The following is a 57,198-nucleotide window of genomic DNA, read 5'->3' on the forward strand; positions in this document are numbered from 1 at the left end:
CTGATCAGCGTGGGCAAGACTTGCGGGGCCCGAGTGACGTGGGCGGTCTCGGGCAGGAGGGGCGGAAAGGAGAGCTGCGCCGGCACGGTGTTGCTGTCGGCGGTCGGAAGGTCAGCCAGCTCGGCGGCCAGGACCTCACGGTCGGCGGGGGCCAGGACGCTGAGGAACCGGCCTGTGGAGACGCCGGCGCCGCGAGACACGCTCATGACCTCCAGCCGGAACTGCCCACGCTGCAGCTCGCCAACGCTGGCTGCATGGATGCGCACCCCTATCTCCAGGTGCGGCGGCACCCTGGGTTCGTCGGGCCCTACGTCCAGGGCGTCGATCACGTCGTCGGTGAGGACCACCTCGTCGCGGCCATCGAGCGCGGCGGCCTGCGCCAGCCGGACGAGGGCGTCATCCCGAGCGGAGACGCGAGGTCGACGGGCGCCGGGCGGGGTACCCGGGTAGCCGTCGGGATAGCCGGTGCCACTGTCCGCGACGACCTCCTGGAGCGGGACCATCGTGCCGATGCCGTACCGCTCGTAGAACCGCTGGTGATACGCGCCCCATGCCGCGGTGCCGTACGGGCGGGCGCTGACTCGGGTCAGGAGCAGGGCGGCGCGCTCGATCTCGCGGGCGACCGCGTCCGGCAGTACGAGCTGCGCGTCCAGGCGCAGGTCAAGCGCGACAGGGTGGCGGCGCAGGCCCGGCACGAGCGCCCTCATCCGCGCTGCGACGCTGTCCCGCCTGCCACGCGAAGTGCACTCGTTCAGACCGGTCCGGATCGCCCGTAGCTCGCGCACCGTCTCCGCGACCGGAGGGAGGGTATCGGCGTCGATCGCGTCGAGCTGATCGAGTAGATACCCGAGGGCATCGGCCTCGGTACTCGGCGCATGCAGACTCGTGATCAGCACACGCCGCTGGACTAATTCCACCAGCAGCCGGCGCACCTTCTCAGGCCCGGCCTTGGGGAATTCCGCCTCGAGCTTGTCCGCGAGCGCACCTACCCGGATCGGCGCCCGTGTCGCGGCGAGGACTGCGCGCACGGGTTCGGTGAAGGCCAGGGATGCCTCAACCGCGCGAGTTCGATCGTCCTGGGCGTCGAATTGAAATGGCACGATGAGCCGGTCGCCGCGGCTTGTCACTGTGTTGTTGACGACCACGGGCAGTCGTTGGAGGAGGTCGGGGCAGGACTCCAGCCGCTCGACGACAGCTGCCAACCACTCTGCGCCCGCGTGGCCGACAGTCACGTGTTCCGCACCCCAGCTCGCGCGTGCCTGCGGGCCGAACTCGGCGGTGGTCACACCGGCGAAGAGTCCGAATGGCGTCGCTCGGTGCTGGGAGCGCAGCAGGTAACGGGCCACGGACAGTGCCGTGCGCCGGACGTCTCGCGTTGACGGCTCATCGGCCGTGCACACGGTCCGTACCTGCGCGGCAAGGACTGGGCTGGCGTGTTCCAGGGCTTCGGCGAGGTCGCCGTTCGCCCAGACGGCGCGCAGCCAGGCGGCACCGATGGCGGACCCGTTGGGAGAGCGATCGTCGAGGTCCGGAAGCGCAGGACACGGCAGTGTCGGCCGGGCAACGGCTCGTACGAGGGCGGTCGTGCCGGTTCGGAACGCTGGGCGCGGAGCAGCCACCAATACCTCCGGAGGCAAGGGACGGGCGGCTGGTGCCACCACGCCACGAGGCGCGACGGCACCAGCCCGTAGAGACGTGGAGCCTCGGGTCAGGCGACGTTTGTGGTGCAGGCGCCGCAGGTGGTTCCGCAGTTGTCGTCGGTCAGGTTGACGAGTCCCGCCGGATCGGCGACCTCGACGAGAGAGACGTCCAGGTCGAAGCCGTCCGACGTCCCCGGGGCCTGCTGGGTCGCGTAGGTGCTGCTCGGTACTACGGTGCTGCGTGTCATGCCAACTCCTCTGAGTCGTCGGGATGTTGTGGTTCGGTGGTGCCCGCCTCCGGCCGTACGGCAGAGCACTGCACGGTCGGGGGCGGGAGTCTGGTCAGACGGCAGCCGGCCGCCGTTCCATGAAGTAGGCGAGCGCCCGAGCCTTGAGGCGGTCGAGGCACGGCCTGCAGGAGTAGACCGGGGCGTGTTGTCCGTCCCACTGAAGCGGGCCGAGCCAGATCACGGGCACTCCAGTGCGCCCGCACCCGAGCCAGCAGTCACCGGTGACCCAATGCTCGTCCACACGGGGAGTCACGCCTCGGCTCCGGTTCGCGTACCGGCGGTGGGCGACCGACAGGTCGGTCCACAGATCCAGAGCCGGAACAGCAGGCCCCGATAACGCACATCGCCCAGCATCTCGCCACTCGCCCCCAGGTACCGGGCGCAGCGTGCGCACTCCATGGCCATCTGCTGGCGGGGCCGGAGGCGGGCGACATCCGGGAGGGGCTGGGTCACGGTGGCCGGGGTGCTCACGCGCCGCCCCTTACAAGGAGTTCCGCCCAGACCTCTTTGCCCCATGGACGCCCCTCCGGACCGTGCAGGTCATAGCCCCAGCGGTGGGCGATGCCGTCGATCAGGAGCAGACCACGGCCTGACTCGTCGTTCTCACCAGCCTGACCGAGGACTGGGAGGCGCGAAGGTGCCTGGTCCACCACGCCGACACGTACCCGTGTCGCGCTCGGCCGCCCGACAAGCAGGCGGATCGAGTGGCACGGCGTGTGCCTGACGGCGTTCGCGATCAGCTCCGACATGATCAGCGCGGCTACATCGGCAAGGTTGTCGAGGTGCCATACGCCAAGGGCGTCACGGACGAGCTTGCGGCCGACCTCGGCCGTGGACGGCTCGCACGGGAAGGTCTGGCTGTAGGCGGGGTGGCCGGTGGGTGCGACCTGAACTGGCGTACTGAGACTCGTCATTGGGGTAGAGCCTTCGCGTTGTCTCGGCGCCCGGATCGCCCCGGAGAAGGCGCCAGGGGCGGGCCGGGCCGTCAACAGCCGCCCGCACCGGAGGGAGTGGCGAGCGACCAGTAACCAGACAACTCCCTTTTGAAGCAAGGTGATTAGGGCGATCAGCCATCCACCCGGAAGAAAGACCTAGGGTGATTTGGCCTTCCCTTTACCTGGTGGGTGAGGGGGCGTGAGAGCTACCGTGCGTGCATGGACACCCCGCGCAACAGGGTTCTTGAGGCGTGGATGGCCGAACACGGCTACAGCTCCAACAGCCTTGCTGACGCTGTGAACAGCGCCTTAGAGCGGCTGACCGGGCGGCCTGGCGGTCTCGACGGCTCGTCGGTCCGTGCCTGGAAGGCAGGGCGGGTCACGTGGCCCAAATCGGCTACCCGCACGGCACTTGAGGACGTCAGCGGCCTGCCCGCCGTCGCTCTAGGGTTCGTGCCACGGGGCCGGACACCGTCCACCCCGGCCCCACCGCAGCAGGAGGACCCCGACATGAAGCGCCGTACCCTCGTCGGTGGCATCGCGGCGGCAGCAGCCGCAGCAGCAGCCGCGCCGGGCACCGCAGCGCCCCGCCGTATCGGCATGACCGACGTCGATCGCCTGAACACGCGCTTTGCCAAGATCATCGCCAGCGATCACCGCCACGGCGGACAACTCGGCATCGAGCAGTGGGCCGCCACGCTCGCCGACGAGGCGCTGAACCTCCAGAACGCCGGCAGCGCCACCCAGCGCGTACGCAGCAGCCTCTACGCCTCCGCAGCGGCGTTCCGCTCCTCGGCGATGTGGGCCGCAATCGACGGTCGGCGATACGGCGACGCGAAGGCGCACATGCGTGAGGCCCAGGCCCTCGCCGAGATGTCCGGCGACCAGGCGATCAAGTTCCGTATCTGGAGCCACGCGGGGGCCATGTACCGGCACATGGGCCGTCCCGCCGATGCGCACGCGGCGAACGATGTCGCCCGCAACCTGCACATCACACGCCGTGACCCGCTGTTCGCGTCCCTCGGTCTGGCACGGCAGGCGGCGATTCACGGTACGGCGCAAGATCGTGCCGGCACTCGCCGCGCCATCGATCAGGCACAGGACGCCATGCTGCGTGCCGACCCGGACGAATACCGCCCGGTGTGGATGCTCGCGTTCTACGACCAGGCGGAGTTGGACTCCTTGGCGCTGTCCGCCTACTTGGCGCTGGGCGACTACCCCACCGCCGAGTTCCACGCCCACCGATGCCTGTCCGCCCTGCGGCCCCACATGGTCCGGTCTCGGGCCATTACCACGACCCGTCTTGCACACGCCCAACTCGCGCAGGGTGCCGCGGACGCCGCCACTTCCACCGCGATGAAGGTCCCCGTCGACGCCGCTACCCAGCACGCCCGGGTGTCGCGCATGCTGCAGGAGTTCGGGGCTGCACTGCGCGCAACCGCACCGGGTAGCTCTACCGTGCAAACTTGGACTGAGCACACCGCCGCCTGGAGGACCGCCGCATGACCACGGCACCCGCCATCGAGCTGCGCACGTTCACCACTCTCGGCGCCGCCCGAGGCGATCTCCTGGACGTGTACGCCGATGTACGCGCCCCGCTCCTCCACCTGCCGAACTACGCTGTCACCGCATTCGGCGAGCGCCTGGACCGACACAGCGGTGAACCAGGGTTCACGGCCGTCCTCGCGTATGCAGACGGACATCCGGTCGGCTACGCCTACGGCAACACCATCGAGCACGGTGACCGCTACTGGCAGCGCACCAGTCCCGAGCCGGCGGACAAGTACACCGAGCGACCAGCCGTGGCCCTCAAGGAGATCGGCGTCCGGCCGGCATGGAGGAAGACCGGCACTGCCCGGCGCATCCACGACGCCCTCCTCGCCACACGCGACGAGCCGTACGTCACACTCATGGTCAACCCAGCCGCTGGAGACGGAAAGGTCCACGCGCTGTACAGGTCGTGGGGGTACGAGGACATCGGGCAGAGCCAGCCGTCACCGGCCTCGCCGGTGCTTACCGTGATGATCCGCAACACCCGCTGACCCAAGAGGCGGGCAGCGCAGGAATTGACCCTCGGGGCCAGTCTCGGAGCACGTCCGGCGGGGCCTCGTTGCACATGTTGGGCGCAGAGGCGGGGCGACCGAGCGGGGCTGGTACTCGTCGTAGCATCTACCAGCCCGTAATGACAGGAAACCTTTACCCTGGACATCGGCTGGCTGGTGCGTCTGGAACGTGAGGGCTACGAGTGAGACTGAGGCAAGAAGCCCGTGTCCTCAAGGAGAAGGCCGTTTCTTCGATGGTTGCGGCGGCCGAGGCATTCAACTCACCGCACGACCGAGGGCGAGAAACGAAGGTACTTTTGCACCTTCAGCACTCCTTCGAGATGCTGCTGAAAGCCGCGCTCGTGCAGAAGGGCATTAGCGTCTTCGACCCGGCCATGGGACGGTCACTTGGATTTGAGACCTGCGTGCGCAAGGCTGCAGAACACCCGGACATCAAGCTCAGCGAGCCTGACGCAGGAACGCTCAGAGCCATCGACGCCATGCGTGATGACGAGCAGCACTGGTTCAACCAGGTTTCCGAGCAGCTGCTTTACGTGCATGCCCGAGCTGCCGTGACACTCTTCGACGACCTGCTCAGAGGCGTATTCAAGGAGCCGCTCGCTGACCACCTGCCCAACCGCGTACTGCCGGTGTCGGTTGACCCGCCGCGTGACCTTGCGCTCCTCCTGGACGAGGAATACACGCAGATCGCAGCCCTACTCAAGCCGGGCCGACGCGCGACGCACGAGGCGCGAGCCAGGATTCGAACCTTGTTGGCGATGGAGGCCCACACCGGGCCGGAGACCCGCGTCTCGAGCAAGGACGTCGATCGCGTTCAGGCCGGCATACGCGGGGGAGCGGCGCGCTCGGAAGTCTTCCCTCGCTTGGAGGAGCTGGCTACTGCTACGGACGGTGAGGGGCTGCTGATCAAAGTGCGCTTCGTCAAGAACCAGGCGGCTCCGCCCGTGCGCTATGCAGCTGATGAAACCGTGCCCGCCGCCGCCATCCGGGAGGTGGACCTCCAGGCCAAATACCACCGCTCGGCGGCCGAGCTCGCTGGGGCCCTTGCCTTGACCCAACCCAAGTGCGTCGCGTTGCGGCGGCACCTGGGCATCGACGCTGATCCCGCGTGTTGCCACGAGTTCGTATTCAGCTCCCAACGTCTGAAACGCTTTTCCGACAATGCATTGACCCGCATGCGCACCGCGCGCGACACGTTGGATCTGGATGCCGTCTGGCGAGCTCACAACCCGTCCGCCCGCCAACTGGAGCCCTGCGAAGTGCCCGGCTGTCGAGCTGGGTGACCGTCGAGACGCAAGGCGATCTTTGACGACTCTGCCGAGACCATCGTGCTCTGGACGTCGGAGTATCGCTACCCACGATTTTCGGGCGCCCTGCTCGTGTCAGTGGGCTGCGCTAGCCTGCATCCGCTCTACCGCTGTCGCCGCTGAAGGCGCAGCCTGATCAACCAGACACTGAGGGGAAGCAATGCGTCAAGAAGAAATCCTCGAAGACTGCCCTGGGACAGGACAGGACGGGTACATGGACGAAAGTGCACCAGGCGACGAGTGGTACGTGATCTGCCCAGTCTGCAGGATGAAGTGGGCAGGAGGCAGCACCCTCATCGAGCCCCACAAAGACTGGCGGAAGCGCTGAGGGCGGAGGCTGGCAGTAGGCCGAGCGGGTTTTTGACCCAAGGCCCGCCAGCTGGGCGCGACATGCGTGCTGCCGTATCTATGAATCCACCTGCTGATCGATCGCTGCTTCGTAGAAGGCATCCGCAAGGGCGACGATGATCGAGTTGATGGCCGGCCCGTCGGTGAAGAAGTAGTCAGCCATCGTGTTGTGGGCGTCCTGGTTGTCTGCGACCGCCTCCGTAACGGCGGCTTGGAAATCCGGTGACTCCAGGAACTGCTTCTTGGAGTTCGCCTTGGTCTGCCTGATCAGGTTCGGGTCGGCGAGCAACCGCTGGACGAGTCCCTGCACGAACTCCCTGACCTGGTACTCGGCGAACGATTCGGCACCGAAGAGGTCGTTCATCTTGTCTATGACGACCTGGAGCGCGACGTACTTCGGATCCTTCTTCATTCCCGTGCCGGCGGCGCTGATGCCCTTCAGCTGCCCGTCGCCCACAAGTGAGATGTCGACCTGGATTGCCTTGTTGTGCTTGACCCCGACCAGCACCACGTCGGAAAGGTCCACCTCGGCCGCCCAGGCGGACTCGGCGATGACCTTCTCCAGCAAGCGCAGGAAGATCGAGAGCATCTCCATGTAGGGATCGCCGTAGTCGACGATCTGGGACATGAAGTCATAGAGACGTACGTAGGTGGAGACATCCTTGCGGAACAGGTCGAGCTCCTGGAGCGTGACCTTGTTCTCCTCCTCGATCGCCCGCGCGTAGCGGCGCCGGAAACCGTGCTGCGCCGGGCTGATCGCCGCCGAGAGCGCGTTGTTGCCCTTCCGAGTCACCCACAGCTCGGCGACCTTGCGAACGTCGTCCTCGGTGTAGATTCCGGCCTGGGCAAGCTTGTTAGCCAGGTGGACGACGACGTACGGATCGGTCTCGGTCTCCAGGGTCGCGTTCTTGAAGTACGGCTCGAAGGCTGCCTTGATGTCCTCGGGCTTGTTGGCGAAGTCGATGACGAATGTCTTGCGCTTCTGCTCCCCACCAGCCGTGCGGTGGGTGCGGTTGAGCCGCGAGAGCGTCTGCACCGCGGTGACCCCTGACAGCTTCTTGTCTATGTACATCGCCGAGAGTAAGGGCTGGTCGAAGCCGGTCTGGAACTTGTTGGCGACCAGCATGATCTTGTACGTATCGCCCTTGAATGCGGCTGCCAGATCAGCCCCGGCACCGGGGTTCATGTTGGCTTCGGTGAACTCGTCATCCTTGGACGGCTGCGGGCCCCAATCGCTGTGCCAGGTCTCGTCCTCGCCCATCGTCACCCCGGCAGAGAAGGCGACCAGGGTGCGGTAATTGTACGAGGCGTCCTCGGCGCGGCGCCTGGCGATATAGGCGTCGATGGCCAGTTTGTACTTCACCGCGGATTTGCGCGAGTCGGTCACCACCATCGCCTTCGCCTTGCCTTCAAGGAGGTAGGCGACGTTGGCGTGGAAGTGCTCGACGATGATCTGCACCTTCTGGCTGATGTTGGTCGGGTGGAGTTGTACCCACCGCATGAGACCCTTGCGGGCAGCAGCCTCCTCGACCTCTCCCCCATCACCGCTCTCGGCCCTGCCGGCGATCTTCAACGCCGTGTCGTAGGACTGATAGCCCTTGAGCACGTCGAGGATGTAGCCCTCCTCAATCGCCTGCTTCATCGAGTACAGGTGGAACTCGCGCGGCTTCCCGTCGGCACCCTTGCGGCCGAACAATTCGAGGGTCTTGTTCTTCGGCGTCGCGGTGAAGGCGAAGTAGGAGATGTTCTCCGACTCGGCCCGCTCGGTCATCTCCGAGGCCAGCACCGACTCCACATCGACCTCGCCGCCCTCCTCGATCTCCTTGACCTCCTCGGCCGTCAGTACCTGCTTCAGCTTCGAGGAGATCTGACCCGACTGGGAGGAGTGCGCCTCATCGGCGATGACGGCGAACCGCTTGCCCTTGAGGCTAGCGTCGGTCCGGATCTCGTCCAGCGCATGCGGGAAAGTCTGCACCGTAACCGCGATGATCAGCTCGCCGTTCTTCAACGCTTGCGCCAGCAGACCCGACTTCGATTTCGCGCCGGCCTTGCGGACGTCCTCGGGGCTGATAGTCACGACGATCTTGCCGGTGCCGTCGATCTGCCGGATCGCATCCTGCAGCTGGGAGTCGAGCACAGTGCGGTCCACGACCACGATGACTGAGTCGAAGACCTTCCGATCATCGACGTGCAGCCGCGCCAGCCGGTGGGCCGTCCAGGCGATGGTGTTCGTCTTCCCCGACCCGGCCGAGTGCTCAATCAGGTACCGCTGCCCGACACCCTCCTCCTTCACCGCCTCAACGATGCTCGTGACGGCCTCCCACTGGTGGAACCGTGGGAAGAGCATGCTCGTACGCCTCACCGACGTGCCGGTGGTGACGTCCCACTCCTCCTTGGTCTGCACAATCATCAGCCGCCCGATGATGTTCAGCCAGGCGTGTTTCTCCCAGACGCGTTCCCACAGGTACGCCGTCGACGACCGTCCGTCCGCGCCAGGCGGGTTACCGGCACCGCTGTCGAAGCCGATGTTGAACGGCAGGAAGTGGGTCTTCTCCCCCTCCAGCCTGGTGGTCATCGCCGCGAGGTCGTTCGAGACCGCGAAGTGGACCAGAGCGCGGTGTCCGAAGGACAGCAGCGGCTCGGGCCGTCCATTAGTCAGTGGGTTGCGGTCCTGCTTGTACTGGTTGATCGCCTCATCCAGCGACTGGGTGAAGTCCGTCTTCAACTCCACCGTGGCCACCGGAAGGCCGTTGATGAAGAACACCAGATCGAGGATGCGCTGATCAGCGGTCGAGAAGTGCACCTGCCGCACCACCCGGACCCGCATCGCCTCGTAGTGCGCCGTGGTTGTCGCGTTGAGCGAGGTCTCGGGGCGGAACTGCGCCATCTTCAAGCGGCCGCCACCGATGTACTGCACCCCGTTGCGCAGGATGTTCAGTGTGCCCCCACCATGCTCCAGCGGCCTGTCCAGCGCCGCGGTCAGCACGTCGAGGAACCTCGCCTGCGAGCCCGCCGCCTTCAATGCCTTCTCGTACGCCGGCTTCTGCGTCTCCTGCAGCCACGCGTACAGGTCATTCGGGAACAGCGCCCGCTCCCTGTCGTACTCCCCGCCGTCACGGTCGTTCTCCGAGTACAGCCAACCGTGAGCCTCGAGGTACTTACAGATCTCCGTCTCGAAGACCACCTCGTTGTGATCGGCCATCACGCCCCCTCGCGTACGTCAATCTGCCCCGTCACCGCCGCTGTGATCAACACCGACCGCCGTTCCTTGGAGAGCTCGATGAAGCGCTCGGTCTCCTCGATGAGCGTGTCGATCTTTGCGGTCTGCTCATCGAGGGATGCAGCGATGTTTCGCTGTTCGTTGATGGGCGCGACTGGCACACGAAGTCCCCTGATGTCATCGAGCGCCAGCTGCATCTTCGCCCCGCCTGCAGCACCCTCCTTGAGCTGATCTTGGCCCTTGGTGGTCAGCATGAACCACCCAATGAACCTGGAATCCACATGCTCTGACTCCAAACGGCAGAGAGCCACATGCTGGCTAACGTACGCACCGACCCAGTCGCCCCTAACCACGGCGACCGATCCCAAGTAGGCCGTAATGGAGAAGAGCAGATCTCCTGCCTCCAGCATCGTTCGCGAGCCCTCAGTCACATTCGCTGGCAGGTCGACGAACTGGACGTCACCTCGAAGGTCGAGGCTGGCTCGCGGCAAGTTCCCGATGCGGACGAAACGCTCGCCCGCATCCGCGTAGTAATCGGCCCACCCACGGGAACCACTCGTCAGGAATCTGACGTATCGGCGCAATTGCACGCAAGGCTCACCAAGCACCGAAAAGGCCACGTCGATGATGGCTTGCCGTCGCTCGCGGAGCATCTCGATCAACCGCTGCTGCTCCTCGATGAGCGTGTCGATGCGGGCCGTCTCGCGGTCGAGGTAGTGGGCGATGGCTCGCTGTTCGTCGGCCGGGGGCAATACAAGAGGAATGCGGGCGAAGGTGCTCCAGTTACGGAAATCAACGCTGCGTTCGCGGACGTTCGGCGCCTGGGTGGCGAGGAACCCGGAGGTACCAAGGTGGCGTAGCAGGCGAGCAAGGTAAGCGGGATCGTCGCCCACCACAGGTTCGCAGACGTGGTAGACGGGTGAACCGTTGCCATGACTGTCCGAGACGCCGACGGCGCCAGCAAAACCGTCGAGGGCGTGGAAGACCAGGTCGCCGGGGCGGATCTCCTGATAACCGTTCTCGCTATCAGAAAAGGTGTAGCCGTCCTCTCGGCGGTTCGATCGCAGAGTGACTGTGCCATCCCGATAGGCGGTGATAACACCGAGCCCCGACCGAGCAGGTCGGTCCAGCAGGCGCAACACTCGCCGCACCGTTGTCTCACGCCAGTCGGGCGGCGGGGTGGTGATCACTGCTCCACCTCGCGGAGGAGATCAAGGATCTTGGCAACCTGCTTCTCCAGGTCGGCGTCGATCTCGGCGAGCGGGCGGGGTGGTACGTACTTGTAGAAGTGGCGGGTGAAGGGAATCTCGTAGCCGGTCTTGGTCTTGGACCAGTCGATCCAAGCGTCAGGAACATGCGGCTTCACCTCCGTGTCGAAGTACGTCTGGATGACCTCGCGTTTTCCTGTCGCACCGGCGGTTGAGCCACCGTAGGTGAAGGGCACATTTTCGGTGTCACGCTTTTTCGAGTCGGGCTTCGGGTTGCCCTTGCGATCGACGACAGGGTTCCCGTCCTCATCGAGCAGGGGACGCTCGACGGTGATGGTCCAGTAGCCGAACTCGTCGTTACGCAGCACCTTGGAGTGGTCGGGATCGGCGTCCTCAAAGTCGGCGTACAGCCGCACGACCTCGGCACGATCATCGTCGCTGATCTCGCGTCCCTTGGCCCCGAGGTTCTTGCGCATCTTGGTCCAGAACGACGTGCCGTCGATGAGCTGGACCTTGCCCTGACGGTCTGGTTGCTTGGTGTTGTCGAGGATCCAGATGTAGGTGGCGATGCCGGTGTTGAAGAACATGTTGGTCGGCAGCGCGACGATCGCCTCGACCAGGTCGTTCTCCAGCAGCCACCTACGGATGTTGGAGGGGCCGGATTCGGCAGCGCCGTTGAAGAGCGGCGAGCCGTTCATGATGATGCCGACGCGGCCACCACCGTCCTCGGGGGCGCGCATCTTGTGGGCCAAGTGGAGCAGGAAGAGCATTTGGCCGTCCGAGGTCGCGGGGAGTCCCGGCGCGAATCGGCCGTAGGGGCCGGCGGAGTCACGCTCCGCCTTGACTGCCTTGGCGTACTGCTTCCAGTCCACCCCGTAGGGCGGGTTAGACATGCAAAAGTCGAACTGGCGGCCCTTGAAGGCGTCGTCAGTGAGCGTGTTACCGAAGGCGATGTTGGTCGCGTAGTGCCCCTTTGCGAGCAGGTCGGACTTGCAGATGGCGTACGACTGCGGGTTGTACTCCTGGCCGTACAGGCTGAGCTTCGCCTCGGGCTTCTGAGCGAGCAGGTGCTCCTCTGCCAGGGAGAGCATGCCGCCGGTGCCGGCGGTGGGGTCGTACAGCGTCCGAACGATGCTGCCCCCGGAGGGGGCGACGTCCTTCTCAGCGAAGAGCAGATCAACCAGCAGCCGGATCGCGTCGCGCGGCGTGTAGTGGTCTCCGGAGGTCTCGTTCGCGGCCTCGTTGAACTTGCGGATGATGTACTCGAACGCATCCCCCATGTCGGCGTTGGACACCACTTTGGGATGCAGGTCGACGGCGCCGAAGGACTTGACGATCTCGCGCAGGAGTCCAGCTTTCTCCAGGGCCAGGATCTCCTTCTTGAAGTCAAAATACTCGAACACGTCCACATCGGCCGAGAACCGGTCAATGTAGTCAGCGAGGTTGTCCGCCAGCCCATCCGCATCGGCCAGCAGGTTCGCGAATTCGTAGTTGGAGGTGTTGTAGAACGTCCGCCCCGTGGCCTTCTTGACCTCAACCTTGAGCCGGTTCGGGTTCTCGTACCTCGCGGCCAGCTCTCGTACCACCGCACGGTCCGGCTCAAGTACGCAATCGAGCCGTCTCAGGATCGTGAACGGAAGAATCACAGTCCCGTACTGGTTGGGGCGATAGGGCCCCCGAAGCTGGTCAGCGATCGACCAGATGAAGCTACCGAGCGTACTCACAAGGTTCCTCACGAGAATCGTCTAGCAGTGACGATCACTTTGCCAAAGGGACCAGCCAGCATCCCATGGTTCAGCTAGGAAACTTCTTGACTCGCTCATGCCAATCGCACGGCTGCTTGCACATGTTGCCGGAGCGGCAACTCCGCAAGGCGTTGGAAGGCCGCAAGAACGAACCGGGCCCCCGCAGACTCCCCTACGAAGAGATGGAGATGCGCCAGCACGACACCGAGGTACCTCAGGTGCGTGAGCGATGCGTGAGCGGACTGCCCGATACAGGCCCGCATGAGCCGGACGAAGTGGCTCGCCGTGCGGTTCTGACCAGGGGAAACAGCATCGCACGGCAGCGCCAGGCACCTCCCGGCAAGGATTCGATCCCACTCCTAAAGCGGGTGTCGCAGGTTCGAATCCTGCCGGGGGCACAGTGTCTGACCAGGCACGGAGCTTCAAACAACCCCCTCGAAGTGATCTCCGAGGGGGCTGTTTTCGTGCGTGCGCGGGGCGTAACGCTAGGCGACGTCCTGGTTACGGGGTTTTCTACCGACCCCCCCGGGGGGCGTCGGCGGCCTCCTGCTCGAACTGAGACATCAGCGAGGTGCAGGTGTCCGTGTGGCTCGCGATCACCCCAACCGGAGAAGTGACCGCTCACCTCGCGGCGGGAAGTACCTCCAAGGTCACCTGGATCAGTCTGGATGGCGCCGCCTGCCGTCTGGACCACCCGACGAGGTTGACCGAGTCGAGCCCGTCACCGCCCGGCAGCGGTCTGGCTGGCCCTCCATTCAGAAGCCTCGGGCGTGTCCTGGAACTCCAGGAGGTGCTGTCCGGCGAGCCGCTGCAGGGCGGCGCGTACGTCTGCCGGTGTGACGTAGAAGAACTCCCGCCGTAGGTTGACCCGGTTGACGCGGTGGGACTCGAACTCCTGGTGCAGGCGGCGTTCCAGGCCGACGGCGTCCTCACTGAAGATCAGGGCGTGTACGTCGAAGCGGAAGGGGACGGACGCGTCCCCGAGTTCGATGACGCGGTCCATGGGATCGAGGCGCCGGGTCATACCGATCTTGACCATGCGTTCGCCGAACGCTCCGATGTTGGAGATGACGTAGACGTATCCGGCCCGGATGTTGGCCTCGCGGGCCTCGACCGACTCAAGCTCGGCACCCAACTCGGCAAGTTTGCCTTCAAGCTCGGCGATGGCTGCCTCATCACCGGTGCCGGAGCGCAGGCGGCGCAGGGCGCCCTCGTAGTGGCTGCGTTCCTTCTCCAGCCGCTGCCGCTCGCGCTCGATCTCGCGCTGCAGGCGCTCCTCCTCGCGCTGCTGGGCTCGTAGCTCTCGCTGCTCCTCCCGCTCGGTCTCCTTCCTCACCAGGTAGTCCGCCGTCAGCTCCAACTCCTGGACCCGCAACTGGTGGTAGTCATCGCCGATGCGGATCTGCATGGTGGCGCCGAGCCGGGCGATCGACTCCCGCGTCTTGCCGAGCCGGTCGATCAGCGAGTCGAGCCGGTGCGGCTTCATGCCGCGCACCGCGTTGTCCGCCTCGGCGTTGTACGCGCGCAGCATCAGCTTGGAGAAGTCACGGACCATCTTGCGGCCCTTGGCAGCTGAGCCGTCCACCATCCAGTACTGGTTCCCGAGCACTGCCCGATCGTCCCTCGCCAACTGCTTGTAGCGGGCCTTGAGACTGTCGAGCCGGTCCTTGTAGGCGAGCGCGTCGGCGAGCGGATGGCGGTACTCGTAAATGCCGGCCTCTTGCAGCATCCGCGTCTCATCGGTGAGCACCAGGTCCCGGCGCGCGGCCGTGAGGCGCTGTTCGGCCTCCGCCATCTGGCGAGCCAGGTCGTCGGCTTGGCGGCGCACGTCAACCAGGGACTGCGCGGCGCTCTCGGCGGCGTGCTCTGTCTTCTCGTCGAGGAGAGCGTCGATCCGTCCGATCTCTTGGAGCTTCTCCTCGTGCGCGCGGCGCAGTCGCTGCTGCTCGGCGGCTATCCGAGCGCTGTCGGCTCCGATGAGACGACTCAACTGCTCCGTCAGGTGACGGTTGTCTTCCTGCAGTCCGCGTACCTGTGTTTCCATCAGCGCCAGCTCGCCCGCCAGACGCGCCGCCTCGGACTCCGCTTGCTTACGGCGCCGGCCGAACAGACCCCCGCCTGTGGCCGGGACCGTCGCCTGGGGACCGTAGGGGGACTGCTGAGGAACGGGTGCGCTCGGCTGCGGCACGGCCCCTTCCGGGATCCAGATCTGCCAGCCTGGGGGTGTGGGCCATGCGGGATCTGGTTCCCAGCCCGGTGGCGGGCTCCACCCCTCCGGCGGGGCGGGCCAGGTGGGCGGCGGGTTGAACCGGTAGGTCATGGGGCAACGACTCCTGTCGCGAGGGCGAGAGACGGCCGGTGTAACCCCGATGCCGTCCGGCAACCAGCGGGCCGAGTCGAACGTACTCGGCCTTGTGGACCTTCGTCCTGCCATCTCCTGTTTTTGGCCCTCCTGGCAGCAGATCCGACGAGGTGGGTGAGCCGCAGGGAGCAGTTGGGCTCCGGCCGCTGTCAGGATGGCTCTCCGTCGGCAGCGAAGTGCCCTTCGTCCTCGAGGGACCGGTCCGGCGCCCCCGGGCACGGCCGACCGCCCCTGACGCACCGGGTGAAGGTGAAGCGAAGGTGGCCGCCCCTCCGTCCGCGGACAAGTTCCTGTCCGTTCTCAAGAACGCACCACCTGGCGTTGTCGAACACGGATCCTGGCTCACCCACAACCGCGACCAGCACGGCAACCGGGGCCCCGTGAACGGGGATGATCCACCGCACTGGCGCGTACTCCTCCGCGTCCTGTGCCTCCCCCTGACCACGCCGCACGCGCCCGCGACCTGCGGCACGAGGTCACCCCCCTGCGGTCGGCCCGGAACGGATTCAGCACACATGAGGCCGGGAAACCCTGGGAACCCGCAAGAACCACCGGGACACGTTTCTCCAGGTCAAACGCGGTCATGGTGGAGTTTACCCAGGTCACGGCCTTGATCAGAGAAAACCCCTAAAGCGGGTGTCGCAGCGCAGGTTCCAATCCTGCCGGAGGCACAGACAGAAGGGCCGGCTCGGGAGGGGTTCCCTCCCGCGCCGGCCCTTCGTCGTGTCCGGGGTCGCGCCACACGCGTGCCGTTGGAGTCCACGCGGAGTCCGCATCCCCAAGCCGGAGGTTCCTCCCCGTCGTCGCGGATCGTGGCCTCGAGCCGGTCGGCGACGGCCCGGTCCCGGGCGCTGGTCATGTGCTGGCAGACCAGCGCGGCCCGGGAATCGCCGCGCCCCATGCGCGTCATCAGCTCCCGCGTGCCGGCGCCGGCTGCCGAGGCCGGCGTGTTGCTGGCGGCGTACCGAGAAAAGCGCTCCGGCGGGTACAGGCGAACGTGTTCAGTCGTGGGACCGGGGGGACGCCCCTGCGGCCGTGGGTGTGCCCGCGAGCGTCCGTGACTCGACGGCGGTCTGGACCTGGAGCAGGCGGGCGTAGGCTCCCAGGGATGCGGATAGGCGAGTTGTCCAAGCGCACGGGCGTGAGTCCGCGCTCACTGCGGTACTACGAAGAGCAGGGCCTGCTGACCAGCTCACGCTCCGACGCGGGGCAACGTCACTATTCCGATGCCGCGGTCCAGCGCGTGTCACTCATCCGACAGCTGTTCGACGCGGGTATGTCCAGCAGGGTGATCGCGACTGTGCTGCCGTGTGTGGACGTCCCGGGTGACCTGGGCGTCGCCGAGGAGACGTTCACGGCGATGGTGCGTGAGCGCGACCGGATCGACGCCGACATCGCGCACCTGATCGAGACCCGGGACGCACTCGACGTGCTGATCAGGGCCAACAGCCGGCACCGGGCGGAGCTGTCCACGGCCCCGGAACCGGTGGAGCGGTCGGCCTGATGCTGTGATCCGCGTCTCATCCGGTTGCCCCTCACATCAATGTCAGAGGTGAGGATGGCGACAACGCCCGGAAGCACCGGGTCGGTCGTACGAGAGGCGGCGGAAGATGGGGCAGGCGTGGGGTTTCGGCAGGTATGGCGGGCCCGAGGTGCAGGAGTTCTTCGATCGTCCCGACCCCGTCCCCGGTCGCGGCGAGGTGCTGATCCAGGTCGGCGTCGCCGGCGTGAACCCCCTCGACCACCTTCTGCGCTCGGGCCTGGTCGACGGGCTCGACGGCGGGCGTCCGTTCCCCCGCGTGCTGGGCATGGAGGCGGCCGGAACCGTTCTCGCCCGGGGTGAGGACGTCGACGGGCTCGAGGTGGGTGACGCGGTCTTCGGCTTCGCGCTCACCGGCGGCGGCACCTACGCCGAGACGACGGTGCTGTCCGCGCCGAACACCGCGCGCGTCCCGGAGGGTCTGTCAGCGGCCGTGGCGGCGACGCTGCCGGTAGCCGGGACGACCGCGGTGGACGTGCTCGACCAGCTCGGCCTCCCGGCCGGTGCCACGGTCCTGGTCAACGGGGTCGGGGGCGGGGTCGGCCTCGCCGTCGCCCGGCTGGCCATCGGGCGTGAGCTGCGTGTGATCGGCACCGGGAGTACCGCCAAACGCCGGCACGCCGAGGCCATCGGGGTGCGGTTCATCGACTACACCGCCGAGGACGTCGTCGCCGCGGCACGCGAGCTGGTTCCGGCCGGCTTCGACGGGATCGTCGACCTGGCCGGAGGCACCTCGCTGCGGACGGTCGCTCCGCTGGCCCGGGATCCCCGCAACGTCATCGCTGTGGGTGACATGTCCGTGCCCGATCTCGGTGGGCGTTTCGTCGAACGTCGCCTCGACCGCGCCAACCTGGAGCGGTCGGCCCGGCTGGCCCTCGACGGACTCCTCGCACCCGTGATCACCGCGGTCCATCCGCTCTCCGACGCCCCGGCCGCCCTCGCCACCGTCGAGAACGGTCACGCCTCGGGCAAGGTCGTCATCAAGGTGGCATGAGAAGTACCCGGCCGTCCGACGCCGTCGACCGTCCACCTCGCACGGACGAGAACCCGTGGTCAGCGCCTCGTCGACTGAGCACGTTCACCTGTACGGGGTTGAGCACGTTCAGGCGTACGCCGACAGCGGTCAAGTGTGCGGCGAGGCACACACGCGCCTGACGGGTCGGTGAGGTTCCCCCGCATCTCGGGAGTGAGGTTCCCCCGCATCTCGGGGGAACCTCAGGGCACCGGCGATCAGGGCACGGGGCCCGGCCGTGCCGGGGCCGGTTCCCGTCCCGGTGGCCCCGCGGTCACCGGTTCCGTCCGGTCCGGACAGCCGGGCCGTCGCTCCGGCGGACCCGCTCCGGTCGCCGTCCGCCCGGTGTCTCCCTAACGTGATCGCGTACTCGAGCGTGTGCGCCGGCCGGGCCGGCTCGCACGCACCGGGGGGACGACGGGTCCCGTCGTCCACCCGGCCGCTCCGGCCCAGGGGACGGTCATGCTGCTCGCACGGACGGTGGGCGCCGCTTTCGGCGCCGTAGGGAAAAGCGGCACCTCCGTGCCGGCGGCGCCCCCGGAGCGGGGCGAGTTCTCCGGCGTGCTGACCTACACGGCGGGCGAGTACCGCATGGTGCAGTACGCCCTGATGGCGACCGCTCTGGCACTGCTGGCGGGTTCCCTGCACGCCTTCGTCACCCGGAGCGAGACGTCCCCGCGCTACCGGTCGGCGAGCGACGCCAGCGCCCTGCTCCAGCTGCTGGCCTTCCTCGCCTACGTGGAGCTCTTCATCAGCTGGAAGACCTCCTTCACCCTCCGGGGGGAGCGGTACGTGCCAGTGGCCGACACCGAGTTCGACGGTGGGATGCGGTACGCGGACTGGTCGGTCACGGTGCCGCTGCTCGCCGTGGAGCTGCTCGCCGTGTGTGCCGTGGCCGGACGGCGGATGTCCGTGCTGCGCAGCACGGCCGTGGTGGCGTCCTTCCTGATGATCCTCACCGGCTTCCTCGGCGCCCAGGTGCTCGACAACGGCAACCGGGTGCTGTGGCTGGTGGTGTGGGGCGCGATCAGCACCGTGTTCTTCCTCGTGCTGTACGCGGTGCTGGGCCACGCGGTGCTGGCAGGCCGCGACGAGCTGCCGCCGGAGGCGTACACCGTTCTGAAACGGGCGACCGTCCTGCTGCTGAGCGTCTTCGGCGCCTACCCGCTGATCTACCTGATCCAGCAGACCGTCGGCCCCGAGTCCCACCTGGTGGCCTGGGCTCTGGTCACCCAACTCGGCTTCTGCGCGGCCGATGTCGCCGCCAAGGTCTGGTTCGGCGTGCTGATCCACAAGGTGGCCAAGATGCGCACCGCCGACGACATCCGCAGCGGCACCGGGACCCACCCGGAGGAGGTGTGGATCTCGCACGTCAAACGGGCCGACGCCTGGCCCCCGGTGGCGGCGGCCCTGACCGGGCACAGCGCCCACCCCGCCCCGCTGCCGGTGCGCGAGGGCGGCGGGGACGGCACCGGCGGAGACCACGGCCGCGGTGGCACCGGCACGGCCCGGTGACACCCGGTGGCCGCTCCCGGCCCGGCGGCCACTCCCGGTCCCGCGGCCACTCCCGGCCCGGTACCCGATCCCGGCCCGGCGGCCACTCCCGGCCCCGCGGCCACTCCCGGCCCGGCGCCTGATCCCGGCCCCGCGGCCACTCCCGGCCCGGCGGCCCGCGTCCTGGTGCCGGCCGGCCGGATCTCCACCGGTGTGGTGGCGGCCGTGCTCGCCGTCGGCCTGGTGGCACCGCAGGTGTGGCGGCACTGGGCGGTCGCGGTCTTCCTGGCCGGTCTGGTGGCCGGCCTGCCGCACGGCGCCGTCGACCACCTGGTGCCCGGCTGGTTCCGGCGCGGCTCCCGGCCCGCGACCGGGCACCGGACGGTCGTCCCGCTCGGCTACGCCGCGGCGGCAGCGGCCGTCCCCGTCGCCGCCCTGACCGTGCCGGCCTGTGTGTTCTGTGTCTTCCTGGCAGTCTCCGCCCTGCACTTCGGCTACGGCGACGCCCGGTTCTGCGCCCTGCGCGACGGTCCGGCGGATCCGGCTCCGCGGGCGGTGCACGCCCTCGCCCACGGAACGGTCACCGCCGTACTGCCCCTGGCGCTGTGGCCCGGGCAAGTGCGCCCGGTGGTGCGGCAGCTCGCCCCCGGCGCCGACTGGCTGCTGGCCGCGCCGGTGCGGACGGCCACCGCGGTACTGGCCGGAGCGGCCGTGGCGGTCTGCTGCGGGATGGCCCTGCGCGCCGGACGGTACCGGCAGGCCGCCGAACTGTCGCTGCTCACCGCCCTGTTCGGCCTGGTACCGCCCCTGGTGGCGTTCGGCGCCTACTTCGGTGCCTGGCACTCGGTACGGCACATCGCCCGGCTGGTGCTGGCCGACCCCGCCAACGCGCCGGCGCTGCGGGCCGGGCACACCGCGGCGGTGCTGCGCAGGTTCGGCCGTCAAGCGGCCGTCCCCACGGCCACCGCGCTGGCCGCCCTCGCCTTGCTCACCGCCCTGCCCCGTGCCTTCCTGGCGGACGGCCGGACAGCGGCCGGCGGAGTGGTCCTGCTGGCCGCCCTCACCTTCCCCCACCTGATCGTCGTGGCCCGCCTGGACCGTGGTGAGGGGCGCCCGGGGCCCGGCCCCGGGCGCCCCTCACCGCCGCGCGCCGCACAGCGCGCGGCGGCCGCCCGATCACCGTCCGGCAGCTGCCGGGACGACGGGTGACGCGAGGTCTCCCGAGGCGCACCAGGGACTCATGGCCTCAGAGGCTCAAGGACTCAGGACTCAGGACTCAGGACTCAGAGGCTCAAGGACTCAGAGGCTCAAGGACTCAGGGACTCAGGGACTCAGGGACAAGAGGACGTTCGCGTCATGAATGCGCAGGCATCGGACGGTTCGCCGCTTGGTGAACTCGCCGTCATGCGGGGCCTTCACCTGGATCGGACGCACCGCCACCTCGCCCGCGGCTACGAGACCGGACCCGACCACTCCGGGAGCATGATCCGCCTCGCGGTGATTCCCGACCTCGCGGAAGACGTCATCCAGGCACCCGGCCGGCGGTGAACCCCTCGCCGTCCTGGAACTCGATCAGTACCCCGCTGTCGGCAAGGTGGATCCAGCACGCGCAGGAGTCCGCCAGAACCGCTTCGGCGTGTGCCGCCACCAGACCGGCCTCCACAGCGATCGAAGGAACCTCCAGGTTCGCCCAGAAAAGAACAACCAGTTCGTCCGGGTTCGCCAGCTCACACAGCGTTCTCCGGAGCTCCCCGCCGTCGAACGCCGGGGAGTTCCGCAGTACTTCAGCGCCCCGCCAGTCCAGCCGGGAGGACCCCACGGTGCCGAAGCGGTCCAGGCTCAGTGCGGCGAACGCCCTGTCCTCCTCGTAGGAGAGGACCACGGCCGCATCGCCGAAAGCCTCCAACAGGCCCGCGAGCGCTTCGGCTTGCGTCCCGTAGCCGGCCCGAGCCCCCAAGTCCTTCCTCCTCCCCGCCCGTCAACGGCCGAGTCACGGCTTTCCCTGCTGGTTTCAAGTACGGCCCGGCCCCCGGCCGGCCCGCGTTCCGGTCCCCGCCCCGCTCCAGCCCGGCCGACGCCCGGGCCGCGCACGGCGGCAGCCGCCCGATGCCGGAGGAGGAAGTACGTCATGGCCGGGACGGCCGGCTCCGCAGCTTCGCGGAGCCACTTCGGCGCGAGCCCCGAGGGCCACGGCCCCGACGGGGTGCTTCACCGGGCGGGTCCGCAGACCGCCCGGCCCGCCGGAAGCTTACGAGGCCATGATCGACCGCACCACGACAGCTCCGGCTCAAATCCGCTCCACCGACCTCGCGTCGGTCCCGCTCGGGGACGCCGCCCCGGCAGGACCTTTGCCGCCGAAGCTCACTCGGCCGCGTTGCGTATTACGGACTCAGAAATCGCCCTCACCTTCGCGTGGGCCCGCTGTTCGGCCATGAAGGAAAGAACTATGGAGACGGTCCCCAACAGGATCGACAGGGAGGTTCCCGCTATGCAGACTACGCCGTTCACAAGACCAAGTCGCTCGCTTGATGTCGTCGCCACAGCCTGGATCAGGGCGACTACCACGCTACCTGCGTACAGGACACCTATCATGGCCCGTATGCAAATGTTCGCTATAGCTCCGTGCCGGTGGCGTGCTATTTCAGACTCCCAATGGGTCACGGGGAAACCAGTCTTTCTCGCCACCTCGCGCTCCAACGCCGCCTGGTAGCCGCCCAGCGACAGCGCCTCGGTGGTCAGGAAGAGCAGGTAGACGACGAGGAAGGAAATCGCGAACGGCAAGCCCATGAGGAGGTACAGTTTCCCCGAGTTGATGGTCACCGACACCCCGAGGGAAATGAGGACGACCGAACTGGCGAGTATCTTTTCGCCCAGCAGGAGATAGGCCGTGAGTCTCTCCGAGACGGCCCGGCATTCCTCGATCAGGGCCGTGATGACTTGTTCTTCTCGTGTCACAGCGGTTTCCTAGCATGAGGATCGTGGACGGATCGGGCTACGCGGCACCTTTTCCGTGCTTGAGGTTTACAGCAAGGAGGGGTCCGTCGCGTCGATCGCCGAGAAGAGAAGGGGGCGCATTGGGGTGCGAGGTGGCGAAGTCCGTGGGTGGTGTGTTGTGACGCGGTTCCGTTTTACATGTGCTTTATATGTGCGCGTCAAAGGGGTGGATGTTTCCTCATAGCGCTCCCGTGACGAAAAGGATTCACCCAGGCGGCATGACCTCATGGTGGCTGCGACTGTGCGTGAGTGGCGCGACGAGGAAGGGTGGGGGGTGCTCGACTCCCCGGAAACACCCGGCGGTTGTCGGGGCCACTTCTCCCACACGGTCCGGGACCTTCGGCATTGGCTCCTGACGGCGACGAGGACGGGACGGGGCGCGTCCGACGTACCGAGAGACGGGTGCCCCACCGGTCGGGGCGAGTGGTACGAGCGGGTGGGGAACGCGGAGCCGGCTGCCCCGGCCCCCTCCTGGGCTGGAGGCGCCGGGGACAGGGGTCAGTAGGCCGCGAGCAACTGATCGAGCAGAGCCGCGGTGGCTTCACCGGTCGAGGTCCGCGTCACGACGTTGAACTCCCAGGTGATGCGCTCCTTCAGGGGGACGACCGCGATGCCGTCGCTCGGCGGGATCAGCAGTTCGGGAAGGAGCGCGACGCCGAGGCCGTCCGCGACGAAGGGCGGGATCGAGCCGGTCTCGGTCACCTCGGCTCTGACGTCGCGCACCATCCCGCGGGCGCTGAGCGCGGCGTCGAGGACGTCCCGGTTGCCGAAACCGGCAGGCGCGTCCACGAAACGCTCGTCCGCGAGGTCCTCCAGCGCCAGTTCCGCGCGCGACGCGAGTACGTGGTCGGCCGCGAGGACGACCGCGTAGGGCGTCGTGGCGAGCCGGTGCACGGCAAGGTCCGGGGCGGTGGCCGCGGGGAGCCCGTACAGGCTGAGATCGAGCCGCCCCCGCCGCACGGCGTCGGCCAGCTCCGCCGAGCCGGACGCAGACGCGCGCAGCCGGAGGTCGACGAGCGGGTGTTCGCGGTGGAAGGCGCCGATGACGCGCGGGATCGCGAGGTAGCTCACGCTGGAGAACACCCCGATGCGCAGCTCGCCCCGCAGTTCGCCCCGCGGGTCGGCCGCGGTGCGGGCGCGCGCCTCGGCGTCGGCGAGCGCGCGGAGCGCGGGCAGCACCGCCTCCCCGGCAGCGGTGATCCGCACCCCTCGCTGGTCCCGCTCGAAGAGCGCGGTACCCAGCTCTCGTTCCAGCGCCCGAACGCCGGCGGAGACGGTCGACTGTGCCGCGTGGACCCGTTGCGCGGCACGGGTGAAGCTCAGCTCGTCGGCGACCGCGATCGCGTACTCGACCAGTCGGGTTTCCATCTCCGCGCCTGCCGCTCCATCGTTCGTGTCGATGACTGTGACCAAGAATATGCGTTGGACGCGATGACGGGAGGTGTCAAGCATGGAGGAGTGACGACAACCGCTGCTTCCGCCCAGCCCCCGGCCACCGGACGACTCCCGCACGGGACGGGCTTCTGGATCATCGCGCTCGCCTTCAGCACCGAGCTGGCGTTCTGCGCCGTCCCGACGCCCCTCTACGCGATCTACCAGCAGCGCGACGGCTTCCCGACGACCGTCCTCACCGCCGTCTTCGCCGCGTACGCGGTCGGGGTCATGCTGAGCCTGTATCTCGCGGGCCATGTCTCCGACTGGTTCGGACGCCGACCCGTGATCCTCTGCTCGCTCCTCGTCAACCTGCTGGCCGCGGTCCTCTTCCTGGTCCGGGACGACGTCACCGGCCTCGTCGTCGCCCGCTTCGTCAGCGGGCTCGGCATCGGCGTCCTCACCGCCACCGCGACCGCGCACCTCTCCGAGCTCGGCGCGGCGGCCGATCACGCCGGCGGCCGCGTCGCCCTGGTGTCGACTTTCGCGAACCTCGGCGGCATCGGCCTGGGCGCTCTGGTCGGCGGGTTCGTCGCGGCGTGGGCCACGCGACCGCTGGTCACGCCCTACGTGGCCTTCGCCGTCCTCCTGGCCGTCGAAGGGGTCCTGGTCGCCTTCGTCCCCGAGACGGTCGAGCGCCGTGGGAAGCGCCCCGCCTACCGGCCGCAGCGCGTCGCCGTGCCGGCGTCGGGGAGGGGCGCGTTCTGGGCGGCGGGGGCGGCGGCGTTCGGGGCGTTCGCGGTGTTCGGTACGTTCATGGGACTGTCCTCGACCTTCCTCACCGGTCTCCTCGGGCTGCGTTCGCACCTGCTCGCCGGCCTGGCGCCGTTCGTCGTCTTCATGGCGGCGGCCCTCGCGCAGATCGTCACCGCGCGGCTGGCGACGCGCCCTCAGCTCGGGTACGCCATCGCGCTCGCCGCGCTCGGGCTCGCGGGCATCGGTGCCGCCGCCGTCGTCGCCTCGCTCCCGCTCTTCCTCATCGGCGGCGGGGTCGCGGGCGCGGGGATCGGCATCCTGTTCCGAGCCGCCCTCGGCACCGTCGCCGCGGTCACGGACGCGGAGCGTCGAGGCGAGGCACTCGCCGGCGTCTTCCTCATCGCCTACGCCGGCATGACCGTCCCGCCGCTGCTCACCGCCGCCGCGCTCAGGGTCTGGCCCGCGGCCGCCGTGCTCGTCGGTCTTGTCACCCTCGCCGCGGTCCTCGTCGTGTTCTCCGGCTCCCGGATGCTTCGCCGCTGAACGGACCGCGTGAGGGCGGTTCGTCCTTGAGGCCGCGTGCCGCCCGGGTCCGGGCGGCACGCGAGGTCTCGTCGCGCTCGTCGGACAGGGCGGGCTCCGGGTCCACCCGCGGGAGGCGTTCCCGTCCGGGCGGGGCGCCGGCGCGTACCGGCCGCTCGACCGCGGTCTCCTCCGGGGCTGGCCGGTCCCGACTCCCCGGTCCCGTCACGGGGCGGCCAGGGTTGTCGGCGGCCCGTCCGGCTCCGGCGGCCCGTCCGGTTCCGGTGGGGCAATCGGCCTCGCCTCTTCGGGCACCCATCGTGCCCCGCCGCTACCTGTCCCGGCACCACCGGCACGTTTAATGTCCGGGAGTGAGCCTGTGGACTTCCCTCGAGCCCGCCTCCGCAACCGTGGACCCGGGTGGTAGTACGACAGTACGGCTGCGGCTGCGCAACACCGGTGACGTGGTGGACGAGTACCGCTTCGAGGCGGTGGGCTCGCTCGCGCCCTGGACCTCCGTGGAACCGCAGTCGCTGCGCCTGTACCCGGGGACGACGGGGACGGTGGAGCTGACGTTCGCCCCGCCGCGCACGCCGGACGCGACGGCGGGCCCGAACCCGTACGGGGTGCGGATCACGCCGACGGAGCACCCGGACGCGGTGACGGTTCCCGAGGGGAACCTGACGATCACTCCGTTCACCGAGGTGCGGGCCGAGCTGGTGCCGACGACGGTGAAGGGCCGGTTCCGGGGCAAGCCGCGGCTGGCCGTGGACAACCTGGGCAACACGAAGGTGACGGCGTCGATCGCCGGCAGCGACAACGGTGACCAGTTGTCGTACGAGATACACCCCGGCAATGTGCAGATCGAGCCGGGCCGCGCGGCGTTCGTGAAGACGACGCTGAAGCCGCGGCAGATCAGCTGGTTCGGGACGTCGGAGCAGCGGCCCTACACCCTGGCGGTGCAGCGGTCGGGGGTGGCGCCGCTGGGCGTCGAGGGCGTGTACGTGCAGCGGAGTTTCCTGCCGCGCTGGCTGGCGGGCTTCCTCAGCGTCTTCGTGGCGCTGGCGATCGCGTTCGTGATGCTGTGGATCGCCTACAAGCCCCAGGTCCGCACCGCCGCCGCCGAAGTGACCCAGCAGGCCGGCGTCAGCACGCTGGCGCCCGCCGCCCCCTCGTCGACCGCCGAGGCACCGAAGGCCCCGTCCGCCGAGGCCCTGGCGCCCCCGGCCGCGACCGCGACGCAGGAGGCGGACACGGCCGGGGACGGAGCCGGCGCCGGGTCGGGGTCCGGGGGCGGTGGCGGTGGCGCCGGGGCGGAGGAGACCGAGGCCGCGGAGGAGACCGCGGCGACCGCCGTCCGGCAACTGGCCGCGGACGACCCGGGCGGACGGCACATCTGCTACCGGGTCCACGCGAAGGGCACGGGCTGGAGCGACGTCGCGTGCGACGACGAGGTGGCGGGCACCCCGGGCTCGGGAACGCTCACGGCCGTCAACATCGCCGTGTACGGGACCAACGGCACCGGCGGCAACGACTTCGTCCCCAACCCCGGGTCGAAGGACGACACGGGGCACTACGACGGCCCGTGGACGACCGTCGCCGACGGCGAGGACCACTACGTCGGCAGTACCGCGGCGGACGCCCCCCACCTGCTGGGGTTCGGCATCAGCGTCGACGACGGCGGCGGCACCGTCTGCCAGAGCTCCTACGTGCACGGCGCCACCTGGACCGACCTGCACTGCGACCAGCCCGGGGACGAGACGGACAACCTGCTCTTCACCTACGTCGGCGCCTTCGACAACGACCTGTGGATCGAAGCGGTCAAGCTCAAGGTGTGATTTCTGTACCCGCGGGAGGAGGATTTGCCGAATTTCGCGGACAGTTTTCATACAGCGGCGGACCGAGCGTAATTACTCATCACGCACGGTCCGCCGCAACGTGCTACTGTCGTTCTCAGTTGCAGTCGTGGTTCCCGAATTCCATTTGGCGCCGGTGCTTTTCCGGGCGGGGTGATCATTGCGGCGACATGGTTTTCGCGCAGTGCGGATTCCGACCCCCCTGAAGGAGTAACAACATGGCTACTGGCACCGTGAAGTGGTTCAACGCGGAAAAGGGCTTCGGCTTCATCGAGCAGGACGGTGGCGGCGCCGACGTGTTCGCCCACTACTCGAACATCTCCGCCCAGGGCTTCCGCGAGCTGCTCGAAGGCCAGAAGGTGAGCTTCGACATCGCGCAGGGCCAGAAGGGCCCGACGGCCGAGAACATCGTCCTCGCCTGACGCCTGCACGCATTCGTAGCTGGGGCCCGCATCCTTCGGGGTGCGGGCCCCAGCTGCATACGCTTTTCCTCGCCCTCATCACTTCCGCACCACTTCCGTATCACTTCCGCACCACCTCCGCATCCGGCCCGTTCTTGCAATTCTTGCTGCCAGTTTCCGGGGCCGTGCGGGAATTCCTTGACATGTGCCGCATCCCGTCAAGGAAGGTTCCGCATGAACCGCACACGCCCCGCCCGCCGGTTCCGTTCAGCGGCCCCCGGCCGCCGCCCCGCCGCCCCGCGGGGCGAGTTCGCACTGCCCGAGACGATCACCCCGGCGTTGCCCGCCGCGGCGCGGTTCGCCGATCTCGACATGCCCGCCGAGCTGCTGGGCGCGCTCGGCTCGGAGGGCGTCACCGTGCCGTTCCCCATCCAGGGCGCGACGCTGCCGAACTCCCTCGCCGGGCGCGACGTGCTCGGCCGCGGACGCACCGGTTCCGGCAAGACCCTCGCCTTCGGGCTGGCCCTGCTGGCCCGTACCGCCGGGCGGCGCGCGCAGGCCCGGCAGCCGCTGGGGCTGGTCCTGGTACCGACGCGGGAGCTGGCGCAGCAGGTCACCGACGCGCTCACGCCGTACGCCCGGGCGGTGCGGCTGCGGCTGGCCACCGTCGTGGGTGGGATGCCGATCGGCAGGCAGGCGAGCGCGCTGCGCGGCGGCGCCGAGGTCGTGGTCGCCACGCCCGGACGTCTCAAGGACCTCATCGAGCGCGGCGACTGCCGGCTGGACCAGGTCGCCGTCACCGTCCTGGACGAGGCGGACCAGATGGCCGACATGGGGTTCATGCCGCAGGTCACCGCCCTGCTCGACCAGGTACGTCCCGAGGGCCAGCGCATGCTGTTCTCCGCCACCCTCGACCGCAACGTCGACCTGCTCGTACGCCGCTACCTGAGCGATCCCGTCGTGCACTCCGTCGACCCGTCGGCCGGGGCGGTCACGACGATGGAGCACCACGTCCTGCACGTCCACGGCGCCGACAAGCACGCGGCCACCACCGAGATCGCCGCCCGCGACGGCCGCGTGATCATGTTCCTGGACACCAAGCACGCCGTCGACGACCTCACCGCGCACCTGCTGAACAGCGGGGTCCGGGCCGCCGCCCTGCACGGCGGCAAGTCGCAGCCGCAGCGCACCCGGACGCTGGCGCAGTTCAGGACCGGGCACGTCAGCGTGCTGGTGGCGACCAACGTCGCCGCGCGCGGCATCCACGTCGACAACCTCGACCTGGTCGTCAACGTCGACCCGCCGACCGACCACAAGGACTACCTGCACCGCGGCGGCCGTACGGCCCGGGCCGGTGAGTCCGGCAGTGTCGTCACCCTGGTCACCCCGAGTCAGCGCCGTGCCATGAGCCGCCTGATGGCGACGGCCGGCATCGTCGCGCAGACCACCCAGGTCCGGGCCGGCGCGGAGGCCCTGCGCCGGATCACCGGTGCCCAGGCGCCCTCCGGCGTCCCGGTCGTCATCACCGCGCCGGCGGCGCCCGAACGCCCCAAGCGCGGTTCCGCGTCCCGCGGGCGGCGCCGCCCGGCATCGGCGGCCCGGCGCACGGCGTCCGCACGGCGGTCGGCCCCGGGCTCGGCCGCCTAGATCCGTACCGTTCGACCCGGCCGGCGTCCGCCGGCCGGCGCTCGGGAAACTGACCCATCTCTCCAGGAGGCACCGCTTGACACCGGCGACGTACCCCCACGCGCAGTACGCCGACACCGGGCACCGCACGGCCGCCGACGCCATGGACGCGGCCGGGCCGCAGGTGTGGGACGACATGACCGTCGAGGTGGCGCTGTCCGTCATGGCCGCCGCCCGTACGGGGCACCTCGTCGTGCGCGACGACGACGGCCGGTTCTCCGACCTGGTCTCCCGGGCGCGGCTCACCGCCGTACGGGACGGTCGCGGCTACACGGACCGGGTCCGCCTGCGGGACGTCGTCGTCGCGGGTGCGCCCTTCGCCTCGCCGCTGAGCACGGTGGCCGAGGCCGAGGCGGCGATGCGGGACCGGCGGCTGGGAGCCCTGCCCGTGGTCGACGAGGACGGCAACGCCCTGGGCGTCCTCGCCCTCACCGCCCGCTGAGGCCGCTCCCCCGGGTGAGGCGGCCCGCCCGGTCCCGCGTCAGGCCTGCGTGTCGCGGCCGGCTCCGGTCTCGCCGCGGCGCAGTTCCTCGTTGATGCGCCGGGCCTCTTCGAGCTGGTCCTCCAGGATGATGATGCGGCAGGCGGCCTCGATGGCGGTGCCCTGGTCGACCATCTCGCGGGCGCGCGCGGCGACGCGCAGCTGGTAGCGGGAGTAACGACGGTGCCCGCCCTCCGAACGCAGGGGCGTGATCAGCCGGGCTTCGCCGAGGGCGCGCAGGAAGGCGGGTGTGGTGCCGAGCATCTCCGCCGCCCGTCCCATGGTGTAGGCGGGGTAGTCGTCGTCGTCGATTCGGTCGAGCGGTGTGTCCACGGTCATCTGCACCTCTGAGGGGAGCTGTACGGGCAGCCGAGGGGGCATGCGTCGAGGGGCCTTGGTGCCGTACGGCACCAAGGCCCCGAGGGATTTGTAACACCACTGGCCGGGTTACCGCGGTACCGGCCTGCCTTTTCCGTGCGGGCAGTTCGTGTCTGCCGCGCCTCCCTGACTTCTGGCTACAGCAGATACATTAGGGCATCGGTTGATGAATGTCTACAGCGGCCGATGCAGTTTTTCTGAGGCGAGGAGATCGTCGATTCGGAAAGCCGGTCGAACGATTCGGCGTCGGCGCGCGGGATGCGAGGGGCGACCAGCACTCAATCAGCCTGCTCTCGCGTACGTCTCACTTCCCACACCCTGGGCCTTCAGCGCTTGGACGGCACGCAGACGGGCGCCGAATGTTTCGGAGTCACTACCGAAGATGTGGGAAGCCGATGAGGGCGCATCGACATCGCCCGCCACCCGCTATGGGCGTCTCGCCCACGCACCCGGCACTCCGCGTACGCCGACACGGTCGTCACCACGAACCGGACCGGCACGGACGACGGGTACCGCTCCTCCTTCTGGACCGACGCCCGGGGCGCCGTCTCCACGAACCCCGGCTCCGGCGGCGACCACAGCACCTCTTGGGGCAACACCGGCACTTCGTCGTCGGCAAGGGGTGGAGTGCGGTCGAGCGGACGGGCGGACGGGCGGGCAGGGCCGTCACCGTCGGCAACCACTTCGGTGCCTGGACCCGGGCCGGCATGGCCCTGGGTGGCTTCGACTACTCCATGCACCACATGCGCTAGATGATCATGGCGACCGAGGGCTACCGGAGCAGCGGGAACGCCCTCGGCGTCACCGTCAGCACAACGGCGACCGGACCAGGCCGACCGTTTCCCGCGCGGTCGGCCGGTCCCGTGGGCCCGTATCAGTAGTTGGCGTTGGCGAGGATCTCGCCGTCCTTGTCATACACGGTCACCAGTCCGTTGTCGGACTCGTAGCAGCTCGTGAACGCGGACGCGATCAGCTTGCCGTCGCCCTGGTGCGGGCCCAGGAGGCCGCCGGTGTAATCCGTGAAGACCTCGGCCGTGTCGAGGATGTCATTGCGCTGGTCGGCGCCGGTCACCTTGGTGACGTGCTCGATGGCGGTCTTCTCGCTCGCCGTGCCGGTCTTCGCGACGCAGGCCTGGAACTGCTCGGCCTGGGACTGGGTCTCCGCGGCCTCGGTCTCCTCCTCGGCCGCCGCCTCTTCGCCGGCCGCCTCCTCGCTCTGCTCGCTCTTCGGCTTCTCGTCGGCCACGACGGCCTTGTCCTTGCCGGAGGTGTCGACGGAGTCGTCCCCTCCGCTCACCGCCGCGCCGATGAGGCCGACGACGACGAAGAGGGCGAAGAGACCGGCACAGCCGAGGCCCACGATCTTGCCGACGCCGCCCTTCTTCGGCGGCTGGGGCACGGGCATCCCATAGCCGTAACCGGGGCCGGGGACGGCGCCGGGCGGGACCTGGGGCCCACCCCATCCGGGCTGCGGCGGCTGCTGCGGCTGGTTCATCTGCGGCGGCTGCTGCGGCTGGTTCGGCTGCTGCGGCTGCTGCGGGTACTGCTGGTTCATGTGAGGCCCCGAGGGATCGTTCCAGGTCGGACGGGTACAAGACTCACGAAGGCCCCGTGTGGTTGTACGTACGAAATTCCATCCATACGTCCGTGACGCAGCCGTCCTCCGCCGGGGCGGCACGGCCCCTCCCGAACACGGGCCGAGCCCCCTCGGCAAGGTCGGCGCGCTGGTCGAGAGGGCTCCGCGGACGTACAGGCCCGGCTACTGCTTGACCGACGCCACGAAGGCCGACCAGGCGTTCGTCGGGAAGGCCAGCTCCGGTCCGGCCGGGACCTTGGAGTCGCGGACCAGCATCGCCGTCACGACCGGGGACTTCACCTCGACGCAGGCGCCGTTGCCCCCGGAGTAGGAGGACTTGGTCCACGACTCGGTGGCGCCCTGAAGAATTGCCATGTTCTGCTCCGATTACGAGTACTGATCGTTGGCGCGATCGACGCTACTCGCCACCCTCACCATATGGAGCAGCCGTTCACTCGACCGGATGGCATATTCCAGGCGAGCCTTCCAGTTCAGCGTCCCACCGGTGTAAGATCCCCGCCGCTTTACGGGTCCGGGCTCACCGGGCGTACTCTTTGGCCACGTCCTCGATACGCCGACGCGACTCGTCCACGTTGAGCGCCTGCGCCCTCAGGTGCTCGTACATCACCGTGTACTTCTGCACATCGTGCGCCTTCTCCAGGTACAGGTCACTGGTCACGCCCTCGATGTAGACCACGCTGGAGTCGGCGGCGTCGGCGAACTCCAGGATCGAGTACTGGCCGTTGACGCCGGGGTGCGCGCCGACGTCGAAGGGCAGCACCTGCACCGTGATGTGGGGCTGCTGCGACATCTCCGCCACGTGTTCCAACTGCTCGCGCATCACCTGGCGGTTGCCGACGACGCGGCGCAGGCACGCCTCGTCCAGGACCACCCACAGCCGCAGCGGACCGTTCTCGGACTGGATGCGCTCCTGACGCCGTATCCGTACGTTCACCCGTTTCTCGACGTCGGCGGCGGGCGTCTCCGGCAGCGCGCCCTGGATGAGCGCCTCGGCGTACGTACGGGTCTGGAGCAGGCCGGTGATGATCTGCGGTTCGTAGACCCGCAGCGACTCCGCGTCGGTCTCCAGGCCGATGTAGACGCTGTACGGGATGTCGCCGAAGGCGTGCCACCAGCCCTGCTGGCGGGAGTCCTTCGCCATCTGCATCAGCGAATCGACGACGCGCTGGTCCTCGACCTCGTACACCCCGCACAGGTCCCTGACATCACGCTGGCTGATGCTGCGGCGGCCGTTCTCCAGGCGGCTGATCTTCGACTGCGACACCAGCAGCCGATCCGCCACCTCCTCGGCCGTCATGCCCTTCACCTCGCGGAGCCGGCGCAGTTCCTGGCCGAGCCGGCGCCGCCGGACGGTGGGATTCACATTGGACGCCACGAGACGTGCACCTCCGGCTGCGTGCCTGGTACTTGACTTGCCACTTTGCGTATCTGCTGTTGAGCAGACTGCCACCAAGGTGCTGGCCACCGCTGGGAAACGGTCGATATACGCCGCGTACACGCCCGTTCGGAAGGCCACCCGTGCGCGTCGGCGGGACACACGTGCGGCCGCGCGGGGCGGCGGGACCGAGTCGTCGTCCGGACGTCGGTCCCGTCGCCCCGCGCGGCCAGCGGCTCCCGGACCGGTCTCAGTGACTGTCGTGCGGCGGCTCGGGGTGCGGGTGGTGCGGTGGTGCTCGGTGGTGCGGGTGGTACGCAGTGGTGCGGTGGTACGCAGTGGTGCTCGGGTATCTCTCGGTGGTGCCGTGGTGCCGGTGGTGTGTCCGGCTCAGTGCGCCGCGGCGCGCGCCATGGGGCCACGGCGCGGTTGCGCCGGAACGCCGCGGGCGGGTTCCGGTGCGGGCCCGGCGTCGGGGGCGGCCTGGCGGCCGGCCGGGGCCGGGCTGCGGCGCGGCTGGGCCGCGACGCCGTTCTGGACGTCCATCACGGCGTGCGCCACGAGGCCGCCCATCGGGTCGTGCCGGATCAGGTCCCGGAGGCGGGAGCGGGAGGACCGCCCCTCGTTCCCGGGGTAGAGGTGCTTGCCGAGTCCGACCGCGTGCGCCAGCGCGGCGAGTGCCGCGGTCCGCGGGTCCGGCGGTACGCCGGTGCGGATCGCGGAGTCCAGCCGGGCCCTGATCTCCCGGCTGATCTCCGTGTCCGTCGCCTGGTAGCGCGTCGTCGGCAGCACCCCGCACATCTGACCCGCCACGGCATGCACCATGCCGCACCGCTCCAGATGCGAGAGGTACGTCTGGCGGAGCCCCAGCCGGGGTCCGCCGATCCAGTGGACGGCCCGTACCGGAGCGCCGCGCCTTCGCAGCAGCTCCAACGCGCAGTCCAAGGTCGGATCTCCAGTCGGCCGTGGTGCCACCACGGCGATACGATCCCCGTCTGGGGCTATCCGTCCGGCCAGCGCCAGCTCGACGAGCTGCGCTCCGGCCAGACCGAGGTCGAGCGACTGCGGCTGCGCAGTGGTACCCGTGGTCGGGTCCAGTGCCAGCAGCAGAAGCTCCTCCGGAAGTGTTCTGCGGCTCCTGCCCATCCATGCCTCCCCGCGTGGATGACAGACAGGGTGACCCCTCTCACATTGGTCTGTCGAGGGCGCGTGACCGCTTCGTGAGGGAACCGGCAGGTATGTCGTTCTCGTCTACCGCATCGGTCAAGCCCGTACACAGGACACTGGTACATGGTCCGGACAACGCCTGAGGGCGGGGTCCCGGGCGGCGGTTCACGGTTCGGTACGCGCACGCGGGGCGTGCGGCGCATGGAGGAGGCATCGGTGGCGGGCGAGTCCCCCGACAGGTCGAAGCAGCGCGAGTCGTCGGCAGAACGGACGTCGGGGAGCGTGGGTCCGGTTCCGGAGGCCCGGACGGAGGCCGACGAGGCGCGTGATCCGCGGCTGACGGTGGCGCGGGAGCCGGAGACGCGGAGCGCCTCGGCGGGCGGTGGTGTCGATACGGCGACGCGGGTGCTGTCGGCCAGGGAGGCCGAGGCGGACGCGGGCGCGGGCACTGACACGGGCGCGGAGACCGGCACCGGCACCGGGGAGGGCGCGGTCGCGGACCCGGAGTCCGGCGCGGAGGCCGAGGACGCCGCGGAAGCCACGGACGGCGACGGGCGGCTGCGGAACGCGGCGGCCTCGTGGGTGCGGCCGGCCGGCCCCGGGGGCGGGGCGACGGACGCCGGCGCCGGGGACACGGACGCCGAGAGCGCGGCCGGGGACGGGAAGGGCGCCCAGGAGGGCGAGGAGGGCGGGGAAGACGCCCAGGAGGCCCTCAGGGCGCCCGAGGGTGCCGACGACCGCCCCGGGGCGGGCACCGGCGCTTCCGAGGGCGCACAGGGGCGTGAGGGCCTCGACGCGGCCGGCTCCGCCGGGGACGCGGGCGACGCGGACGACACGGGCGGCACCGACAGGACGGACGACGCGGGCGGCACCGACGGCACTCAGTCCGCCGACGCCGATGCCGACGACCGTGGCGCCGACGCAGACGCAAACGCCGATGGCGGCACCGAGGCCGGCACCGGCCAGGCCGAGTCCCCGGACCAGCCCACCGCCGTCTTCAAGGCCCCGCGCCCCGCCGCCCCTCCCGTCGACCAGCCCACCACCATGCTGAAGCTGGGCGGCGCCCCGAAGAAGGACGCGAAGCAGACCGAGAAGAAGACCCCGGAGGAAACCCCGGGGAAGGCCCCGAAGGAAACTCCGGAGAAGCCCCCCAAGGAAACCTCGCAGGAGACCCCGGACAGGGACGAGTCCCCCGCCGAGCGGACCAGCAAGTTCGTCGCGCTCAAGCCGCTGGACGACCCCGCCGTGCGCAAGCCGCCGCAGGCCGCCTCCGCGACCCCGGCCACTCCGGCGGCCCCAGCCACCCCAGCTACCCCGGCGACTCCGGCCGCCACCCCCGCCCCCGCCGCCGAGGGCTTCGAGCGCACCCGCCAGCAGCCGCTGCCGCCGAAGCCGCCGCTGGACCTGCTGGCGGAGCTGACCAACACCCCGCCGCCGCCGGAGACGCCGCTGCGCACGGCCTGGCGGCGGGTGAAGATCTGGACGCCGCTGGTCCTGCTGCTGGTGATCGTGATCGGGGTCGTCCAGGCCCTGCGCCCGCTGCCCACGCCCACCCTCCGGCTGACCGCCGAGGAGACCGTCTCCTTCGAGGGCGGCAAGCCCTCCATGCCCTGGCCCACCCAGGGACAGGCGGCCATGGACGTGAATGGCATCGGCAGCTTCGGCACGTCCGGCGACCAGAAGCCCGTGCCGATCGCCAGTATCGCCAAGGTCATGACCGTGTACGTGATCCTGCGCGACCACCCGCTGAAGACGGGCGCGAAGGGCCCGAAGATCGAGGTCGACGCGGCGGCGCAGAAGCACTACGAGACCGGCAAGGCCGAGAACGAGTCGGTCGTGAAGGTCACCGAGGGCCAGGAGATCACCGAGTACGAGGCGTTGCAGGCGGTCATGCTGCCGTCCGCCAACAACATCGCCAAGCTGCTGGCCCGCTGGGACACCGGCAGCAGCTCCGAGGACGAGTTCGTCGCGAAGATGAACAAGACCGCCAAGGAGCTGGGGATGAAGAACACCACGTACACCGACCCCAGCGGCCTGGACAAGACGACCGTCTCCACCGCCGAGGACCTGGTGAAGCTGGGCCGCGCCGCGATGGAGGACCCGGTCTTCAAGGAGATCTCCCGGCAGCCCAGCTACGTCGACCTCAACGGCGACCAGCAGAACAACTTCTTCGGGCTGGTGCCGACCGTGGCGATCGGCATCAAGACCGGCACCACCACCGCGGCGGGCGGCAACATCCTCTTCGCCGCGGAGAAGACCGTCGGCGGCGAGACCCAGACGATCATCGGCGCGGCCCTCGGCCAGTTCGGGCAGAACGGCACCGCCAACATCGACGAGGTCACCGCCGTCGTGCGGGGGCTGATCGAGGCGGGGCAGGACGCGCTCACCGCGAAGACCATAGTGAAGAAGGGTGAGGTCGTCGGGCAGGTCGACGACGGCCTGGGCGGTACGACCCCGGTCGTCGCCGCCAAGGACGTCTCCGCCGTCGGCTGGTCGGGGCTGACCGTGAAGCTGGAGCTGGACGAGCTGAGCGGCAGTTCGGTGCCGCACACGGCGGAGGCCGGCACCAAGGTGGGCACGCTCACCGTCGGCGACGGCGGCAGCGGTGACGCCGTCGAGGTCCCGGTGACCCTCAAGACCGATCTGGCGGAGCCCGCCCTCACGGCCAAGCTGACCCGGATCAGCTGACCCGGATCAGCTGACCTGGAGCGAGCCGAACGGATCGGCTGCCCGGACCGGTTGACCGCGACCGGCCGGGCCGCCGCCCGGCGTCCTCCACACGTCCTCCACGCGCCCCGTCCGGCAGCCGCCGGGCGGGGTGCGTGCTAGCGTCACGAAACGGGCAAGGTGGCCGGTCGGACGGCGCGGGCGTGAACCGCACGGCAACGGGACGCGGCCGGGATCAGAAGACGGACACGGGGAGTTGCCTTCAGGTGGCCACTGCGGAGCCGACACGCGCCGACGACGCCGATCCGGGCCGGGGGAGCGGTCCGGGAAACAGCCCACGAATACCCGTGTCCACGCCGGAGGATCCGGAGAAGCCAGAGAATCCGAAGAAGCCGCAGGATCCTAGGAAGCCGGAAGAGCCGAAGAAGCCGGAAGAGCCGCAGGATCCGGAGAAGCCGCCCTCCCGGTCCTCCGTCGCGGGAGCCGTCGCAGCGGTCCTGCGTGAGTGGCCGCCGCGCCATCCCGTCCTCACCGTCACCGCCGTCTCCGCCGCCCTGCACATCGTCTGGTTCTTCACGTTCGCGAACAGCGGCGGCGATCTCGCCGCGCAGGACGCCTGGGCGGAGTTCGTCGGCCGGCACCCGGACTCGGCGTACAACCTCGCCTGGTACGGCGGGATGCACCCGGTGTCGTACAGCGTGGTGTCGCCGTACCTGATGTCCGTGCTCGGGGTGCGGACCACGATGATGATCGCGGGCACCCTCTCCGCCGGGCTGCTGACGATGGTCCTCATCCGCAGCCGGGTGGTCCGCGTCCCCCTGTGGCCGGCGCTGGCCGGGGTGTTCGCGCTGCTGTGCAACGCGGCGTCGGGTCGGGTGACGTTCGGGCTGGGCACGCTGTTCGGTCTCGGCGCGGTCGCGGTCGTCTTCTGCTGGCCCCACCGGTGGCGGTACAAGCGCTGGGCGAAGGCGCTGTGCGCGGCGCCGCTCGCCGCCCTCGCCACCATGGCGTCGCCGGTCGCGGGCCTGTTCGTGGGTCTGGTGGCGGTCGCGCTGTTCCTCCAGAAGCGCCGGCCGGGCGCGTGGGCGCTGGGTCTCGCGCCGAGCGCGGTGGTGGCGCTGTCGGCGTGGCTGTTCCCGTTCTCGGGGACGCAGCCGATGTCGTTCGGTTCCGCCGTCCTGCCGATGGTGTTCGCGGCGCTGGTCCTCCTGCTGGTGCCGCGGGACTGGACGACGGTGCGGATCACGTCGGCGGTGTACGGCCTGTCGGTGCTGCTGGTGTGGCTGGTCAGCTCGCAGATCGGGTCCAACATCACGCGGTTGCCGATGCTGTTCGCGGGGGTGGCGCTGGCGGCGGCGCTGCCGTTCACCGCGCCGCGCACCCTCAAGTGGTACGCCGTCCTGACCGCCTTCCTCGGCTTCACGGTGTGGATCGGCTGGAAGTCGGTCGACGACGTGGTGCACACCACCCCGCGCGCCTCCTGGGCGCGGGAGCTGGCGCCGCTGGTCAACGAGTTGCAGGAGGTCGGCGCGTACCGGGGCCGGGTGGAGGTCGTGCCGGCCGCCTCGCACCGGGAGGCGTCCGCGCTGGCCCCGTACGTGAACCTGGCGCGCGGCTGGAACCGGCAGGCCGACATGGAGCGCAACCCCCTCTTCTACGACGACACGCTCAACTCGGCCAACTACCACCAGTGGCTGAGGCGGTGGGCGGTGCACTACGTGGTGCTGCCGAAGGACCGGCCGGACGGTGACGGGGGCGAGCGCGAGCGGGAGCTGGTCCAGCGGGGGCTGCCGTACCTGAAGCAGATCTGGGGCGACGCGAACTGGCAGCTGTTCGAGGTGACGGACCCGGCGCCGCTGGCCGAGCCGGACGCCGAGGTGCTCCGGGCCGAGCAGGGCGAGTGGACGATCCGGGTGGAGCGGGCGGGCCGGATCCTGGTCCGCATCCCGTACTCGCCGTGGCTGAGCATCGTCGACGCCGAGGGCAGGAGCCTGAAGGCCCCGCAGGAGACGGAGGCGTCGAAGGACCGGGCGGACGGCGAGGAGAAGACGTACGAGAACGTCGACGGCTGTCTGATGGAGACGGCCGAGGACGCCGACGGCGACAAGTGGACGGTGCTGCTCGCGCCGAAGGCGGGCACCTACCGGCTGGCGGCCCCGTACCAGTTCCCGCGCGGGACGCAGTGCCCGGAGGAGTGGCGCGAGGAGTGGCGCGAGGAGTAGCGCGAGGAGTGCCGTGCGGTAAGCCGGGCGGTGCGCCGGCGACCGCCGGTCAGCGTTCAGGTAGCTGAACGCTGACCAGCGCACCGAACTTCTTTGCCCCCTCTTGACTTACTCCTCGCTTGTCGTGTCCCAGTCATCGCACTCACGATGAGCGGGCTGTTCACAAGGCGGACCCTGGAAAGGGGGCACATGAACAGTCTCGACTGGGCCGTGCTCATCGGCTACTTCGCCGTGATGGTCGCCATCGGCGTCTGGTCGCACAAACGCGTCGACAGCGTCAGCGACTTCTTCACGGCGGGCGGCAAGATGCCCTGGTGGCTCTCCGGCATCTCCCACCACATGTCGGGCTACAGCGCGGTGATGTTCACCGGCTACGCGGGCATCGCCTACACCTACGGGGTCACGTCCTTCGTGACCTGGTCCTTCCCCATCGCGCTCGGCATCGCCATCGGGTCGAAGCTGTTCGCGCCCCGGATCAACCGGCTCCGTTCCCGGCTCCACGTGGCCTCCCCGCTGGAGTACCTGAAGAACCGGTACGACTTGCCGACCCAGCAGGCCCTGGCCTGGTCCGGCATGCTGCTCAAGATCGTGGACGTCGGCGCGAAGTGGGCGGCCATCGCCACGCTGCTGTCGGTGTTCACGGGGATCTCCCTCAACCAGGGCATCCTGATCACGGGTGTGATCACCGGCATCTACTGCACGATCGGCGGCCTGTGGGCCGACGCGCTGACCGAACTGGGCCAGTTCGTCATCCAGTTGCTGGCCGGCGTCGCGATGTTCGTGGCGGTCGTCCTGGAACTCGGCGACCACGGCGGCTTTTTCGGCGTCTGGGACGAGCCGGCCCTCCAGGGCCACGAGAAACCGCTGGTCGGCCCCTACGGCACGGTCTTCCTGCTGGCCTTCCTCTTCATCAAGCTCTTCGAGTACAACGGCGGCATGCTCAACCAGGCGCAGCGCTACATGGCGACGCGCGACGCCCACGAGGCGGAGCGGTCGGCGCGGCTGTCGGCGGTGCTGTGGCTGGTGTGGCCGCTGGTGCTGTTCTTCCCCATGTGGATGTCGCCGCTGCTGGTCGAGTCGCAGAAGCCGGACGGCTCCGACTCCTACGCCCTGATGACCGAACAGCTCCTCCCGCACGGCCTGCTGGGCCTGGTCATCGTCGGCTTCTTCTCGCACACCATGGCCATGTGCTCCTCGGACGCCAACGCCATCGCCGCCGTCTTCACCCGGGACGTGGCGCCGGTGCTGTCGGCCCGGGCACGGGGGTGGAACCAGCGGTCCGGGCTGCTGGCCGCCCGGGTGACGACCGTGGTCTTCCTCGCCCTGTCCATGGCGGTGGCCACCCAGGTCAACTCCCCCACCTTCAAGGACATCATCACCGTCGTGATCAAGTGGGTGGCCGGGCTGATGGGTCCGATCGCCATCCCGATGATGCTCGGTCTGCTGCGGCCCTTCCGCCGCTCGGGCCCGACGGCGGCGCTCACCAGCTGGGCGCTGGGCCTGCTGGCGTTCTGGCTGGTCAACTACCCGATCAACTGGAACGTGGAGGGCGGCGTACCGCTCCAGTACCAGGTGTCCATCCCGCTGGCCGTCTCGCTGGTGCTCTACGTCCTGATCGGTTACCTGAAGCCGGAGGACACCCCGGAACGGCTCGCGATCATCGAGACGGTGAACACGGACGGGGGCGGCTCCGCCGCAGCGGCGGCGGCCGTGCCGGCTCCGGCGGGCGGGGCGGACGGCGTCCCCGGGTCCCGGCCTCGCATCAAGGACTGACCGGGGCCTCGTGGCAAGGGCTGACCGGGTCTTCCCGGGTCCGGTCCCGCAGGGCGGGGGCCCGCCTCCGTGACGGAGGCGGGCCCCCGCCCTGACGATGCCGCCGTGCTCAGCCGCGCAGCACGCGGCCCTGCTTGTCGGTGCGGTCGTTGCTCGTCAGGAAGAGGATCCCGTCGATCAGCGACCAGAGGCCGAGGCCACCGCAGGTGAGGAGCTGGGCCACGCCGACGCCGACGGAGCCGACGTAGAAGCGGCCGACGCCGAGGCCGCCGAGGAAGATCTGGAGGATACCCGCCACGATCTTGGACTTGTCCGAGTACGGACGCCCCTTGGGGTCGACGCCGTAGGGAGCCTCGGGGGTGGGGACGGTCATGAGTTACTGCTCCTGAAGTTTCCACGAGACACCGGAACAGGGCGTTCCGGCGTCCAGGAGGCACGCCGGTACGCGAGCAGGTCGTCGCATCCGCAGCCGTGTTCCGATCACGCCCGTGCGCGCTTTCCCGCCGCACCGGCCGTCCCCCCTGTGAGCCGTGAGCATAGGGAGACGCATGAGGTCGGCGGGAGTGGGGTAGGACTATCGTTTTTGTTCTGTGACCAATTCCGCCGCCCGCGCCTACCCGGACGGGACGACGTTGCGCACGACCGTCCAGGCCACGGCGACCGTCAGGATCAGCGCCGGGGCCAGCGGACCCGTCCGGGGCCGCCAGCGCCGGCCGCGCAGCCCCTCCCAGGCCCAACGGCCCAGCAACGCCAGGGCGAAGGGCGAGGCGAGCAGCAGGAGCCTGTTGTCCGCCCAGGCCGCCGCCCAGTGGCCGTGCATCAGGTCGTACACCATGCGGGTGCCGCCGCAGGCGGGGCAGAGCCAGCCGGTGACGAGGCGGAACGGGCACCGGGGCAGGAGGTGGCCCGGCTCGTGCGGGTCGGTGGTGTAGAGGTACGCGGCACCGGCCGCCCCCGCCACCAGGACGGCGAGGGGGGCGAGGGCCGCGTTCCGGCGCACCACGTCAGCCACCGCGCAGGACCCGGCCGTCGGAGTCGGTGGTGTTGTCGCTGGTCAGCATGATGATGCCGTCGATCAGCGCCCAGATGCCGAGGCCGCCGCAGGTGAAGAGCTGGGCGAGGCCCAGGCCGACGTGGCCGATGTAGAAGCGGCCGACGCCGAGGGTGCCGAGCATGAGCTGGAGCACACCGGCGACGATCTTCGACTTCTCCGAGTAGGGGCGGCCGAACCGGTCGTACCCGTAGGGGGCGTGGGGGTCGCCGGGGTAACCGGGCTGGCCGGGGTAGCCGGGGTAGCCGCCGCCCGGCGGGGGCGGGTAGCCGCCCTGCGGGTAGCCCTGCTGGGCGTAGCCCGCCTGCTGGTACCCGGCCTGCTGCTGGTAGCCCTGGTGGGGGGCGCCCTGCGGAGCGCCCTGCGGTCCCGCCTGCGGATCGCCCGGGTACGCCCCGGGCCCCGGGTACCCGTAGCCGGGCTGCTGCGGTGGCTGCGACTGGGGCGGCTGCTGCGGCTGCTGCGGCGGCTGCTGGGGCTGTTCGGACATAGTGCTCTCCCCCGGGCGATCCGTGAGTGTGGTGAGCATCGTGAGTGTGACGATGCGATCGAAGTGATGACCGCAGTCATCTTGCAGGAGTGGACCGCTCACTGGAAAGCCGGGCCGGGCGGGTCAGGCCCTGGGGTAGCGCGCCAGCCAGCCCGGGGCGGAGCCCGCCGGGCCGTGCAGGGCCGGTCCCTGGGTCATCTCCATGGCGAAGTCGTCGGCCAGTTCGAGGATCGTGGGGCGTCCCTCCAGTTCGGCCAGCCAGGCCGGCGGGAGCGCCGTCTCGCCGTGCAGCGCGCCCAGCAGACCTCCGGTGAGAGCGCCCGTCACGGCCGACGAGCCACCGTGGTTGACCGCGAGCAGCAGCCCGTGGCGGACGTCCTCGCCCACCAGGGCGCAGTAGACGGCGGCGGCCACCACCCCCTCCGCCGAGCCCGCACCGCTCAGTTCGGTCACCCGCGCGGGGCTCGGCAGCCCCTGGCGCACCTCGCCGAGCGCGTGCCGCAACGCGTCCGACACGGGCTGGTGACCGGGCCGGGCGGCGAGCAGCTCCAGCGCGCGCCGCACGGCGCCGTCCAGGCTGTCGCCCCGGGTCACCCCGTGCACGACCACGGCGTACGCGCCCGCCGCCAGGCACCCCGTGGGGTGGCCGTGGGTCTGCGCGGCGCACTCCACGGCGAGCTGCACGACGAGTTGGGGTTCCCAGCCGACCAGCAGTCCGAACGGCGCGGAGCGGGCGGCGGCCTCGGCGCCGCGCTCGGCGGGGTTCTTCGGCGCGTCCGGCGTGCCCATCGTCGTGTCACCGAACCCGAGCAGCAGCGAACGGGGCGGGTCCCGCCGGGCGTACAGCCACTCCTCGCGCGCCAGCCAGCCGTCCTCCGCGCGGCGCTCGTCCGGTCCCCAGTCGCGCTGGGTGGCGAGCCAGCGGCGGTACGCCCGGTGCAGGTCGGTCGGCGGGTGCCAGGCGCCGGTGTCCCGGCGGACCTGGGCCCGGATCAGCCCGTCGACGGAGAACAGGGTGAGCTGGGTGAGGTGGGTGACGGCACCGCGTCTGCCGTAGGCGGCGGCGAGGTCACCGAGCCCCTGGGCCCCGTACCGCTCCCGGATCTCCGCCGGCCCCAGCCGGTCGACGGGCGTGCCCAGCGCGTCCCCCACGGCCCCGCCGAGCAGGGCGCCGCGCACCCGGCTCCGGAAGTCCTGCTGCTCGACCCGCCCCCAGACGGCACCGGTCGTCGCGCCCACCCAGGACCTCCCCGGTCATCGTCTGAACGTACGACGCCCAGCACTGTAATCGACCCGGGAGGGTGGGATCAGGAAGGTGGGAGGGAAGGGCGCGGGGGCGTGGAGGGGCGTGGAGGGGCGGGGCGGGCAGGGGCGGAGCGGGGGCCGAAAGCCGTGGGGCGGGGGGCCTTTGGAAAACGGATGACGCTTCGGCCCTGAGTGTCATCCACACGGCGGAGCCGCCCTGACCGTCGAGGGTGCCGATGACGACAAGGGTGCGGGCGACCGCAGCACCCGCATCCGGCAGAGCCGCCGGTGACGTGTGGAGGGTGGTTCAGTCCTCCACCAGGGTCCGCAGCGTGCGGCGGAGCCGATCCGCCGCGCCGGGACCGATCCCCGCGAGGAACGCCTTCTCGGCCTCCCCGTACGCCGCCTGTGCGGCGGCGTAGGTCCGCAGCCCCTGGTCAGTGAGCTCGACGACGTTCCGGCGCCGGTCGGCCGGGTCCGGTCGCCGCGTGACGACGCCCTTGCGTTCCAGTACGTCCAGCAACGCCACCATGGTGGTGCGGTCGATGCCGAGCGTCTGCGCCACCTGGAGCTGCGACGCCGGCTCACGGTGGGCCAGGACTCGAAGCGCCCCGAAGTCCTTGCTGTCGATCCCGCACGGTTCGAGCGCCGCGTCCGTCAACTCCGTGAGCTTACGGGTGGCGTGCTTGAGGAGATACCCCAGGACGTCGCGCGGGTCGGCGGTGGCGCTCGCTTCGGTGGACATGAGTCCCAGTTTACGCTTAGGCTGATCGTCAGTACTACTGACAATCAGCACAACGACAGAATGGTATCGGCATGATCCTTGTCACCGGAGGGGCCGGCTTCATCGGTTCCCACACCGTCCGCGCCCTCGCCGAGGCGGGTGAGGAGTGCGTCCTCCTCCAGCGCCGCAGCCCCCAGGTTCCGCGCCACCTCGCGGACCTGCCCGTGCACGTCGTCCAGGCCGACGTCGCCGATCTCGACGCCCTGCTCGCCGTCGGCCGGCAGTACCCGGTCACGGGGATCGTGCACCTCGCCGTCGCCCTCCCGTGGCCGGCCGGGAACGACGACCCGGTCGACGCGTCCGGGCGGGCGCTGGAGGCGTTCCTCAACATCGTCCGCGCCGCGCGGGCCTGGGGCGTGCGCCGCGTCGTGACCGCGAGCACCATCGGCGTCTACGGCTTCACGTCCCAGGGCGCCCTCACCGAGGACATGCCGGTCTCCCTGGAGCACCACCACGCCATCCCGACGTTCAAGAAGATCACCGAGCTGCTCGCCGGCCACCTGTCGCGGGAGACCGGCACGGATATCGTCACCGCACGCATCTCCGGCACCTGGGGGCCCGGCGGGCACCTGCCCGACCCGTTCTTCGCCGCCCCGTCGCTCGCGCACGCCGCGGCACGGCGCAGCGAACCCGACCTGACCGGGCTGCTCGCGCCGCCGCACGCCGAGGACGCGCTCGACCTGCTCTACGCCAAGGACACCGGGCGCGCGCTCGCGCTGCTGCAACTCGCCGACGAACTGCACCACTCGACGTACAACGTCGCCTCCGGCCGTGCCACCAGCAACACCGACGTCATCACCGCGATCGAGTCCGTCGTCCCCGGCTTCCGATGTGAACTCCCCTCGGCCGGAGCCCGCCCCGCGAGGTGGCTCGACATCACGCGTCTGCGCGAGGACACCGGATTCGAGCCCCGGTACGACACCGCCGCCGCGGCGGCCGACTACATCGCCTGGCTCCGTGCCGGAAACGAGCGGTAGTCCGCGGCCTCGGGCAGCGCGGCACGCCTGGTCGCCCGTCACACCACCGCGCGGCCCGGCACGAGGTCCAGTTCCGCCCAGACCGTCTTCGTCGGCGGTGTCCGCTCCACTCCCCAGCGGTCCGCGTACGCCGCCACGATGAGCAGCCCCCGGCCGCCCTCCTCCAGCACCGGGTACCGGGCACTCGGCACCTGGTCGCCCCGCGCGTCGGTCACCTCGGCGCGGAGGGAGCGGCCGGCGCGCAGCCGCAGGGTCAGCCGGAAGTCACGGCCCGGCACACGTCCGTGCAGTACGGCGTTGGACGCCAGCTCGGCCACGACCTGCACGGCCGCCTCCGCGGGCACGCCCCAGTCGTCGAGCTGCCGCTCGGTGAGCAGCCGGGCGAGCCGCGCACCCCGCCGGGTCGCGGACAACTGAAGGGTGAAGTGACGGTCAGCGTACGTCACTTCGGGGGCCGATTCACGGGTCATGCCCCCAGCGTGGCCATCTGTCCCTACTGTGACCAGTGACGACGACGGTACTCAGGGTCACTGTCCGATCGCCCGCCGTGGTCGTACTGCTGGTACTCCGGGAGGGAAAAGGTGGAGGACGAAGAGGCCGTGGCCATGCTCCAGGCGGTCGGCCGGCAGATCAAGCTGTGGCGCGAGGCCGCGGGAATGAAGCAGTCGGAACTCGGACCCGCCATCGGGTACAGCGAGGAGATGGTGTCGTCCGTGGAACGGGGTCGCCGCGCCCCCAAGCCGGACTTCCTCGACAACTCCGACGTCGTCCTCGGCGCGGGCGGCAAGCTCTCCGCCATGAAGGAGGACGTGGAGAAGGCCCACTTCCCGAAGAAGGTGCGGGACCTCGCCAAGGTGGAGGCGGAGGCCGTCGAGATGGGTGCGTACGCCGGGCTGCACGTACACGGTCTGTTGCAGACGGAGGAATATGCCCGAGCGCTGTACGTGATGCGACGGCCCGCCTTCACCGAGGAGGAGATCGAGCGGCACGTCGCGGCGCGCATGGCTCGGAAGTCCGTCTTCGATCGCGTACCCCACCCGGAGTTCACCTTCGTCCAGGAAGAGGTGACCCTGCGCAGGCCACTCGGAGGCAGACTGGTGATGCGGCGACAGCTCGAACACCTGCTGGACGTCGGGCAGATGCGGCACGTCGTGATCCAGGTGATGCCGACCGACCGGGAGGAGCACGCGGGGATGGCCGGATCGCTGCGAGTGCTGAAGCTCCGGGACGGCAAGACCCTCGGATACACGGAGGGGCAGCTGTACAGCCGCCTGATCACTGATCCGCGAGAGGTCCAGAAGCTCGAAATGCGTTATGGAATGATCCGGGCGCAGGCTCTCACACCTCGTGAGTCGCTGGCGTTCATCAAAAGGATTCTGGGAGAAGAGACATGAACTCCGCGCTGAAGTGGTTCAAGAGCAGTTACAGCAGCAACGACGGCCCTGATTGCGTCGAGGTCGCCATATCCCCCGCCGCCCCCGGCCCGGCCGTCCACGTCCGCGACTCCAAGGACACCTCCCGCCCGCACCTCACCTTCACGGACGCCACCTGGGCGTCGTTCACGGGCACGATCGCGTCGCCCGGCCGGCCGGTGTAGCCCGGGGACTGTTCAGCGTGCGGCGCGTGGGAAAGGCTGGCGGCATGACCACCAGATCCTCACGCGCGTTGCCGCTCGCCGCGACCGCCCTCACCGGCACGGTCGCCCTCTACATGGCGCTCGTCGCCTTCGGCAACATCACCGACTTCGGCACCAACCAGCAGTTCGTCCGGCATGTGCTCGCCATGGACACCACGTTCAAGGACGAGGACCTGATGTGGCGGGCGATCACCACGCGGTGGATACAGGACGCCGCGTACGTACTGATCATCGTCTGGGAGACGGCCGCCGCCCTCGTGCTGGTCTACGGGACCTGGCTGTGGGCGCGGCGCGACCACGTACGGGGGCGGCGCGTCTCCACGTACGGGCTGCTGATGGTGATGCTGCTCTTCGGGGCCGGGTTCATCGGCGTCGGCGGTGAGTGGTTCGCCATGTGGCAGTCCGGGGACTGGAACGGGCTGGACGCGGCGACCCGGATCTTCCTGCTCAGCGGGATCGTGCTGCTCGTCGACCACTTCGCGGGGGACGGGGTGGACGAGGTCACTCCACCACGATGACCGTGGTGCCCTTGGTGCCGAACTTCCACAGCGCGTCGCCGTCCGCCTTGTGCAGCCGCACGCCGGGCGTCTTGGCCCCGGAGGCGGCCGGCGGCGGCGAGGAGCCGTCGACGGCGTTGGAGAAGGCGACGGACATGCCGTCCGCGAGGGCGAAGTAGACGATGTTCTCGACGTCGACGCCGTCGGAGCCGGTCGTCGCCTCGGTCCGGCTGCCGATGGTGTAGCTGCCCGGATCGGGGCTGACCGTGCCGGGCCAGACGGTGAAGGTGCGGCGGGTGGCGTCGCTGGCGTCGACCAGCCAGACCCGCTTCTCGCCCAGGGAGTAGACGATGCGCCGCCCGGTGCCCGAGCCGTCCGGCACGGCGGGCGGCGCCGACTCCTCGGGAGAGGGCTTGGCGTCCGCCGGGGCCGAGGCCGAGGCGGTGGGCCGGGCGGACGCCGTGGCAGCGGTCGGGTGCGGCCCGCTGTCCGCCTGTACGGCCAGGGCGGCCACCGCCACGACCGCCCCCGCGGTCAGGCCGGTGACCCACGCCCACGAAGGCAGTCGGGCAGGCACGGGCAGGCATCTCCTCAGCTACAGGACCAGGTCCTAGGTCCCCCGTACATCAGGGTCGGATCATCGTACTGTGAACGGGTGAACGGTGGGCGCGGCGCCGGTCTCAGTCCAGTACCGGCAACAGCTCCGGCAGGTGTCCGTCCGACGCCGCCGCCGCCCGCCGCCGCTCCTGCGGCACGTCCCCGTAGAGCGTGGTGCGGGGCCTGGCCGGGCGGCCCGCCGCCTCGGCGACCGCGATCAGGTCCTTGACCGACTTGTACGAGCCGTAGGAGGAGCCCGCCATGCGGGAGATGGTCTCCTCCATGAGGGTGCCGCCGAGGTCGTTCGCGCCGGAGCGGAGCATCTGGGCCGCGCCCTCCGTGCCCAGCTTCACCCAGCTGGTCTGGATGTTGGGGATGTGCGGGTGCAGCAGGAGGCGGGCCATCGCGGTGACCGCGCGGTTGTCGCGCACCGAGGGGCCGGGGCGGGAGATGCCGGCCAGGTAGACGGGCGCGTTGGTGTGGATGAAGGGGAGGGTGACGAACTCCGTGAAGCCGCCGGTGCGCTGCTGGATGCCGGCCAGGGTGCGCAGGTGGCCGAGCCAGTGGCGGGGCTGGTCGACGTGGCCGTACATCATCGTCGAGGAGGAGCGGATGCCCAGGTCGTGGGCGGTCTCGATGACCTCGATCCAGGTGGCGGCGGGGAGTTTGCCCTTGGTGAGGATCCAGCGGACCTCGTCGTCGAGGATCTCGGCGGCGGTGCCGGGGATGGAGTCCAGGCCGGCCTCCTTGGCCGCGGTGAGCCACTCGCGGACGGACAGGCCGGTGCGGGTGGCGCCGTTGACGACCTCCATCGGGGAGAAGGCGTGCACGTGCATGCCGGGGACGCGTTCCTTCACCGCCCGCGCGATGTCGAAGTACGCGGTGCCCGGCAGGTCGGGGTGGATGCCGCCCTGCATGCAGACCTCGACCGCGCCGACCTCCCACGCCTGCTGGGCGCGGTCGGCGACCTGCTCCAGGGAGAGGGTGTACGCGTCGGCGTCGGTGCGGCGCTGCGCGAAGGCGCAGAAACGGCAGCCGGTGTAGCAGACGTTGGTGAAGTTGATGTTGCGGGTGACGATGTAGGTGACGTCGTCGCCGACCGCCGACTTGCGCACGTCGTCCGCGACGCGGCACAGGGCGTCCAGGGCCGGGCCGTCCGCGTGCAGCAGGGCGAGGGCCTCCTCGTCGGTCAGCTTCGTCGGGTCGTCGGCGGCGGTGGCGAGGGCGGCGCGTACGTCGGTGTCGATGCGCTCGGGGGTCATGCCGGGGGCGGCGGCCTCGCGCAGGGCGGACCAGTCGCCGTAGACCTCGTCGAAGTCGTCGCGGCGGTCGGCGGTGCGGCCCTCGGTGTCGATGGCGCGGTGCAGGTCGGTGCGGCCAGAGGGCTGGAAGACCTCGTCCGGTTCCTGCCAGGGGCGGCCCTCCACCGTCGCGTCGGGGCGGGCGAGTCCGGTCTCCGGGTCGGCCAGGGCGCGCACGTGCGGGAGCAGGCGCGGGTCGAGCCAGGGTTCGCCGCGCCGGACGAACTCCGGGTAGACGCAGAGACGTTCCCGCAGTTCGAAACCGGCGGCGCGGGAGGTGGCCGCCAGCTCCTCGATGCGCGGCCAGGGGCGTTCGGGGTTGACGTGGTCGATGGTGAGCGGGGAGACGCCGCCCCAGTCGTCGATGCCGGCGCCGATCAGGCGCTCGTACTCGGCGTCGACCAGGTTGGGGGGTGCCTGGAGGCAGGCGCTCGGGCCCATGATGTGCCGGGCGACGGCCACCGTGGCGACCAGGTCGTCGAGTTCCGCGTCGGGCATGGAGCGCATCGCGGTGTCCGGCTTGGCGCGGAAGTTCTGGATGATCAGTTCCTGGATGCCGTGGTAGGCGCGCGCGACCTTGCGGAGGGCGAAGAGGGACTCGGCCCGCTCCTCGTAGGTCTCGCCGATGCCGATGAGCAGGCCGGAGGTGAAGGGGACGGAGGAGCGGCCGGCGTCCTGAAGGACGCGCAGGCGGACGGCCGGCTCCTTGTCCGGGGAGCCGTGGTGGGGGCCGCCCGGCTCCGACCACAGGCGGGTCGCGGTGGTCTCCAGCATCATGCCCATGCTGGGCGCGACCGGCTTCAGGCGCTGGAAGTCGGTCCAGGTCAGCACGCCCGGGTTGAGGTGCGGGAGCAGGCCCGTCTCCTCCAGGATCCGGATCGAGACGGCGCGGACGTAGGCGATCGTGTCGTCGTAGCCGTGCGCGTCGAGCCACTCGCGGGCCTCGGGCCAGCGGTCCTCGGGCTTGTCGCCGAGGGTGATGAGGGATTCCTTGCAGCCGAGGGCGGCGCCCTGGCGGGCGATGGCCAGCACCTCGTCCGGGGACATGAACATGCCGTGGCCGTCGCGGCGGAGCCTGCCGGGGACGGTGACGAAGGTGCAGTAGTGGCACCTGTCCCGGCACAGGCGGGTGAGGGGGACGAAGACGCTCTTGGAGTACGTGATGACACCGGGGCGCCCGGCGGCCTCCAGGCCCGCGTCGCGGATCCGGGCGGCGGAGGCGGTGAGGTCGGCGAGGTGGTCACCGCGGGCCTGGAGCAGGACGGCGGCCTCGGAGACGTCCAGGGCGACGCCGTCCCGGGCGCGCTTGAGGGCCCGGCGCAGGGAGTTCTCGGTAGGCATCCTCCGAGGGTACGTGCGGGCCGGCCGCGCTCCCCGGGACGGCTGCCGGTACGCGGCGTATCCGTCCGGCGTCCGCGGGACGTCCGCCTCCCCCGCCGGCGGCAACCGGCCCGCCGTCTCCTCGGTGCCCGGGTCCGCGAAGCGCGACGGCTCCCCCGGGGCCGGGCCACGCGTCCCTACCGACCGGTCGGCATCGCACGGTTCGTTCAGCTGCCGACCGCCTTCCCGTGGACCGCGGTTCATGGGTTGGTACGAGCGTTGCGGGCGGCACTTCCCGCACCACCCCTGACGGTCGGACCACTCCTGGGAGCAGCAGCATGTGCGAGGACATCAAGACCGGTGTCGGCAGACGCGCCGTGTTCGTGACGGGCGCCGCCGCCGCGCTCACGCTCACGACCGTGCGCTTCGCGTCGGCGGCCGCGGGGCAGAAGACGGAGACGGTCCGGGGCACCCTGCCCGCCGGGTCGCCGGACTTCGTGTACGTACCCGTCGAAGTGCCCTCGGGCGTGCGGGAGTTACGGGTCTCCTACACCTACGACAGGCCCGCCGTGCCGTCCGGCACCGCCGGCAACGCCCTCGACATCGGCCTCTTCGACGAACGCGGCACCGAGCTGGGCGGCCGGGGGTTCCGGGGCTGGTCGGGCGGGGCGCGCTCGGAGTTCTTCGTCCGGGCGGACGACGCGACGCCGGGGTATATCCCGGGGCCGGTGCGGGCGGGGACGTGGCACATCGCGCTCGGCCCGTACACGGTGGCCCCGCAGGGGCTGTCGTACGAGATCACGGTGACGCTGACGTACGGGGAGCCGGGGGCGACCGCGCGGCCGGTGTACCCGCCGGAGCGGGCGCGGGGGCGGGGGCGGGCCTGGTACCGGGGCGACTGCCACCTGCACTCCTGGTACTCCGACGGGCGCCGCACCCCGAAGGAGATCGCGGCGCTGGCGCGGGCGGCGGGGCTGGACTTCATCAACTCCTCCGAGCACAACACGCACGCCGCGCACGCCCACTGGGCGGACGCGGCCGGCGACGACCTGCTGGTGATGGTGGGGGAAGAGGTGACGACCCGCAACGGGCACGTGGTGGCGCTGGGCACGGACCCGGGGACGTTCGTGGACTGGCGGTACCGGGCCCGCGACAACCGGTTCGGGCGGTTCGCGCGGCGGATCCGGCGGGCCGGGGGCCTGGTGGTGCCCGCCCATCCGCACGCCACCTGCGTCGGCTGCAACTGGAAGTTCGGCTTCGACGAGGCGGACGCGGTCGAGGTGTGGAACGGGCCGTACACGCCCGACGACGAGGTGGCGCTGGCCGACTGGGACGGCATGCTGGTGGCGTCCGCGCGGGACGGGCGGGGCTGGCTCCCGGCGATGGGCGGCAGTGACGCGCACCGCGACCCGGACGTGGTCGGGCTGCCGCAGACCGTCGTCCTCGCCGACGACCTCACCCGGCGCGCGGTCCAGGAGGGCATCCGCGCGGGGCGGTCCTACGTCGCCGAGTCCGCGCGGGTCACGCTGGCGTTCACCGCGTCGGGCGGGCTCGGGGAGCACGCCGGGATCGGGGAGCGGCTGTCCGTGGCCGGCGACACCCCGGTCACCGTCCGCCTGGCGGTGACCGGCGCCCCGCGCTGCACCGTCCGGTTCGTCACCGACCAGGGGGTGCTGCACACCGGCGGTCCGCTGCCGGAGTCGGGCGAGGGGGTCGTGCGGTGGCGGACGACCGCCTCGTACGCGGCGTACGTACGGGCCGAGGTGCGGCACGAGGCGGCGGCGGGGGCGTCGCCGGGGGCGCTGGCGGCGTTCACCAACCCCGTCTTCCTGGACCGGCGTCAGGGACCCTCCAGGTCGGCGACGACCGCGAAGTGATCCGAGGGCCACACGCCGTCCACCGGGGCGTCGCCCGCGCGCCGTACCGCCCGGACCCGGCCCAGTGAGCCGGGGCCGGGCGGACCGGGGCGGACGTAGTCGACGCGCTGGGGCGGGCCGCCGCCGGTGATGTGGGGGTTGACGGGGTCCAGGGTCGCGGCGGGGGCGGCCGGGCCGGCCAAGTCCCAGGCGTCCGTGAAGCCCCGGGCGGACAGGAGGCGGACCTCGTCGGTTCCGGGGCCGGCGTTGAAGTCGCCGGTGAGGACGGGCGGGTAGGCCCCGCCGGGACGGTGCCGGCCGACGAAGCCGGTGAGGGCGTCGACCTGGCGGCGGCGCACGGCCGAGGCGTGCGGCGCCGAGGTCAGGTGGGCTGTGCAGAACGGGACCGGGTGGCCCGGGGCGTCCAGGGCGGCGTACAGCGCGGTCCGCCCGTCGTCGAGTTCGGCCGGCGCCGGCAGCCGCAGCGCCGCCTGGTCCAGCACGGGCCACCGGCTGAGCACCGCGACACCGATGACGGCCCGCTCGTCGCCGATCCGCCGCTGCCACCGCTCGGGGGCGCCGTAGGCGGCCCAGGCCCAGTGCAGGCCGAGTTCCCCGGCGAGCCACTCGGCGAGGTTGCCGCTGTCGTCCGCCGCCCACACCTCCTGGAGGCCCACCGCGTCGGGGCGCAGTTCGCGCAGCACGGCGAGGACCGCCTTCTGCCGTTCCGCCCAGGGACCGAACCGCCACCACAGATTCCAGGTCACGACCCGCACGACCGCATCACCCGTCTCTCGCACACCATCGCCTTCCCGCCGAGGCTGTCCGGCGAACATGACCGGCGGGCGACGCGCCGGGAACGGACGGCCCGCCAGTTCCCGGCTCACCGGGCGCTGATCGGGGAGACCGTGTGAGGGCTCGGTGCCGTGCCCCGGCTCCGCCGGTGATCCGCGCGTCCCCCGGCTGACGGGGGCGGTGCGGACAGGGCAGACTGGCGGGATCGCTCGGGATATCTAGGGGGACTGGATGGACGGTGTGCCGCGAGTGCCGGGGCAGCGGCGGTCGGCTCCCCCGGCGGAGACGGCCGCCTGTGCGGAGACGCTCTCCCCGGTGGAGGCGGTCTCCCCGGTGGAGGCACTCTCCCCGGTGGAGACGCTCTCCCCGGTGGAGACGCTCTCCCCGGTGGAGACGGTCTCCCCGGTGAAAACGGCCGCCCCGACGGAGGCGTTCTCCCCGGCGGCGACGGCCGCTCCTGCGGAGGCGGTCTCCCTGGCGGAGACGGCCGCCCTGCGGTTCGGTGTGCTCGGTCCGGTGCGCGCCTGGCGCGGCGACGAACCGCTGGCCACCGGTTCGCCCCAGCAACGCGCCCTGCTCGCCGCCCTGCTGCTGCGTGAGGGCCGTACGGCGACGGCGGCGGAGCTGATCGACGCCCTGTGGGGCGAGGAGCCGCCGCCCCGGGCGCTGGCGGCGCTGCGCACGTACGCGTCCCGGCTGCGCAAGGTCCTCGGCGCCGGGGTGCTGGTCAGCGAGTCGGGCGGGTACGCCGTGCGCGGCCCGGACGACGGGGCGCTGGACCTCTCCGCGGCGCGGGACCTGGCGGCCGAGGCGGAGAAGGCGCGCGGCGCCGGCGACCTGTGCCACGCCCGGGACGCGCTCCGGCGGGCGCTGGCGCTGTGGGACGGCGAGGCGCTGGCCGGCGTACCGGGCCCGCACGCGCGGGCGCAGCGGGTCCGGCTGGAGGAGTGGCGGCTGCAACTGCTGGAGACGCGGCTGGACATGGACCTGGAGCAGGGCTGTCACGCGGAGGCCGTCTCGGAGCTGACCGCGCTGACCGCCGCCCACCCGCTGCGCGAACGGCTGCGCGAGCTGCTGATGCTGGCGCTGTACCGCAGCGGACGGCAGGCCGAGGCGCTCGCGGTCTACACCGACACCCGCCGCCTGCTGGCGGAGGAGCTGGGCGTCGACCCGTGCCCGGAGCTCCAGGAGCTGCAACGGCGGGTCCTGCGGGCCGACCCGGACCTGGCGGAGGTGCCCGGACCGGTCGAGCGGCCCGCGCCGGCCCCGGTCCGTCCGGCCCAGCTCCCGGCGACGGTGGCGGACTTCACCGGCCGGGCCGCCTTCGTACGGGAACTGAGCGAGGTGCTGGGCTCGGCGTCCGGGGACGGGAGCCGGGTGATGGCGCTGTCGGCCGTCGCCGGGATCGGCGGCGTCGGCAAGACCACCCTGGCGGTGCACGTGGCACACCAGGCCCGGTCCGCCTTCCCCGACGGGCAGTTGTACGTCGACCTCCAGGGCACCGGGGCGCGGCCGGCCGAACCGGAGACGGTGCTGGGCGCCTTCCTGCGGGCGCTGGGCACCGCGGACTCGGCCGTGCCCGACTCGCTCCAGGAGCGGGCGGCGCTGTACCGCTCGCTGCTGGACGGCCGCCGGGTGCTGGTCCTGCTGGACAACGCCCGCGACGCCGCCCAGGTACGTCCGCTGCTGCCGGGCGGGGCGGGCTGCGCGGCGCTGGTGACCTCCCGGGTGCGGCTGGCGGGGCTGGCCGGGGCGCACCTGGTCGACCTGGACGTCATGTCACCGGAGGAGGCGCTGGCGCTGTTCACCCGGATCGTGGGCGAGGAGCGGGTGGCCGCGGAGCGCGAGGCCGCGCTGGACGTGGTGGCGGCGTGCGGCTTCCTGCCGCTGGCGATCCGGGTCGCCGCGTCCCGGCTGGCCGCCCGCCGCACCTGGGCCGTCGCGGTGCTGGCGGCCAGACTCGCCGACGAGCGCGGCCGGCTGGACGAGCTGCGGGCCGGCGACCTGGCCGTGAAGGCCACCTTCGAGCTGGGCTACGGCCAGCTGGAGCCCGCCCAGGCGCGGGCGTTCCGGCTGCTGGGCCTGGCGGACGGGCCGGACATCTCGCTGGCGGCGGCCGCGGCCGTGCTGGACCTGCCCGTCGAGGAGACCGAGGACCTGCTGGAGTCGCTCGTCGACACCTCGCTGCTGGAGTCGGCGGCGCCCGGCCGCTACCGGTACCACGACCTGGTGCGGCTCTACGCGCGTGCGTGCGCCGAGCGCGACGAGCGGACGCCGGGCGAGCGGACGGCGGCCCTCTCCCGGCTGCTGGACTTCTACCTGGCGACGGCGGCCGGCGTCTACGCGATCGAGCGGCCCGGCGACCGGCTGGTGGACCACCTGGCGGCGACCGCGTACCCGGGGCTGACGTTCCCCGGCCGGCGCGCGGCCCAGGACTGGCTGTACGCCGAGGCGCACGTCCTGCTGGCCTGCGTGCAGCAGAGCGCGCGGGGGCCCGCCCTGGCGCGGGCCGTGGACCTGCTGTGGGCGGCCAAGGACCTGGCCGAGTCCGGCGCCAACGCCAAGCAGTACGAGGTCGTCGCCCTGGCCCTGCGGGACGCGGCGCGGCGGGCGGGCGACCCCGGTGTGCTGAGCCGGGCGCTGACCACGCTGACCAACGTCCACCTGGTGGCCGGCCGGTTCCGCGAGGCGGACGAGCAGGCGCGGCTGGCCATGGAGCTGGCCCGGACCGCCGGTGACCCGGCACCGCGCTGCTGGGCCGCCAACGACCGGGGCATCATCGCGCTGTACGAGGGGCGCAACGCCGAGGGCGAGGGGTACCTGCGGCAGGCCATCGAGAGTTTCCGCGCGGACGAGAACCTGGCCGGGGAGGCCAGCGCCCTGTGCAACCTCTCCCGCGTCCACCTGGCCATGGGGCGGGTGACCAGCGCGGTGGAGCTGGCCCGGCGGGGCATCGCCATCTACGACCGGCTCGGACACACCCTGCGCGGCGCCAACGGCCGCTACGCCCTGGGGATGGCGCTCACCGGGCAGGGCCGCCTGGACGACGCCGTCGAGCGGCTGAACGAGGCGCTGGCGGTCTTCCGCGACAGCCGGCAGCGGCTCTGGGAGGGCATGACGCTGTTCCGGATCGCGGAGGCACGGCTGGCGGGCGGGGAGCCGGCGGAGGCCGCCGCCCTGGCGGAGCAGGCGCTCGCCGTGCTGCGCGGGATCGGCGGCGAGTGGCGGCGCGGCAACGTGCTGACCGTGCTGGGCCGCGCGCTCGGCGCGCTCGGCCAGACCGGCCGGGCCCGGGCCTGCTGGCAGGAGGCCCTGGCCACCTTCGACCGGCTGGGCTCGCCGGAGGCCGCCGACGTGCGGCTGCTGCTCAGCCCGGCCACCGTCGCCTGAACGGCGGGCGGCGGGCGGCGAGGCGGCGGGCGGCGGGGCGGCGTTCATCGTTCGTTTATCGCCCGGCGGCACTCTCGGATCGTCGGTCCGTCGCGTCGGGGGGCAGACGGATCAGCGGTGATCACCGCCGCTAGGGTGAACGGCCCTGACATGCCCGTCCGGCGGTCTCGGGGGAGCCGCCGGACGGGCTTCGCCGATCGACGGACAGGAGTTGCAGGCCATGGCCGATGCCGAGAAGGACCTCGTGGTCAAGCCGCTCGACAACCACGCCACGGGGGTCGAGACCGAGGCCACCGCACAGGGCGACCACGCCACCGGCGGGGAGGCCGTGGCGCTGGACAACCACGCGACGGACGGCACCGTGACGCCGCTGGACAACCACGCCACCGGCGAGCAGGTCTGACGCGGGCCCGCACGGGGACCCGTACGGGATCTGCCCCGGACCCACGCGGGGGAACGGCCGCGGCGGCACGGAGGGGGAGCCGCCGCGGCCGCCGTGCGTCCCGGCCCGCACCGGCCCGTCACCCGCGACGGCGTGACACGACCCGCCCCGCCGTCGCGGACGACACGACCCGCCATGCCATCGCGGACGACACGACCCGCCACGCCGTCGCGGACGACACGACCCGCCCCGCCCACCGCGCGCCCCACGCCCGCCGGCCATCACCCACGTCCCGGCCCGGCGGCCGGCGGCCTCGCGCCCGGGTACCGCTCGGGTACCCCTCGGGTACGCAGGCGCTCAAGCGCTCCGCGCCGTCCCCGTCCCCTTCTCCGCGTCCAGCGCGTACACGCACCGGTCCTTGCTGCAGGCGTAGACGATCCCGTCCCGTACCACCGGGGTGCCGGTGA

General features: G+C 70.6%; 48 protein-coding genes and 1 pseudogene (2 of these 49 only partly in view). 24 read left to right on the top strand and 25 right to left on the bottom strand.

Translation table 11 applies throughout. The features are described from left to right. The 3 genes from ACY1JF_RS06485 to ACY1JF_RS06495 form a co-directional block, all read right to left on the bottom strand. On the bottom strand, positions 1 to 1,496 hold the 5' portion of the coding sequence (locus ACY1JF_RS06485) for a lantibiotic dehydratase (RefSeq protein ID WP_462704059.1). 1,465 nt of this gene lie to the left of the window's left edge; the window shows 1,496 of its 2,961 coding nt (coding positions 1-1,496); it begins with the start codon at positions 1,494 to 1,496; its stop codon lies off the left edge, out of view. A 212-nt stretch (positions 1,497 to 1,708) separates the two neighbouring features. Further along, a complete protein-coding gene (locus ACY1JF_RS06490; protein ID WP_053212995.1) occupies positions 1,709 to 1,888 on the bottom strand; it encodes an FxLD family lanthipeptide in 180 nt (59 codons plus the stop codon). 509 nt (positions 1,889 to 2,397) lie between these two features. Continuing rightward, positions 2,398 to 2,844, bottom strand: a complete 447-nt coding sequence (locus ACY1JF_RS06495) for an ATP-binding protein (protein WP_462704008.1) — start codon at positions 2,842 to 2,844, stop codon at positions 2,398 to 2,400. A 240-nt stretch (positions 2,845 to 3,084) separates the two neighbouring features. On the opposite strand from ACY1JF_RS06495, the gene ACY1JF_RS06500 reads away from it, so the two are divergent. From ACY1JF_RS06500 to ACY1JF_RS06510, 3 genes are all read left to right on the top strand, one after another. Further along, positions 3,085 to 4,371 carry an XRE family transcriptional regulator gene (locus ACY1JF_RS06500; protein ID WP_462704009.1) on the top strand — a complete coding sequence of 429 codons (1,287 nt, stop codon included), beginning with the start codon at positions 3,085 to 3,087 and terminating at the stop codon, positions 4,369 to 4,371. Then, a complete protein-coding gene (locus ACY1JF_RS06505) occupies positions 4,368 to 4,907 on the top strand; it encodes a GNAT family N-acetyltransferase (protein ID WP_180685961.1) in 540 nt (179 codons plus the stop codon). Before ACY1JF_RS06500 ends, ACY1JF_RS06505 begins: the two co-directional genes overlap by 4 nt. Before the next feature lie 203 nt (positions 4,908 to 5,110). Next, positions 5,111 to 6,211, top strand: a complete 1,101-nt coding sequence (locus tag ACY1JF_RS06510; protein WP_462704010.1) for a DUF3644 domain-containing protein — start codon at positions 5,111 to 5,113, stop codon at positions 6,209 to 6,211. Between the two features lie 430 nt (positions 6,212 to 6,641). On the opposite strand, the gene ACY1JF_RS06515 is transcribed toward ACY1JF_RS06510, so the two are convergent. The 4 genes from ACY1JF_RS06515 to ACY1JF_RS06530 form a co-directional block, all read right to left on the bottom strand. Continuing rightward, positions 6,642 to 9,785 carry a type I restriction endonuclease subunit R gene (locus ACY1JF_RS06515; RefSeq protein WP_191873408.1) on the bottom strand — a complete coding sequence of 1,048 codons (3,144 nt, stop codon included), beginning with the start codon at positions 9,783 to 9,785 and terminating at the stop codon, positions 6,642 to 6,644. Continuing rightward, positions 9,785 to 10,993, bottom strand: coding sequence for a restriction endonuclease subunit S (locus ACY1JF_RS06520; RefSeq protein ID WP_462704011.1), 1,209 nt, complete (start codon positions 10,991 to 10,993; stop codon positions 9,785 to 9,787). Before ACY1JF_RS06520 ends, ACY1JF_RS06515 begins: the two co-directional genes overlap by 1 nt. Beyond that, entirely contained in the window at positions 10,990 to 12,735 is a 1,746-nt protein-coding gene (locus ACY1JF_RS06525) for an N-6 DNA methylase (RefSeq protein ID WP_462704012.1), read from the bottom strand. The genes ACY1JF_RS06520 and ACY1JF_RS06525 overlap by 4 nt, the downstream gene beginning before the upstream one ends. Before the next feature lie 742 nt (positions 12,736 to 13,477). Further along, entirely contained in the window at positions 13,478 to 14,746 is a 1,269-nt protein-coding gene (locus ACY1JF_RS06530) for an SNIPE associated domain-containing protein (protein ID WP_462704013.1), read from the bottom strand. Between the two features lie 1,480 nt (positions 14,747 to 16,226). On the opposite strand from ACY1JF_RS06530, the gene ACY1JF_RS06535 reads away from it, so the two are divergent. From ACY1JF_RS06535 to ACY1JF_RS06550, 4 genes are all read left to right on the top strand, one after another. After that, positions 16,227 to 16,622: a MerR family transcriptional regulator gene (locus tag ACY1JF_RS06535; protein ID WP_462704014.1), complete on the top strand. Its 396-nt coding sequence runs from the start codon at positions 16,227 to 16,229 to the stop codon at positions 16,620 to 16,622. Positions 16,623 to 16,728: 106 nt separating this feature from the next. Then, positions 16,729 to 17,652 (top strand): NADP-dependent oxidoreductase, encoded by a 924-nt coding sequence (locus ACY1JF_RS06540; RefSeq protein WP_462704015.1) that lies wholly within the window; start codon positions 16,729 to 16,731, stop codon positions 17,650 to 17,652. A gap of 480 nt (positions 17,653 to 18,132) precedes the next feature. After that, complete coding sequence (locus ACY1JF_RS06545; protein WP_462704016.1) at positions 18,133 to 19,185, top strand: bacteriorhodopsin; 1,053 nt, start codon at positions 18,133 to 18,135, stop codon at positions 19,183 to 19,185. 165 nt (positions 19,186 to 19,350) lie between these two features. Then, positions 19,351 to 20,373 carry a Brp/Blh family beta-carotene 15,15'-dioxygenase gene (locus tag ACY1JF_RS06550; protein ID WP_462704017.1) on the top strand — a complete coding sequence of 341 codons (1,023 nt, stop codon included), beginning with the start codon at positions 19,351 to 19,353 and terminating at the stop codon, positions 20,371 to 20,373. 313 nt (positions 20,374 to 20,686) lie between these two features. Here ACY1JF_RS06550 and ACY1JF_RS06555 read toward each other — a convergent pair whose 3' ends face one another. Continuing rightward, complete coding sequence (locus ACY1JF_RS06555; RefSeq protein ID WP_462704018.1) at positions 20,687 to 21,121, bottom strand: hypothetical protein; 435 nt, start codon at positions 21,119 to 21,121, stop codon at positions 20,687 to 20,689. A gap of 404 nt (positions 21,122 to 21,525) precedes the next feature. Continuing rightward, entirely contained in the window at positions 21,526 to 22,119 is a 594-nt protein-coding gene (locus ACY1JF_RS06560; RefSeq protein WP_462704019.1) for a hypothetical protein, read from the bottom strand. Positions 22,120 to 22,384: 265 nt separating this feature from the next. Here ACY1JF_RS06560 and ACY1JF_RS06565 point away from each other — a divergent pair. Continuing rightward, positions 22,385 to 22,480 (top strand): annotated as a pseudogene (locus ACY1JF_RS06565) (cold shock domain-containing protein); the annotation flags it as partial. Positions 22,481 to 22,656: 176 nt separating this feature from the next. On the opposite strand, the gene ACY1JF_RS06570 reads toward ACY1JF_RS06565, so the two are convergent. Next, positions 22,657 to 23,526 carry a LysR family transcriptional regulator gene (locus tag ACY1JF_RS06570; RefSeq protein ID WP_462704020.1) on the bottom strand — a complete coding sequence of 290 codons (870 nt, stop codon included), beginning with the start codon at positions 23,524 to 23,526 and terminating at the stop codon, positions 22,657 to 22,659. Between the two features lie 90 nt (positions 23,527 to 23,616). Between ACY1JF_RS06570 and ACY1JF_RS06575 the strand changes: the two genes are divergently transcribed. The 5 genes from ACY1JF_RS06575 to ACY1JF_RS06595 all read left to right on the top strand — a co-directional run bounded on the left by ACY1JF_RS06575 (position 23,617) and on the right by ACY1JF_RS06595 (position 29,192). Beyond that, on the top strand, positions 23,617 to 24,828 hold the full coding sequence (locus tag ACY1JF_RS06575) for an MFS transporter (protein WP_462704021.1): 1,212 nt from the start codon (positions 23,617 to 23,619) through the stop codon (positions 24,826 to 24,828). 350 nt (positions 24,829 to 25,178) lie between these two features. Next, complete coding sequence (locus tag ACY1JF_RS06580) at positions 25,179 to 26,645, top strand: COG1470 family protein (RefSeq protein WP_462704022.1); 1,467 nt, start codon at positions 25,179 to 25,181, stop codon at positions 26,643 to 26,645. A gap of 236 nt (positions 26,646 to 26,881) precedes the next feature. Next, entirely contained in the window at positions 26,882 to 27,085 is a 204-nt protein-coding gene (locus tag ACY1JF_RS06585) for a cold-shock protein (RefSeq protein WP_073934532.1), read from the top strand. A gap of 213 nt (positions 27,086 to 27,298) precedes the next feature. After that, positions 27,299 to 28,711, top strand: a complete 1,413-nt coding sequence (locus ACY1JF_RS06590; protein ID WP_462704023.1) for a DEAD/DEAH box helicase — start codon at positions 27,299 to 27,301, stop codon at positions 28,709 to 28,711. Between the two features lie 142 nt (positions 28,712 to 28,853). Next, complete coding sequence (locus ACY1JF_RS06595; RefSeq protein ID WP_462704060.1) at positions 28,854 to 29,192, top strand: CBS domain-containing protein; 339 nt, start codon at positions 28,854 to 28,856, stop codon at positions 29,190 to 29,192. Between the two features lie 39 nt (positions 29,193 to 29,231). Here ACY1JF_RS06595 and ACY1JF_RS06600 read toward each other — a convergent pair whose 3' ends face one another. Beyond that, complete coding sequence (locus ACY1JF_RS06600) at positions 29,232 to 29,570, bottom strand: MerR family transcriptional regulator (RefSeq protein ID WP_462704024.1); 339 nt, start codon at positions 29,568 to 29,570, stop codon at positions 29,232 to 29,234. A 626-nt stretch (positions 29,571 to 30,196) separates the two neighbouring features. Here ACY1JF_RS06600 and ACY1JF_RS06605 point away from each other — a divergent pair. Further along, entirely contained in the window at positions 30,197 to 30,361 is a 165-nt protein-coding gene (locus ACY1JF_RS06605) for a hypothetical protein (protein WP_462704025.1), read from the top strand. Positions 30,362 to 30,483: 122 nt separating this feature from the next. Here ACY1JF_RS06605 and ACY1JF_RS06610 read toward each other — a convergent pair whose 3' ends face one another. From ACY1JF_RS06610 to ACY1JF_RS06625, 4 genes are all read right to left on the bottom strand, one after another. After that, complete coding sequence (locus ACY1JF_RS06610; protein ID WP_462704026.1) at positions 30,484 to 31,164, bottom strand: hypothetical protein; 681 nt, start codon at positions 31,162 to 31,164, stop codon at positions 30,484 to 30,486. A 204-nt stretch (positions 31,165 to 31,368) separates the two neighbouring features. Continuing rightward, positions 31,369 to 31,560, bottom strand: a complete 192-nt coding sequence (locus tag ACY1JF_RS06615; protein WP_462704027.1) for a DUF397 domain-containing protein — start codon at positions 31,558 to 31,560, stop codon at positions 31,369 to 31,371. A gap of 163 nt (positions 31,561 to 31,723) precedes the next feature. Next, positions 31,724 to 32,581, bottom strand: a complete 858-nt coding sequence (locus tag ACY1JF_RS06620; protein WP_462704028.1) for a helix-turn-helix domain-containing protein — start codon at positions 32,579 to 32,581, stop codon at positions 31,724 to 31,726. A 390-nt stretch (positions 32,582 to 32,971) separates the two neighbouring features. Then, on the bottom strand, positions 32,972 to 33,727 hold the full coding sequence (locus ACY1JF_RS06625) for a GOLPH3/VPS74 family protein (protein ID WP_462704029.1): 756 nt from the start codon (positions 33,725 to 33,727) through the stop codon (positions 32,972 to 32,974). Positions 33,728 to 33,949: 222 nt separating this feature from the next. On the opposite strand from ACY1JF_RS06625, the gene ACY1JF_RS06630 reads away from it, so the two are divergent. The 3 genes from ACY1JF_RS06630 (at position 33,950) to ACY1JF_RS06640 (ending at position 40,410) form a co-directional block, all read left to right on the top strand. After that, positions 33,950 to 36,436, top strand: coding sequence for a D-alanyl-D-alanine carboxypeptidase (locus ACY1JF_RS06630; RefSeq protein WP_462704030.1), 2,487 nt, complete (start codon positions 33,950 to 33,952; stop codon positions 36,434 to 36,436). 245 nt (positions 36,437 to 36,681) lie between these two features. Next, positions 36,682 to 38,637, top strand: a complete 1,956-nt coding sequence (locus tag ACY1JF_RS06635; RefSeq protein WP_462704031.1) for an MFS transporter — start codon at positions 36,682 to 36,684, stop codon at positions 38,635 to 38,637. A gap of 189 nt (positions 38,638 to 38,826) precedes the next feature. Continuing rightward, positions 38,827 to 40,410 (top strand): sodium:solute symporter family protein, encoded by a 1,584-nt coding sequence (locus ACY1JF_RS06640; protein ID WP_462704032.1) that lies wholly within the window; start codon positions 38,827 to 38,829, stop codon positions 40,408 to 40,410. A gap of 109 nt (positions 40,411 to 40,519) precedes the next feature. Here ACY1JF_RS06640 and ACY1JF_RS06645 read toward each other — a convergent pair whose 3' ends face one another. The 5 genes from ACY1JF_RS06645 to ACY1JF_RS06665 all read right to left on the bottom strand — a co-directional run bounded on the left by ACY1JF_RS06645 (position 40,520) and on the right by ACY1JF_RS06665 (position 43,941). After that, entirely contained in the window at positions 40,520 to 40,783 is a 264-nt protein-coding gene (locus ACY1JF_RS06645; protein ID WP_462704033.1) for a TM2 domain-containing protein, read from the bottom strand. A gap of 240 nt (positions 40,784 to 41,023) precedes the next feature. After that, positions 41,024 to 41,413 carry a DUF2752 domain-containing protein gene (locus tag ACY1JF_RS06650; RefSeq protein ID WP_462704034.1) on the bottom strand — a complete coding sequence of 130 codons (390 nt, stop codon included), beginning with the start codon at positions 41,411 to 41,413 and terminating at the stop codon, positions 41,024 to 41,026. A 1-nt stretch (position 41,414) separates the two neighbouring features. Further along, entirely contained in the window at positions 41,415 to 41,951 is a 537-nt protein-coding gene (locus ACY1JF_RS06655; protein ID WP_462704035.1) for a TM2 domain-containing protein, read from the bottom strand. Positions 41,952 to 42,074: 123 nt separating this feature from the next. Then, positions 42,075 to 43,190 carry an ADP-ribosylglycohydrolase family protein gene (locus ACY1JF_RS06660; protein WP_462704036.1) on the bottom strand — a complete coding sequence of 372 codons (1,116 nt, stop codon included), beginning with the start codon at positions 43,188 to 43,190 and terminating at the stop codon, positions 42,075 to 42,077. Between the two features lie 313 nt (positions 43,191 to 43,503). Then, complete coding sequence (locus ACY1JF_RS06665; RefSeq protein ID WP_462704037.1) at positions 43,504 to 43,941, bottom strand: MarR family winged helix-turn-helix transcriptional regulator; 438 nt, start codon at positions 43,939 to 43,941, stop codon at positions 43,504 to 43,506. 71 nt (positions 43,942 to 44,012) lie between these two features. Between ACY1JF_RS06665 and ACY1JF_RS06670 the strand changes: the two genes are divergently transcribed. Next, positions 44,013 to 44,957: an NAD-dependent epimerase/dehydratase family protein gene (locus ACY1JF_RS06670; protein WP_462704038.1), complete on the top strand. Its 945-nt coding sequence runs from the start codon at positions 44,013 to 44,015 to the stop codon at positions 44,955 to 44,957. A gap of 38 nt (positions 44,958 to 44,995) precedes the next feature. Here ACY1JF_RS06670 and ACY1JF_RS06675 read toward each other — a convergent pair whose 3' ends face one another. After that, positions 44,996 to 45,427 carry an ATP-binding protein gene (locus ACY1JF_RS06675; RefSeq protein WP_462704039.1) on the bottom strand — a complete coding sequence of 144 codons (432 nt, stop codon included), beginning with the start codon at positions 45,425 to 45,427 and terminating at the stop codon, positions 44,996 to 44,998. A gap of 111 nt (positions 45,428 to 45,538) precedes the next feature. On the opposite strand from ACY1JF_RS06675, the gene ACY1JF_RS06680 reads away from it, so the two are divergent. The 3 genes from ACY1JF_RS06680 to ACY1JF_RS06690 are packed head-to-tail and all read left to right on the top strand — an operon-like array spanning position 45,539 to position 47,111. After that, positions 45,539 to 46,351, top strand: a complete 813-nt coding sequence (locus ACY1JF_RS06680) for a helix-turn-helix domain-containing protein (RefSeq protein WP_462704040.1) — start codon at positions 45,539 to 45,541, stop codon at positions 46,349 to 46,351. Further along, positions 46,348 to 46,554 carry a DUF397 domain-containing protein gene (locus tag ACY1JF_RS06685; RefSeq protein WP_462704041.1) on the top strand — a complete coding sequence of 69 codons (207 nt, stop codon included), beginning with the start codon at positions 46,348 to 46,350 and terminating at the stop codon, positions 46,552 to 46,554. The genes ACY1JF_RS06680 and ACY1JF_RS06685 overlap by 4 nt, the downstream gene beginning before the upstream one ends. A 44-nt stretch (positions 46,555 to 46,598) precedes the next feature. Further along, on the top strand, positions 46,599 to 47,111 hold the full coding sequence (locus tag ACY1JF_RS06690; RefSeq protein WP_462704042.1) for a DUF2165 domain-containing protein: 513 nt from the start codon (positions 46,599 to 46,601) through the stop codon (positions 47,109 to 47,111). Here ACY1JF_RS06690 and ACY1JF_RS06695 read toward each other — a convergent pair. Both ACY1JF_RS06695 and ACY1JF_RS06700 read right to left on the bottom strand, forming a co-directional pair. Then, positions 47,095 to 47,667 carry a hypothetical protein gene (locus ACY1JF_RS06695; RefSeq protein WP_462704043.1) on the bottom strand — a complete coding sequence of 191 codons (573 nt, stop codon included), beginning with the start codon at positions 47,665 to 47,667 and terminating at the stop codon, positions 47,095 to 47,097. The genes ACY1JF_RS06690 and ACY1JF_RS06695 overlap by 17 nt on opposite strands. Positions 47,668 to 47,770: 103 nt before the next feature. Then, on the bottom strand, positions 47,771 to 50,329 hold the full coding sequence (locus ACY1JF_RS06700) for a bifunctional FO biosynthesis protein CofGH (RefSeq protein ID WP_462704044.1): 2,559 nt from the start codon (positions 50,327 to 50,329) through the stop codon (positions 47,771 to 47,773). Positions 50,330 to 50,646: 317 nt separating this feature from the next. On the opposite strand from ACY1JF_RS06700, the gene ACY1JF_RS06705 reads away from it, so the two are divergent. Then, the gene (locus ACY1JF_RS06705) at positions 50,647 to 52,185 is read left to right on the top strand and encodes a CehA/McbA family metallohydrolase (protein ID WP_462704045.1); all 1,539 of its coding nucleotides are present in this window, start codon (positions 50,647 to 50,649) and stop codon (positions 52,183 to 52,185) included. Here ACY1JF_RS06705 and ACY1JF_RS06710 read toward each other — a convergent pair. Beyond that, on the bottom strand, positions 52,149 to 52,940 hold the full coding sequence (locus ACY1JF_RS06710; RefSeq protein ID WP_462704046.1) for an endonuclease/exonuclease/phosphatase family protein: 792 nt from the start codon (positions 52,938 to 52,940) through the stop codon (positions 52,149 to 52,151). The genes ACY1JF_RS06705 and ACY1JF_RS06710 overlap by 37 nt on opposite strands. Before the next feature lie 250 nt (positions 52,941 to 53,190). Here ACY1JF_RS06710 and ACY1JF_RS06715 point away from each other — a divergent pair, with 250 nt between their 5' ends. Together ACY1JF_RS06715 and ACY1JF_RS06720 are read left to right on the top strand one after the other, a co-directional pair. Further along, positions 53,191 to 56,349 (top strand): AfsR/SARP family transcriptional regulator, encoded by a 3,159-nt coding sequence (locus ACY1JF_RS06715; RefSeq protein ID WP_462704047.1) that lies wholly within the window; start codon positions 53,191 to 53,193, stop codon positions 56,347 to 56,349. A gap of 220 nt (positions 56,350 to 56,569) precedes the next feature. Beyond that, positions 56,570 to 56,752, top strand: a complete 183-nt coding sequence (locus ACY1JF_RS06720; RefSeq protein ID WP_462704048.1) for a hypothetical protein — start codon at positions 56,570 to 56,572, stop codon at positions 56,750 to 56,752. A 336-nt stretch (positions 56,753 to 57,088) separates the two neighbouring features. On the opposite strand, the gene ACY1JF_RS06725 is transcribed toward ACY1JF_RS06720, so the two are convergent. Continuing rightward, positions 57,089 to 57,198 carry part of the coding region annotated (locus ACY1JF_RS06725; protein WP_462704049.1) for an outer membrane protein assembly factor BamB family protein on the bottom strand (this coding region is incomplete at its 5' end). 1,251 nt of the annotated region lie beyond the right edge of the window, so 110 of the 1,361 annotated nt are shown.

The sequence above is a fragment of the Streptomyces sp. SYSU D01066-1 genome (assembly GCF_054956795.1).

Excerpts from the sequence above, each read along its gene's own strand:
- ACY1JF_RS06610 (WP_462704026.1), bottom strand. The coding sequence starts at position 31,164 with ATGAACCAGCAGTACCCGCAGCAGCCGCAGCAGCCGAACCAGCCGCAG.
- ACY1JF_RS06630 (WP_462704030.1), top strand. The coding sequence starts at position 33,950 with ATGGAGGAGGCATCGGTGGCGGGCGAGTCCCCCGACAGGTCGAAGCAG.
- ACY1JF_RS06495 (WP_462704008.1), bottom strand. The coding sequence starts at position 2,844 with ATGACGAGTCTCAGTACGCCAGTTCAGGTCGCACCCACCGGCCACCCC.
- ACY1JF_RS06590 (WP_462704023.1), top strand. The coding sequence starts at position 27,299 with ATGAACCGCACACGCCCCGCCCGCCGGTTCCGTTCAGCGGCCCCCGGC.
- ACY1JF_RS06645 (WP_462704033.1), bottom strand. The coding sequence starts at position 40,783 with ATGACCGTCCCCACCCCCGAGGCTCCCTACGGCGTCGACCCCAAGGGG.
- ACY1JF_RS06545 (WP_462704016.1), top strand. The coding sequence starts at position 18,133 with ATGCTGCTCGCACGGACGGTGGGCGCCGCTTTCGGCGCCGTAGGGAAA.
- ACY1JF_RS06640 (WP_462704032.1), top strand. The coding sequence starts at position 38,827 with ATGAACAGTCTCGACTGGGCCGTGCTCATCGGCTACTTCGCCGTGATG.
- ACY1JF_RS06515 (WP_191873408.1), bottom strand. The coding sequence starts at position 9,785 with ATGGCCGATCACAACGAGGTGGTCTTCGAGACGGAGATCTGTAAGTAC.
- ACY1JF_RS06655 (WP_462704035.1), bottom strand. The coding sequence starts at position 41,951 with ATGTCCGAACAGCCCCAGCAGCCGCCGCAGCAGCCGCAGCAGCCGCCC.
- ACY1JF_RS06595 (WP_462704060.1), top strand. The coding sequence starts at position 28,854 with ATGGACGCGGCCGGGCCGCAGGTGTGGGACGACATGACCGTCGAGGTG.
- ACY1JF_RS06720 (WP_462704048.1), top strand. The coding sequence starts at position 56,570 with ATGGCCGATGCCGAGAAGGACCTCGTGGTCAAGCCGCTCGACAACCAC.
- ACY1JF_RS06585 (WP_073934532.1), top strand. The coding sequence starts at position 26,882 with ATGGCTACTGGCACCGTGAAGTGGTTCAACGCGGAAAAGGGCTTCGGC.
- ACY1JF_RS06715 (WP_462704047.1), top strand. The coding sequence starts at position 53,191 with ATGGACGGTGTGCCGCGAGTGCCGGGGCAGCGGCGGTCGGCTCCCCCG.
- ACY1JF_RS06505 (WP_180685961.1), top strand. The coding sequence starts at position 4,368 with ATGACCACGGCACCCGCCATCGAGCTGCGCACGTTCACCACTCTCGGC.
- ACY1JF_RS06685 (WP_462704041.1), top strand. The coding sequence starts at position 46,348 with ATGAACTCCGCGCTGAAGTGGTTCAAGAGCAGTTACAGCAGCAACGAC.
- ACY1JF_RS06700 (WP_462704044.1), bottom strand. The coding sequence starts at position 50,329 with ATGCCTACCGAGAACTCCCTGCGCCGGGCCCTCAAGCGCGCCCGGGAC.
- ACY1JF_RS06500 (WP_462704009.1), top strand. The coding sequence starts at position 3,085 with ATGGACACCCCGCGCAACAGGGTTCTTGAGGCGTGGATGGCCGAACAC.
- ACY1JF_RS06625 (WP_462704029.1), bottom strand. The coding sequence starts at position 33,727 with ATGGGCAGGAGCCGCAGAACACTTCCGGAGGAGCTTCTGCTGCTGGCA.
- ACY1JF_RS06600 (WP_462704024.1), bottom strand. The coding sequence starts at position 29,570 with ATGACCGTGGACACACCGCTCGACCGAATCGACGACGACGACTACCCC.
- ACY1JF_RS06665 (WP_462704037.1), bottom strand. The coding sequence starts at position 43,941 with ATGTCCACCGAAGCGAGCGCCACCGCCGACCCGCGCGACGTCCTGGGG.
- ACY1JF_RS06570 (WP_462704020.1), bottom strand. The coding sequence starts at position 23,526 with ATGGAAACCCGACTGGTCGAGTACGCGATCGCGGTCGCCGACGAGCTG.
- ACY1JF_RS06535 (WP_462704014.1), top strand. The coding sequence starts at position 16,227 with ATGCGGATAGGCGAGTTGTCCAAGCGCACGGGCGTGAGTCCGCGCTCA.
- ACY1JF_RS06540 (WP_462704015.1), top strand. The coding sequence starts at position 16,729 with ATGGGGCAGGCGTGGGGTTTCGGCAGGTATGGCGGGCCCGAGGTGCAG.
- ACY1JF_RS06675 (WP_462704039.1), bottom strand. The coding sequence starts at position 45,427 with ATGACCCGTGAATCGGCCCCCGAAGTGACGTACGCTGACCGTCACTTC.
- ACY1JF_RS06690 (WP_462704042.1), top strand. The coding sequence starts at position 46,599 with ATGACCACCAGATCCTCACGCGCGTTGCCGCTCGCCGCGACCGCCCTC.
- ACY1JF_RS06670 (WP_462704038.1), top strand. The coding sequence starts at position 44,013 with ATGATCCTTGTCACCGGAGGGGCCGGCTTCATCGGTTCCCACACCGTC.
- ACY1JF_RS06705 (WP_462704045.1), top strand. The coding sequence starts at position 50,647 with ATGTGCGAGGACATCAAGACCGGTGTCGGCAGACGCGCCGTGTTCGTG.
- ACY1JF_RS06490 (WP_053212995.1), bottom strand. The coding sequence starts at position 1,888 with ATGACACGCAGCACCGTAGTACCGAGCAGCACCTACGCGACCCAGCAG.
- ACY1JF_RS06615 (WP_462704027.1), bottom strand. The coding sequence starts at position 31,560 with ATGGCAATTCTTCAGGGCGCCACCGAGTCGTGGACCAAGTCCTCCTAC.